Annotated in this window: 61 protein-coding genes and 1 tRNA gene (1 of these 62 running past the window's edge); 18 read left to right on the plus strand and 44 right to left on the minus strand. The window is 68.5% G+C overall.

Annotation, left to right across the window (positions count from 1 at the left end; genetic code table 11):
* Nucleotides 1-69: 69 nt before the first annotated feature.
* The 6 genes from BST38_RS17675 to BST38_RS17700 form a co-directional block, all read right to left on the minus strand.
* On the minus strand, nt 70-1539 hold the full coding sequence (locus BST38_RS17675; RefSeq protein ID WP_083144691.1) for a serine/threonine-protein kinase: 1470 nt from the start codon (nt 1537-1539) through the stop codon (nt 70-72).
* Nucleotides 1540-1617: 78 nt separating this feature from the next.
* Nucleotides 1618-3003, minus strand: coding sequence for a WS/DGAT/MGAT family O-acyltransferase (locus BST38_RS17680; RefSeq protein ID WP_083144693.1), 1386 nt, complete (start codon nt 3001-3003; stop codon nt 1618-1620).
* Nucleotides 3004-3122: 119 nt separating this feature from the next.
* Complete coding sequence (locus BST38_RS17685) at nt 3123-4181, minus strand: fatty acid desaturase family protein (RefSeq protein ID WP_083144694.1); 1059 nt, start codon at nt 4179-4181, stop codon at nt 3123-3125.
* Between the two features lie 168 nt (nt 4182-4349).
* Complete coding sequence (locus tag BST38_RS17690; protein ID WP_083144695.1) at nt 4350-5828, minus strand: glycoside hydrolase family 130 protein; 1479 nt, start codon at nt 5826-5828, stop codon at nt 4350-4352.
* Entirely contained in the window at nt 5825-6847 is a 1023-nt protein-coding gene (locus BST38_RS17695; protein ID WP_083144696.1) for a glycosyltransferase, read from the minus strand. Before BST38_RS17695 ends, BST38_RS17690 begins: the two co-directional genes overlap by 4 nt.
* Nucleotides 6844-7977 (minus strand): glycosyltransferase, encoded by a 1134-nt coding sequence (locus tag BST38_RS17700; RefSeq protein WP_083144698.1) that lies wholly within the window; start codon nt 7975-7977, stop codon nt 6844-6846. The genes BST38_RS17695 and BST38_RS17700 overlap by 4 nt, the downstream gene beginning before the upstream one ends.
* A gap of 441 nt (nt 7978-8418) precedes the next feature.
* Here BST38_RS17700 and BST38_RS17705 point away from each other — a divergent pair, with 441 nt between their 5' ends.
* Nucleotides 8419-10053: a fatty acyl-AMP ligase gene (locus tag BST38_RS17705; RefSeq protein ID WP_083144700.1), complete on the plus strand. Its 1635-nt coding sequence runs from the start codon at nt 8419-8421 to the stop codon at nt 10051-10053.
* A 240-nt stretch (nt 10054-10293) separates the two neighbouring features.
* Here the strand turns inward: BST38_RS17705 and BST38_RS17710 are convergent, their stop codons facing one another.
* From BST38_RS17710 to BST38_RS17715, 3 genes are read right to left on the minus strand one after another with little or no spacing between them, the layout of a single operon-like run.
* Entirely contained in the window at nt 10294-10491 is a 198-nt protein-coding gene (locus BST38_RS17710) for a hypothetical protein (protein ID WP_083144702.1), read from the minus strand.
* A gap of 43 nt (nt 10492-10534) precedes the next feature.
* Entirely contained in the window at nt 10535-10693 is a 159-nt protein-coding gene (locus BST38_RS29380) for a DUF6307 family protein (protein ID WP_163764954.1), read from the minus strand.
* A 56-nt stretch (nt 10694-10749) separates the two neighbouring features.
* On the minus strand, nt 10750-11931 hold the full coding sequence (locus BST38_RS17715) for a fatty acid desaturase family protein (protein WP_083144703.1): 1182 nt from the start codon (nt 11929-11931) through the stop codon (nt 10750-10752).
* Nucleotides 11932-12142: 211 nt separating this feature from the next.
* Here BST38_RS17715 and BST38_RS17720 point away from each other — a divergent pair, with 211 nt between their 5' ends.
* On the plus strand, nt 12143-13339 hold the full coding sequence (locus BST38_RS17720) for a N(5)-(carboxyethyl)ornithine synthase (protein ID WP_083144705.1): 1197 nt from the start codon (nt 12143-12145) through the stop codon (nt 13337-13339).
* 31 nt (nt 13340-13370) lie between these two features.
* Here BST38_RS17720 and BST38_RS17725 read toward each other — a convergent pair whose 3' ends face one another.
* Nucleotides 13371-14540 carry a glycosyltransferase gene (locus tag BST38_RS17725; protein ID WP_110781785.1) on the minus strand — a complete coding sequence of 390 codons (1170 nt, stop codon included), beginning with the start codon at nt 14538-14540 and terminating at the stop codon, nt 13371-13373.
* 190 nt (nt 14541-14730) lie between these two features.
* Between BST38_RS17725 and BST38_RS29385 the strand changes: the two genes are divergently transcribed.
* Nucleotides 14731-14868, plus strand: a complete 138-nt coding sequence (locus BST38_RS29385; protein WP_165761606.1) for a hypothetical protein — start codon at nt 14731-14733, stop codon at nt 14866-14868.
* Between the two features lie 98 nt (nt 14869-14966).
* Here BST38_RS29385 and BST38_RS17730 read toward each other — a convergent pair whose 3' ends face one another.
* From BST38_RS17730 to BST38_RS17750, 7 genes are all read right to left on the minus strand, one after another.
* The gene (locus BST38_RS17730; protein ID WP_083144709.1) at nt 14967-15170 is read right to left on the minus strand and encodes a cold-shock protein; all 204 of its coding nucleotides are present in this window, start codon (nt 15168-15170) and stop codon (nt 14967-14969) included.
* A 98-nt stretch (nt 15171-15268) separates the two neighbouring features.
* Nucleotides 15269-15754, minus strand: a complete 486-nt coding sequence (locus BST38_RS17735) for a DUF5994 family protein (RefSeq protein ID WP_083144711.1) — start codon at nt 15752-15754, stop codon at nt 15269-15271.
* Entirely contained in the window at nt 15751-15891 is a 141-nt protein-coding gene (locus tag BST38_RS29390) for a hypothetical protein (protein WP_165761607.1), read from the minus strand. The genes BST38_RS17735 and BST38_RS29390 overlap by 4 nt, the downstream gene beginning before the upstream one ends.
* Before the next feature lie 148 nt (nt 15892-16039).
* Entirely contained in the window at nt 16040-18448 is a 2409-nt protein-coding gene (locus BST38_RS17740; protein WP_083144713.1) for a S15 peptidase family protein, read from the minus strand.
* Nucleotides 18449-18658: 210 nt separating this feature from the next.
* On the minus strand, nt 18659-18862 hold the full coding sequence (cspE, locus tag BST38_RS17745; protein WP_083144715.1) for a transcription antiterminator/RNA stability regulator CspE: 204 nt from the start codon (nt 18860-18862) through the stop codon (nt 18659-18661).
* Between the two features lie 173 nt (nt 18863-19035).
* Complete coding sequence (locus BST38_RS29395; RefSeq protein ID WP_165761608.1) at nt 19036-19176, minus strand: hypothetical protein; 141 nt, start codon at nt 19174-19176, stop codon at nt 19036-19038.
* A gap of 105 nt (nt 19177-19281) precedes the next feature.
* Nucleotides 19282-20637, minus strand: coding sequence for a cytochrome P450 (locus BST38_RS17750; RefSeq protein ID WP_083144717.1), 1356 nt, complete (start codon nt 20635-20637; stop codon nt 19282-19284).
* A gap of 81 nt (nt 20638-20718) precedes the next feature.
* On the opposite strand from BST38_RS17750, the gene BST38_RS17755 reads away from it, so the two are divergent.
* Nucleotides 20719-22917, plus strand: a complete 2199-nt coding sequence (locus BST38_RS17755) for an MMPL family transporter (RefSeq protein WP_083144719.1) — start codon at nt 20719-20721, stop codon at nt 22915-22917.
* 118 nt (nt 22918-23035) lie between these two features.
* A complete protein-coding gene (locus BST38_RS17760) occupies nt 23036-23473 on the plus strand; it encodes an ATP-binding protein (RefSeq protein ID WP_083144721.1) in 438 nt (145 codons plus the stop codon).
* Here the strand turns inward: BST38_RS17760 and BST38_RS17765 are convergent.
* From BST38_RS17765 to BST38_RS17785, 5 genes are all read right to left on the minus strand, one after another.
* Entirely contained in the window at nt 23466-23705 is a 240-nt protein-coding gene (locus tag BST38_RS17765) for a DUF6480 family protein (protein ID WP_083144723.1), read from the minus strand. The genes BST38_RS17760 and BST38_RS17765 overlap by 8 nt on opposite strands.
* Nucleotides 23702-24376 carry an IF2 family translation initiation factor gene (locus BST38_RS17770; RefSeq protein ID WP_083144725.1) on the minus strand — a complete coding sequence of 225 codons (675 nt, stop codon included), beginning with the start codon at nt 24374-24376 and terminating at the stop codon, nt 23702-23704. The genes BST38_RS17765 and BST38_RS17770 overlap by 4 nt, the downstream gene beginning before the upstream one ends.
* A gap of 45 nt (nt 24377-24421) precedes the next feature.
* Nucleotides 24422-24967, minus strand: coding sequence for a CsbD family protein (locus BST38_RS17775; RefSeq protein WP_083144727.1), 546 nt, complete (start codon nt 24965-24967; stop codon nt 24422-24424).
* 106 nt (nt 24968-25073) lie between these two features.
* On the minus strand, nt 25074-26831 hold the full coding sequence (gene stpK7 / locus BST38_RS17780; protein ID WP_083144729.1) for a serine/threonine protein kinase StpK7: 1758 nt from the start codon (nt 26829-26831) through the stop codon (nt 25074-25076).
* 299 nt (nt 26832-27130) lie between these two features.
* Nucleotides 27131-27328: a hypothetical protein gene (locus BST38_RS17785; RefSeq protein ID WP_083144731.1), complete on the minus strand. Its 198-nt coding sequence runs from the start codon at nt 27326-27328 to the stop codon at nt 27131-27133.
* A 96-nt stretch (nt 27329-27424) separates the two neighbouring features.
* Here BST38_RS17785 and BST38_RS17790 point away from each other — a divergent pair, with 96 nt between their 5' ends.
* Both BST38_RS17790 and BST38_RS17795 read left to right on the plus strand, forming a co-directional pair.
* Nucleotides 27425-28111 (plus strand): HxlR-like winged helix-turn-helix transcriptional regulator, encoded by a 687-nt coding sequence (locus BST38_RS17790; protein WP_083144733.1) that lies wholly within the window; start codon nt 27425-27427, stop codon nt 28109-28111.
* A 13-nt stretch (nt 28112-28124) separates the two neighbouring features.
* Complete coding sequence (locus BST38_RS17795; protein WP_083144735.1) at nt 28125-28601, plus strand: PNPOx family protein; 477 nt, start codon at nt 28125-28127, stop codon at nt 28599-28601.
* 70 nt (nt 28602-28671) lie between these two features.
* Here BST38_RS17795 and BST38_RS17800 read toward each other — a convergent pair whose 3' ends face one another.
* The 5 genes from BST38_RS17800 to BST38_RS17820 form a co-directional block, all read right to left on the minus strand.
* Nucleotides 28672-29619, minus strand: a complete 948-nt coding sequence (locus BST38_RS17800) for a 2-hydroxyacid dehydrogenase (protein ID WP_083144738.1) — start codon at nt 29617-29619, stop codon at nt 28672-28674.
* Nucleotides 29620-29691: 72 nt separating this feature from the next.
* Nucleotides 29692-30840 (minus strand): DUF7159 family protein, encoded by a 1149-nt coding sequence (locus tag BST38_RS17805; RefSeq protein ID WP_083144739.1) that lies wholly within the window; start codon nt 30838-30840, stop codon nt 29692-29694.
* A gap of 113 nt (nt 30841-30953) precedes the next feature.
* Entirely contained in the window at nt 30954-31862 is a 909-nt protein-coding gene (locus BST38_RS17810) for an AraC family transcriptional regulator (RefSeq protein ID WP_083144890.1), read from the minus strand.
* A gap of 63 nt (nt 31863-31925) precedes the next feature.
* Nucleotides 31926-32663, minus strand: coding sequence for an SDR family NAD(P)-dependent oxidoreductase (locus BST38_RS17815; RefSeq protein ID WP_083144741.1), 738 nt, complete (start codon nt 32661-32663; stop codon nt 31926-31928).
* Between the two features lie 31 nt (nt 32664-32694).
* Nucleotides 32695-33972 (minus strand): PE-PPE domain-containing protein, encoded by a 1278-nt coding sequence (locus tag BST38_RS17820; RefSeq protein WP_083144743.1) that lies wholly within the window; start codon nt 33970-33972, stop codon nt 32695-32697.
* A 250-nt stretch (nt 33973-34222) separates the two neighbouring features.
* On the opposite strand from BST38_RS17820, the gene BST38_RS17825 reads away from it, so the two are divergent.
* Together BST38_RS17825 and BST38_RS29255 are read left to right on the plus strand one after the other, a co-directional pair.
* Complete coding sequence (locus tag BST38_RS17825) at nt 34223-36025, plus strand: PQQ-dependent sugar dehydrogenase (RefSeq protein WP_083144745.1); 1803 nt, start codon at nt 34223-34225, stop codon at nt 36023-36025.
* 65 nt (nt 36026-36090) lie between these two features.
* Nucleotides 36091-36225: a DUF3349 domain-containing protein gene (locus BST38_RS29255; protein WP_133057246.1), complete on the plus strand. Its 135-nt coding sequence runs from the start codon at nt 36091-36093 to the stop codon at nt 36223-36225.
* A 13-nt stretch (nt 36226-36238) separates the two neighbouring features.
* Here BST38_RS29255 and BST38_RS17830 read toward each other — a convergent pair whose 3' ends face one another.
* Both BST38_RS17830 and BST38_RS17835 read right to left on the minus strand, forming a co-directional pair.
* Nucleotides 36239-36664, minus strand: coding sequence for a nitroreductase family deazaflavin-dependent oxidoreductase (locus BST38_RS17830; RefSeq protein ID WP_083144746.1), 426 nt, complete (start codon nt 36662-36664; stop codon nt 36239-36241).
* Nucleotides 36665-36742: 78 nt separating this feature from the next.
* Nucleotides 36743-36825, minus strand: a tRNA-Tyr gene (locus BST38_RS17835).
* 146 nt (nt 36826-36971) lie between these two features.
* Between BST38_RS17835 and BST38_RS17840 the strand changes: the two genes are divergently transcribed.
* Nucleotides 36972-37463 (plus strand): YajQ family cyclic di-GMP-binding protein, encoded by a 492-nt coding sequence (locus BST38_RS17840; protein WP_083144748.1) that lies wholly within the window; start codon nt 36972-36974, stop codon nt 37461-37463.
* A gap of 117 nt (nt 37464-37580) precedes the next feature.
* Complete coding sequence (locus BST38_RS17845; RefSeq protein WP_083144891.1) at nt 37581-38606, plus strand: NAD(P)H-dependent glycerol-3-phosphate dehydrogenase; 1026 nt, start codon at nt 37581-37583, stop codon at nt 38604-38606.
* A 19-nt stretch (nt 38607-38625) separates the two neighbouring features.
* Here the strand turns inward: BST38_RS17845 and BST38_RS17850 are convergent, their stop codons facing one another.
* From BST38_RS17850 to grcC1, 4 genes are all read right to left on the minus strand, one after another.
* Nucleotides 38626-39153, minus strand: a complete 528-nt coding sequence (locus BST38_RS17850) for a hypothetical protein (RefSeq protein ID WP_083144892.1) — start codon at nt 39151-39153, stop codon at nt 38626-38628.
* A gap of 36 nt (nt 39154-39189) precedes the next feature.
* Nucleotides 39190-39648, minus strand: coding sequence for a hypothetical protein (locus tag BST38_RS17855; RefSeq protein ID WP_083144893.1), 459 nt, complete (start codon nt 39646-39648; stop codon nt 39190-39192).
* 63 nt (nt 39649-39711) lie between these two features.
* Nucleotides 39712-40602 carry a zinc metalloprotease HtpX gene (gene htpX, locus BST38_RS17860; RefSeq protein WP_083144750.1) on the minus strand — a complete coding sequence of 297 codons (891 nt, stop codon included), beginning with the start codon at nt 40600-40602 and terminating at the stop codon, nt 39712-39714.
* A gap of 75 nt (nt 40603-40677) precedes the next feature.
* Nucleotides 40678-41685 carry a nonaprenyl/(2E,6E)-farnesyl/geranylgeranyl diphosphat synthase gene (grcC1, locus tag BST38_RS17865; RefSeq protein ID WP_181792001.1) on the minus strand — a complete coding sequence of 336 codons (1008 nt, stop codon included), beginning with the start codon at nt 41683-41685 and terminating at the stop codon, nt 40678-40680.
* Between the two features lie 21 nt (nt 41686-41706).
* Here grcC1 and menJ point away from each other — a divergent pair, with 21 nt between their 5' ends.
* The 3 genes from menJ (at nt 41707) to BST38_RS17880 (ending at nt 44131) form a co-directional block, all read left to right on the plus strand.
* Complete coding sequence (menJ, locus tag BST38_RS17870) at nt 41707-42957, plus strand: menaquinone reductase MenJ (RefSeq protein ID WP_083144754.1); 1251 nt, start codon at nt 41707-41709, stop codon at nt 42955-42957.
* Between the two features lie 88 nt (nt 42958-43045).
* Entirely contained in the window at nt 43046-43477 is a 432-nt protein-coding gene (locus BST38_RS17875) for a GAF domain-containing protein (protein ID WP_083144756.1), read from the plus strand.
* Between the two features lie 171 nt (nt 43478-43648).
* Nucleotides 43649-44131 (plus strand): YflT domain-containing protein, encoded by a 483-nt coding sequence (locus BST38_RS17880; RefSeq protein ID WP_083144758.1) that lies wholly within the window; start codon nt 43649-43651, stop codon nt 44129-44131.
* Between the two features lie 60 nt (nt 44132-44191).
* On the opposite strand, the gene BST38_RS17885 is transcribed toward BST38_RS17880, so the two are convergent.
* Both BST38_RS17885 and BST38_RS17890 read right to left on the minus strand, forming a co-directional pair.
* A complete protein-coding gene (locus BST38_RS17885; protein WP_083144760.1) occupies nt 44192-45250 on the minus strand; it encodes an alpha/beta hydrolase fold domain-containing protein in 1059 nt (352 codons plus the stop codon).
* Nucleotides 45251-45378: 128 nt separating this feature from the next.
* Nucleotides 45379-46065 (minus strand): demethylmenaquinone methyltransferase, encoded by a 687-nt coding sequence (locus BST38_RS17890; RefSeq protein WP_083144762.1) that lies wholly within the window; start codon nt 46063-46065, stop codon nt 45379-45381.
* Nucleotides 46066-46158: 93 nt separating this feature from the next.
* Between BST38_RS17890 and BST38_RS17895 the strand changes: the two genes are divergently transcribed.
* On the plus strand, nt 46159-46983 hold the full coding sequence (locus BST38_RS17895) for an SDR family oxidoreductase (protein WP_083144764.1): 825 nt from the start codon (nt 46159-46161) through the stop codon (nt 46981-46983).
* A 5-nt stretch (nt 46984-46988) separates the two neighbouring features.
* A complete protein-coding gene (locus BST38_RS17900; RefSeq protein ID WP_083144765.1) occupies nt 46989-47174 on the plus strand; it encodes a hypothetical protein in 186 nt (61 codons plus the stop codon).
* Between the two features lie 2 nt (nt 47175-47176).
* On the opposite strand, the gene BST38_RS17905 is transcribed toward BST38_RS17900, so the two are convergent.
* From BST38_RS17905 to BST38_RS17925, 5 genes are read right to left on the minus strand one after another with little or no spacing between them, the layout of a single operon-like run.
* Nucleotides 47177-48010 (minus strand): class I SAM-dependent methyltransferase, encoded by an 834-nt coding sequence (locus BST38_RS17905; RefSeq protein ID WP_083144767.1) that lies wholly within the window; start codon nt 48008-48010, stop codon nt 47177-47179.
* 25 nt (nt 48011-48035) lie between these two features.
* Nucleotides 48036-48329 (minus strand): cytochrome C oxidase subunit IV family protein, encoded by a 294-nt coding sequence (locus BST38_RS17910; protein ID WP_083144768.1) that lies wholly within the window; start codon nt 48327-48329, stop codon nt 48036-48038.
* Between the two features lie 2 nt (nt 48330-48331).
* Nucleotides 48332-48928, minus strand: coding sequence for a cytochrome c oxidase subunit 3 family protein (locus BST38_RS17915; RefSeq protein ID WP_083144769.1), 597 nt, complete (start codon nt 48926-48928; stop codon nt 48332-48334).
* Nucleotides 48929-48936: 8 nt separating this feature from the next.
* Nucleotides 48937-49680: a hypothetical protein gene (locus BST38_RS17920; RefSeq protein WP_083144770.1), complete on the minus strand. Its 744-nt coding sequence runs from the start codon at nt 49678-49680 to the stop codon at nt 48937-48939.
* Nucleotides 49677-50420 carry a hypothetical protein gene (locus BST38_RS17925; RefSeq protein ID WP_083144894.1) on the minus strand — a complete coding sequence of 248 codons (744 nt, stop codon included), beginning with the start codon at nt 50418-50420 and terminating at the stop codon, nt 49677-49679. Before BST38_RS17925 ends, BST38_RS17920 begins: the two co-directional genes overlap by 4 nt.
* Nucleotides 50421-50618: 198 nt before the next feature.
* On the opposite strand from BST38_RS17925, the gene BST38_RS17930 reads away from it, so the two are divergent.
* On the plus strand, nt 50619-51224 hold the full coding sequence (locus tag BST38_RS17930) for a TetR family transcriptional regulator (RefSeq protein ID WP_181792000.1): 606 nt from the start codon (nt 50619-50621) through the stop codon (nt 51222-51224).
* 3 nt (nt 51225-51227) lie between these two features.
* Here the strand turns inward: BST38_RS17930 and BST38_RS17935 are convergent, their stop codons facing one another.
* Nucleotides 51228-52355, minus strand: coding sequence for a glycosyltransferase family 4 protein (locus tag BST38_RS17935; protein ID WP_083144771.1), 1128 nt, complete (start codon nt 52353-52355; stop codon nt 51228-51230).
* Between the two features lie 125 nt (nt 52356-52480).
* Here BST38_RS17935 and BST38_RS17940 point away from each other — a divergent pair, with 125 nt between their 5' ends.
* Nucleotides 52481-53161, plus strand: coding sequence for a DsbA family protein (locus BST38_RS17940; RefSeq protein ID WP_083144773.1), 681 nt, complete (start codon nt 52481-52483; stop codon nt 53159-53161).
* Here BST38_RS17940 and BST38_RS17945 read toward each other — a convergent pair.
* The 3 genes in view from BST38_RS17945 to BST38_RS17955 are tightly spaced (each overlapping or abutting the next) and all read right to left on the minus strand, a layout consistent with a single transcriptional unit that may run on beyond the window.
* Nucleotides 53158-53667 carry a DUF3592 domain-containing protein gene (locus tag BST38_RS17945; protein WP_083144775.1) on the minus strand — a complete coding sequence of 170 codons (510 nt, stop codon included), beginning with the start codon at nt 53665-53667 and terminating at the stop codon, nt 53158-53160. The two genes, BST38_RS17940 and BST38_RS17945, sit on opposite strands and share 4 nt — an antisense overlap.
* Nucleotides 53664-55313, minus strand: a complete 1650-nt coding sequence (gene menD, locus BST38_RS17950) for a 2-succinyl-5-enolpyruvyl-6-hydroxy-3-cyclohexene-1-carboxylic-acid synthase (RefSeq protein WP_083144777.1) — start codon at nt 55311-55313, stop codon at nt 53664-53666. The genes BST38_RS17945 and menD overlap by 4 nt, the downstream gene beginning before the upstream one ends.
* Nucleotides 55313-55655: the final stretch of an alpha/beta fold hydrolase gene (locus BST38_RS17955; protein ID WP_083144779.1), read on the minus strand. 440 nt of this gene lie beyond the right edge of the window; only the last 343 of its 783 coding nucleotides appear in the window; its start codon lies off the right edge, out of view — the gene reads right to left on this strand; its stop codon occupies nt 55313-55315. Before BST38_RS17955 ends, menD begins: the two co-directional genes overlap by 1 nt.

Consider the following 55655-nt stretch of genomic DNA (forward strand, 5'->3'; position numbering starts at 1 on the left):
CACCGCCACCGCTGCCACCCCCGCCGCCGCCATTGCCGCCGCCCCCGCCGCCCTGATCAGTCGGCGTGATCAGTCGGCCGAGCCCCACTCCAGGGCGGGTTCGGCAGAGTCGACGCTGCCGCCGCTGGAGATGGTCAGCTGGTTGGGTTGCACGTCGTAGCGGGCCCCGTCGGATCCGGTGACGGTGAACCCGTCGCCGGAGCGGGTGGCGCCCTGGATCTCGCGGTTGGCGCCGTCGCGCAGCCGCTCCCCGCGGTAGTAGTAGTCGCCGTCGCCGGCCTCGCAGATGATCGCCAGCGACAGCGACGTGCGGATCAACGCGGCGGGCGTATCCCCGGAGTCGCAACGCGCGGTGTGCCCGACGAAGCCCTGCGAATCAGTGCCCGACACCCCGTCGACCGCCGACCTGTTCGGCGACTCCGGCGACGCCGACGTCTCCGTCGAGGACTGCGGAGGCGCCGCGATGCGCGGCGGAGCCGACTCCTTCCCGCCGCTGAACACCAGCACCAACGCGAGGATCACGGCAGCGGTGAACAGCACCACGATGGCGCCGATCAGCGCGAGCTGCCCGCGGGTGAACCGCCGTCCCGGCGGCGGGGGTGGCGGCGGCATCGGCGCCGGGGTCGGGGTCGGCTGGGCCTGGGTGAACTGTCGGGTCGCCGGCGGGGTCGCGGCGGGCTCCGGTGCGGGTGCGGCGTCGACCGCCGCGAGAGCCGCGGCGGCGGCGCGACCCAGCTCCCCGGCGGTGGCGTAGCGCTCGGCGGGATCCTTGGCCATGCCGCGGGCGATCACGTCGTCGAACGCGCGGCTGATACCGCGGCGCATGATGCTCGGCCGCGGCGGCGGGGCGAACATGTGCGCGCTCCACACCTGCCGCACGTCGGCGGCCTCGAACGGGGCGCGGCCCGTCATCGACTCGTACAGCAGGCACGCCAGCGAGTAGATGTCCGAGGCGGGGCCGCCGCGTTCCCCGGAGAATCGTTCCGGCGCCATGTACGCGCTGGACCCGACGACCAGGCCCGTCGACGTCACCGACGCCTCCCCGCCGCCGTGCGCGATCCCGAAGTCGACCAGGTAGGCGAAGTCGTCGTGGGTCAGCAGCACGTTCTCCGGTTTGATGTCGCGATGCACCAGGCCGTTGGCGTGCGCGTCGTCCAGCGCCGCGGCGACCTGGCGCAGGATCGCGACCGCGCGGGCCGGCGGCAGCGGGCCGTCGTTGCGCAGCACCTCTTTGAGGCTGGCGCCGTCGACGAGGCGCATGTCGATGTAGAGCTGGCCGTCGATCTCCCCGAAGTTGTGCACGGGGATCACGTGGGGTTCCTGCAGGCGCGCCGCGACGCGGGATTCGCGGCGGAACCGGTCCTGGAAGCTGCGGTCGGCGGCCATCTCCGGGCGCAGCAGTTTGATCGCGACCATGCGCTCACGCGCGGTGTCGTAGGCGCGGTACACCTCGCCCATCCCCCCGACCCCGATCACGGAATGCAACTCGTACGGCCCGAATCGCGTGCCCAATCGAGCGCCACCCTGCGGGGTGCCCACATCCCATCCTTCCGTCGACGACCAGCAGCCGACGTCTAGGCTTCCCGCTTCGCGCGGACTCTTAACCGCCTCGGGGAATCAGCAGCGTGCCAGCAGTTCGGTCAGCTCGGCGTCGAACCGGTCGGCCAGATCCCACAGGTCCTCGACGAGCTGCGGGCACGAGATGATGCCGACGTTGAGCTTGTCGCCCATCGACATCACCGTGATGTTCAGCCCGGAACCGGGGAAGATCGGCCCGAACGGATACAGCGCGGTGACCTGGGCGCCGCCGCTGTAGAGCGTCGTCGTGGGACCGGCGACGTTGGAGATGATCACGTTGTGGATGACCGCGCGGCTCAGTGAGGTGCGCGACAACACCCCGAGCAGCAGTCCGTACGCGTTGCGCGACAGAGATTGGGCCAGGTCGACCAGCATCGTCGGGCCCAGCGAACCACTGTGTTCCTTGGCGAGCTGGTCCGATTCGCCGATCGCGTGCAACCGCTCCAGCGGATCCTCGATGTCGGTGTGCAGGCTGCAGAACATGCCCGAGAGCTGATTGCGGCCCGGCCGGTCGGACTGACCGTGCACCGACGCCGGGACGACCGCGATCAGGGGCTTGCCGGGCAGCTCACCGCGGTCTTCGAGGTAGCCGCGCAACGCTCCGGCGCACAGCGCCATCACCACGTCGTTGACCTTCACTTCGGCCTGATTCTTGACCTTCTTCACGTCGTCGAGGCTCAACTGCGCGAACGCCACCGTGCGCTCGGAGGTCAGCGGCGCGTTGAAAGGCGTCGACGGCGCCGAGAACGGCGCGGCCATCGCCGTCCCCGACAGCGCGCGGGTCACGGTGTTGGTGATCAGCGACGCCGTCACCGGCACCACCCGGGTCAGCTGCCACGGCCGGGTCACGAACCGCCAGAGCCCGTCGGCGGCGATCTCCAAAGCGCTCGCCGGCTGCGGCGCCTCCACCGGGTCGGGCGGCGGCGCATCGGGTTCGGTGTCGAGTAACTGGGCCAGCAGGTTGGCCGCCGACACCCCGTCGACGGCGGCGTGATGCACCTTCATCAGCACCGCCACCCGATGCTCGTCGTGGGCGGCGCTGCCACCCACCCCCTCGATCACCCACATCTCCCACAGCGGCTTGCTGCGCTCCAGCGGGGTCGCGACGAGCCGCCCGCACAGTTGCGCGAGCTCCTCGCGCCCGCCGGGCTCCGGCAGCGCGACCCTGTTCAGGTGCCGGGAGAGCTGGAAGTCCTTGTCCTCCACCCACACCGGATGGTCGATGTTCAGGTCGGGGTCCTCGAGCTTGGTGCGGAACACCGGGATCGCCGGAACCCGCGACGCCAGCTGGTCGCGGAACTTCTCGAAGGTATAGCCGCCCGGCACGGTCGAGGTGTCCAGCTCGGTGATCGAACACACCTGCAGCGGCACCGTGGAGGATTCGCTGTACAACAGACCCGCGTCGAGGCCACTGAGGCGTTCCATGCGGCGGGCTTACCCGCTGTGACGACCGTCTCAAACCGCGCGCCCTGGTACCCGCCTAGACTCGGCTCACGGTCGTGAATCACGCGTCGATCACCACCGTCAGCCCAGGTTCGACGCGCTCAGGGCGCGTCCGGCAACGCCAACCGGTGGATGATCCGCAGCGTCGACCCGTACTGGTGGGCCAGCGACCCGGTCAGGTAGGGCAGGCCGTACTTCTCACACAGCGGACGGACCCGGCGGGAGATCTCGGCGAGACGGTTGCTCGGCAGGTCCGGGAACAGGTGATGCTCGATCTGGTAACACAGGTTGCCGCTGGCGAAACCGAGCAGCTTGCCGGCCTTGAAGTTCGCCGCGCCGAGCATCTGCCGCAGATACCATTCGGCTCTGGTCTCGGTCTCGAGCACGTCGGCGGCGAACTTCTGGGTGCCGTCCGGGAAATGACCGCAGAAGATCACCACGTAGGACCACAGGTTGCGCAGCAGGTTGGCGACGGCATTGGCCTTCACCGTGCGGCGCCAGCGCTTGAAACTCAGCGCCGGCCACAGCACGTAGTCCTTGACACCCTGGCGGGCGATCTTGCCGCCCAACAGTCTGAGCTGGGCTCGTTTCTCCGCGCGGGGACTGCTCAGATCCACGCCGTGCAATGCGATGCCCCACTCGAACGTCAAGGCCAGCAACAGGTTCTGCAACGGCTGCAGCAGGTAGCCGCGTCGCCACGGCTGGTCGGTGGTCACCCTCATCACGCCGAACCCGAGGTCGTCATCCTCGCCGAGCACATTGCTGAAGACGTGGTGCCGGTAGTTGTGCGACTTCTTCCACTGCGACGAGACCGCGACCATGTCCCACTCCCAGGTGCTGGAGTGGATCTCCGGGTCGTTCATCCAATCCCACTGCCCGTGCGAGACGTTGTGGCCGATCTCCATGTTCTCCACGCTCTTGGCGAACCCGAGCGCGGCGGTCCCCAGCAGCCAACCCGCCGTCGACCGGGTGGTCGCGATCATGACCCGCGCCGCCACGTCGAGTGTGCGTTGGAACGAGATCGTGCGCCGGATGTAGGCCGCATCGCGGGACCCCAGAGACTCCTCGATGTCGGCGCGGATCGCGTCGAGCTCGCGCCCGAGACTTTCGATGTCCTCGGGGCTCAGATGCGTGTATCGGGCGATATCAGTGATGGCCATGGCGGGTCCTAGCGTCGATCCAGCTATAGGGCGACGTGACAGACCCTGAAACCGAAATTTATGAGAAACCGGTCGGCGGTGGCGTAGCGAGAAGCGTTATCACGCCGACGGGCTCCTCCAGCATACCCGAGACCGGGCCGACCAAACGGCGGGAGACCACACGGGGCCTTAGGGCCGCAACTCTGCCATCAGCTCAATCAGCGGCACCGTGGCCACACCGATGGCGCTGTCGCAGATCCCGACCGGGATCACCACGGTACCGGCGTGGATGAGCGCACCACACGAATACACCACATTCGGAACGTAGCCGTCGCGCTCGTCGGGCGCCGGGACCAGCAGCGGCCGCCGGAGTCGACCGATCACCCGGGTCGGATCGTCGAGGTCGAGCAGGATCGCCCCGATGCTGTATGTGCGCATCGGCCCGACGCCGTGGGTCAGCACCAGCCATCCCTCATCGGTTTCCATTGGGGGGCCGCAGTTTCCGAGTTGCAGCGTCTCCCACACCTCGGCCGGCTGTTGGCATGGCGCCGAGGTCGTCCACACCGACAGGTGGTCGGCGAACGCGACGGTGTTGGTCTCACGGTCCGACCTCGACATCGCGGCGTACCGGCCGCCGATGCGGCGGGGGAACAACCCGAGGCCCTTGTTCGCCGCGGCGCGCCCGACGAGCGGGGCCGAGGTGAACGTCTGGAAGTCCGTGGTGGTGAGCAACTGCTGGCTGATGCGCGAGCCGCTGTAGGCGGTGTAGGTGGCGTGGTAACTCACCGAACCGTCGTCGTCGACGAACCGTACGAAGCGGGCATCCTCCATTCCGGCGTGCTCAGCTTCCATCGCCGGCCACAACACCCGTTCGGAAAGCGCTACACCGGAGGCGAATTCGACTGCGTAGCAGCGAGTGGCGATGCTACGGATCAGCGCGATCGTCTCCTCGGCATGTCCCCACATGGTCAGGTTGGCGTGCAGCCTGTCGAGCCGCTCGTCGAGATCGGATCTGGTGAACAGTTCACCGAGGCCGGCGAAGACGTAGTCGGCGGCTTCACCGTCGCGGCCTCGTTCGCGGAGCGCGACGCGAAAGACGGCGGCGTCGAGCAAGGTGGGCTCGACCCGGCCGGTGGATGCGAACGGAGGCGGTTGGTCGATCGTGGCGTGCCCCCGCGCGTCGACGATGCCGGTGCGGAATCCGATCGTGGAGCGGTGGCCCTCGCCGATCCCACGCACGCTCATCACGAACCGCAGGCCGCCTTCGGCGACGTCGCTCTGGTCCGGATGCGCGACGACGCTCGGATTGCACAGCGCCGCACCCTCGATCGCGTACTCGTTGGTGAAAGTCGCGCCCAGCAGAAGCAGCCGTGCTTCGTCGAGTCCGTGCTTCGGGTCGAGCCGGTCGGCAAGTTCGTCGGCATGTCTGCGAAACGTCCCGGCCAGATCGCGGTGGCGCCCGTCGAAGCGGGTCAGCACGTCGCGCAACGTCGTGCGCACCTCGTCGTCGGTCAGGGCCAGGATTCTCGACAACACGCTGCCTGCGCGGGAGTCCTGGGGTTCGAAACCCTCCTGGCCGGGCACGAACAGCCGGGTGACCACGCGGCGCGGGTCGGCCGACATCCGCTGCCGGCTGCGCGTCGCCAGCTGCTCTCCGGTGACCGTCATCGGGCGACCGGCGCCAAGGTGCGTGCGTGTTGCATGGTGGCGAGCACGGCGAGGGTGGACTCCGCGCCCTGGTTGAGATTCACCCGGTCGGCGTGCAGACCGTCGAAGCCGGCGCCGCTGCGCGGATCCCACATCGGCAAACCGAGGTCGTTGTCGCCCTGGAACCAGGCCACCGCGGCCATGACGCCCCCGGGCCAGATCGAGCTGGAGTCGGTGGCTGCCGCGCGTGCACATGCCTCGGCCAGGCTGGCGACCTCGATCGGTTGCTGGTCGAATCCGGGCGCGCTGTCTTCCGGTCCGCGTCCCGCGACGGGGGTGGGCGAGAGATGACCGTTGGACGTCTCGACCCCCAGCAGCCATCGCAGCGCATCCAGGCCGCGCTGCCGCAGCGGAGCATGGTGCAGCGCCACCCCGGCGGCGATCATCGCCTCAGCCAGGGTCGCGTTCCCATAGGTGAGGCGCGGTTCGGGCCACGGCCATTCGGGGTGCTGAGGCGCCCGAGGCACCGAACGGGAGTAGTCGGCCAGCAGCTTGAGCGCGGCGACGTTCTGCTGGTCTGCGCCGAGCAGCTCGGCGGCGCCGATCGCGGCGAACGCCATCGCGCGCCGGTGCGGTGAGCGGGCCACGGCGGCGCGTTCGAACTGGATCGCCGCGAGCCGGCGAACCATCTCGACGGGGCTGTGCGCGGCGGCGGTGCCCAATCCCCAGATCGCACGCCCCCAGTGGTCGTCGGTGCTCGGCGCGTCCGTCCAGTGGCCGCCTGCGCTCATCCTGTTGTGACAGGTGCCGTCGGCCCACTGGGCGCGACCCAGGAAGGAAAGCGCGTTGGTGGCAAGCCGTTTCACCTCGGCGGTCGGCTCGGGTTCGCGCGCGGTGACCACCAGCACCCTGGCCATATCGTCGGTGCAGTACCCGTGGTCGCGACGAGGTTCGGCGAGCAGCGCGTGCTCGAAGGTGGCGCGATGGTCCGTCAGGCGCAGCAGGTGGCTGAACACCGGTTGCGGTACCGCCCCGATCACGGTGCGGCCAGCCGCTCCGCGACGAGATGCCGGGCCAGCTCGACGTACGCGTCGGCGACCACCGGCCAGGCCGTCGCGGGCGCCAGATGGCTTGCCGCAGAGGCCATGGCGTCGGCAGTGCGTGGGTCGGTCAGTAGTTGCCGCAGCGCCTCGACCAGCGCCCGTGGGTCGTCGTGGCCGACGACGGTGCCCGCTCCGCTGCCGAGCACCTCCACCGCATGGGGGAAGGCGGTCGCGATGACCGGTCGCCCGTTGGCGACGGAGTCGATCAGCACACCCGAGGTGACCTGGTCCCTGGAGTCGTACGGCAGGACCACCACCGCCGCGCCGCGCAACAGCGCGGTCAGCTCCTGCGGGGTGCGGTAGGCCGGGTCGAAGCTCACCGAATCGGCGACACCGAGCCGCTGGGCGTGGGCGATGAGGCCGTTCCGATAGGCTTCCCCCTCGGTGGCGAGCACCTTCGGGTGGGTACGGCCGGCGATCAGGTAGCGCGGCGGCCCGGGAAGATCGGCCAGCGCGGCCATCGCGTCGATGACGCGTTCGACGCCCTTGCCGGGGCCGAGTAGACCCCAGGTCAGGATGGTCGGCCGTCCGGGCGGTGCCGGCACGATATCCGCCGGTAGCGCCGCGCCGTGCGGGATGACGGTCACCTTCGACGGGTCGATGCCGTAACCCGCGCACAACAGGGTCCGCGCCGACGCCGACATCACGACCGCGCGCCCCGCCCGGGCGACCACGGCCTCGAGGACCGAACGTTGGTGCGATGCAGGATCTTTGAGCACTGTGTGCAGCACGACGATCGATGGCACACGCAGGGCACCCATGATCTCGACGACCTCGTCGCCGTCGGTGCCGCCGTAGATGCCGTACTCGTGCTGGATGACGGCGACATCGCTGAGGTTGAGCCATTCCGATGCCGCGGCGACCGAGGACGCCGAGCCGTTGACCAGCTCTCCCACCACACCGCCGGCCGCAGAGGCCGTCCCGTCGGCGATGCGCACGATGCTGACGTCGACGCCCTTGGCCGTCAACCCATCGGCAAGCGCGGCGCTGAACGTCGCGAGGCCGCATACCGTCGGCACGTAGGTGCTGAGGATCCCGACACTCGGCACATGGGAAAAGCCCTGCATTCCAAAGGGTGCGACCACATGATCGACTGACGGAGCATTCAAGATAGTCCCGACCGGACTGTTGCCACCGGCGTGGCCGGCGTGTGTGGAGACTCGGGGAGAACACCACGACGCGGTAAGTGCACTCAACCGAACTGCTGGGATTGCCAGCTTCCGCCAGCCTACACCTCGCGCCGCCACGGGCCCGTTCGCCGACTTGATGCCTAATCCCCCACTTCAGGCCTGCTTCGCGCTACGGTTTGGGTTGGGTTGATGTTCCAGCCCCACGGAAACGTCGCGGCGGCGACCCGGTCCCCGCCGAACCAAACCTCGACGTCAGCCGCCATTCACGGTTTGCGACACACTCGGGTTCACGGCGACGGCGGACATCTCTGCACTGTCCCGGCGGGCCACGAGATCAGAGCACGGATCTGTGCGCACCATTGTCATGAAGGGCTGCCGATGAGTCAGTTCACCGAAACCATGTACGCCAACGCCCACCGCAGTACGAAGGGCATCAACACCGGCGAACCCCACGCACCGGTCCGCCATTCCTGGGAGGAGGTCCACCAGCGCGCCCGCCGGATCGCCGGCGGGCTGGCCGCCGCCGGTGTCGGCCCCGGTGACGCGGTCGCGATGCTGGCCGGCGCCCCGGTCGAGATCGCCCCGGCCGCACAGGGTGTGTGGATGCGAGGTGCCAGCGTGACCATGCTGCATCAGCCCACACCACGGACCAACCTGGTGCGTTGGGCCGAAGAGACCACCGCCGTCATCGAGATGATCTCGGCCACCGCCGTGGTCATCTCCGATCCGTTCATGGCCGCCGCGCCGGTGCTGGCCGAGCTGGGCATCGGCGTGCTGAGCATCGCCGACCTGCTGACCGCCGAGCCGATCGATCCCGTCGCCACCGGCGACGACGATGTGGCGCTGATGCAGTTGACCAGTGGCTCCACCCGATCGCCCAAAGCGGTTCAGATCTCCCACGCCAACATCGTCGCCAATGCCGTCGCGATGACCGAGGGATGCGACTTCGACATCGACACCGATGTGATCGTCAGCTGGCTGCCGTGTTTCCACGATATGGGCATGACCGGCTATCTGACGGTGCCGATGTACTTCGGCGCCGAGCTGGTCAAGATCACCCCGATGGACTTCTTGAGCGATATTCTCTTGTGGCCCAGGCTGATCGACAAGTACCGCGGCACGATGACCGCCGCGCCCAACTTCGCCTACAACCTGCTCGCCCGACGGTTGCGCCGACAGGCCACCCCGGGAGAGTTCGACCTGTCCTCGCTGCGGTGGGCGCTCTCAGGCGCCGAGCAGGTCGACCCGGACGACGTCGCGGATCTGTGCGCGGCCGGTGCCCCGTTCGGCCTCAAACCCGAGGCGGTGATCCCCGCCTACGGGATGGCCGAGACGACCGTGGCGGTGTCGTTCTCCGAATGCGGCGGCGGCATGGTCGTCGACGAGGTGGACGCCGACCTGCTCGCCGTCCTGCACCGTGCGGTCCCCGCGACGAAAGGACACACCCGCCGCCTGGTCACCCTGGGCCGGCCCCTGGCGGGACTGGAGTTGCGCGTGGTCGACGAATACGGCTCTGTGCTGACCCCCCGGGGCGTGGGCGTCATCGAGGTACGCGGGGCATCGGTCACCACCGGATACGTCACCGCCGCCGGATTCATTGCCGCACAGGATGAGCGGGGCTGGTACGACACAGGCGACATCGGTTACCTGACCGAGGCCGGCGACGTCGTGGTGTGCGGACGGCTCAAGGACGTCATCATCATGGCCGGCCGCAACATCTACCCCGCCGACATCGAGCGCGCCGCGGCCCGTGTCGAAGGGGTGCGCCCCGGCTGCGCCGTCGCGGTGCGCCTCGACGCCGGACGATCCCGGGAGACTTTCGCAGTCGCCGTGGAATGCAAGGATTTCCAAGACCAGGCGCAGGTGCGACGGGTCGAACACCAGGTCGCGCATGAGGTGTTCGCCGAAGTGGACATGCGCCCGCGCAGCGTGGTGGTGCTCAAGCCCGGCACGATCCCGAAGACCCCGTCGGGGAAGCTGCGCCGTGCGCATGCGCACTCGCTGGTCTGCTGAGCGAGTACCGCCATATGACACGATGGTGGATTTCGACGCGGATGACCGGGGTAGCGGGACTGGTCGCCGGCGCCTGAGCTTGCCGACCGGATCAGCCGCCAGAAACCTGTCGCGGCCGCGTCCAGGCTGACCTCGGCCTGCGACAGCGCGTCGAGCTCTGCCCAGGCGCCGCTGTCGGGGTCGTCGATGGCGGCGTGCAGGTCGGTGTCGAGACGGGCACAGGGCTCGCGTAGCGCCCGATCAGCGCCGAAATCGCCTTTTCTGCCAGCGCTTTTCGTCGCCGTCGACCTCCGCCCATTCGCCGGCCGCGTAGCTGTGCGCGGCCCTGGCGCCTACCCGGACGACGTCGAGAGCACCGTCGTCGTGCTTGACGTATGCGTCGCCGAAGCGCAGGTATTCGTCGACTCTGCCGTCAGGCAGTTTCACTATGACGGTCACCGCCGTACACCTCCACGCCGAGTGGTTCTGCGAACCGGGCGGCTCAGCGCACCTTCTCGGGTATCGAGTCAAGTACGTGCAACACGCGTACCGCCAACTCCCCCGCGGCTTTGTCACCGAGTTTCGAGTTGTCCTTGATGGCGTTCTGCACCAGCGCGACGCGCTTCTCGTAGGGAGATCGGAATGTTTGTGGCGAAGCCATCATGAAATCCTTTTGAAGTCGGGCCTGTTCACTCGAAATCGAGTTGCCCGATACCTTCAACGTACGCTGTTTCGCCCCGAAGCGGGTGAATACGGCGCTGCCCAGGGGGCATCGTGAAATTTCTTCTCCGAAGCGGTCTCCGGGGCGTCGTCACTGGTTGCGGTCAGAAACCGGTCAGGAAGGGCGAGCTTGTGAATGGTGCGCAGCGTCTGAAAGTACTGGCGCGCAAGCGATCCAGTGGTGTACGGCAGCCCGTACCGGGCGCAGATCTCCTGCACCCGGACCGCGATCTGGGCGTAGCGATTGCTCGGCAGATCAGGAAACAGGTGATGCTCGATCTGATAGCACAGGTTGCCGCTGGCGAACGCCAGGAACCGGCCCGCGGTGAAGTTCGCCGCACTCAGGATCTGGTGCAGGTACCAATCACCGCGACCGTCCCGTTCGATGACATCCGGGGTGAACTTCTCTGCCCCGTCCGGGAAATGCCCGCAGAAGATCACGACGTACGCCCACAGATTCCTGCCGAGGTTGGCGCTTGCATTGGCCAGTAACGTTCTGCGCCATCGCTTTCCGCTCAGCGCCGGCATCAGCACATAGTCCTTGGTCACCTGCCGGACGATCTTTCTGCCCAGCTCCGCTCTCTGCTCGGCCAGCCTGACGGTGTCCGGCAGGAGCCGGTCGCGTTCGGAGTGGATGCCGTGCAACGCGATTCCCCACTCGAAAATCACTGCCAGCAGAATGTTTCGAAGCGGCTGAAGCAGGTGGACGGGCTGCCAGGGCTCATCGCGGGTCATCCGCATGATGCCGAACCCGAGGTCGTCGTCGACCCCCACGACGTTCGTCAGGACGTGATGTCGGTAGTTGTGCGAGTACCTCCACTGCGAGGAGACCGCCACCATGTCCCACTCCCACGTCGCGGAGTGGATCTCGGGATCGTTCATCCAGTCCCACTGACCGTGGGACACATTGTGCCCGATCTCCATGTTCTCCACGCTCTTGGCGAACGCCAGAGCCGCCGTCCCCGCCACCACCGCGGCGCGGGACCGACTACAGGCGATCACCCCACGGGCGACCACCTCGAGTACCCGCTGGAACGCGATGGTGCGCCGGATGTAGGCCGCATCGCGTTCACCGAGCGACCCCTCGATATCCCGGCGAACTTGGTCGAGTTCCCGTCCGAGTGCGTCGATGTCCTCTCTGCTCAGATGCGTGTAGGCCGCGAGATCGGCGATGGCCAAACGATTCCCGCCAATCGGTGTCAATGAGGGCTGTGCGTCAGACCCAACAGATGCGGACCACCGGCAAGGCCTCGACGGGCCGAGCCAGCGTATCGGCACCCCACAGCCTAGTGAGGCTCAACCCGTGCGTCAACGGATCCGGAAAAACGGCGCCGGGAGGTAGGCTGGTCGGGTCGGGACCATCCACAGGTCCCGAGGTTAGGTGCCGACGATGTCCGATGACGATGAATCGTCCACCACTGAACATGCTGAAGATCAACGTCTTTCGATCGGCCTGCTGGCTGAGTCCCGCAAACCCGGCGAACGCCGGTTGCCGATCCACCCGGCGCACCTGAGCCGGATCGATCGTGCCGTGGCTCCGCAGGTCTTCCTCGAGCACGGCTATGGCTCGCGCTTCGGAGCGACCGATGAGGCCCTGTCGGCCCACGTGGGTGGCATCCGCACCCGGCAGGAACTGATCGCCGACTGCGATGTCATCCTGCTCCCGAAGGTCCAGGCCGAAGATCTCGCGGAATGTCGGACAGGGCAGATCATCTGGGGGTGGCCGCACTGTGTGCAGGACACCGACCTGACGCAGGTGGCCATCGACCGCAAACTGACTTTGATCGCGTTCGAGGCGATGAACCACTGGCGTCCCGACGGCGGGTTCAGCCTGCACGTGTTCCACAAGAACAACGAGCTCGCCGGGTACTGCTCGGTCCTTCACGCCACCCAGCTGACCGGCGTCACGGGCAGCTACGGACGCCGACTGAGCGCCGCGGTCCTCGGCTTCGGCTCGACTGCGCGCGGCGCGGTGACCGCACTCAACGCCCTCGGTGTCGACGACGTGCACGTGCTCACCAACCGCGACGCCGCGGCCGTCGGATCACCGATCCACTCCACTCAGATCTCACAGATGGGGCGCGACCCGGATACGCCCGACCGAACCTGGGCGGACACTCCCGACGGGCGCATCCCGGTCGCCGTGTTCCTCTCCGGCAAGGACATCGTCGTCAACTGTGTCCTCCAGGACCCGAACGCGCCGCTGACCTTCGTGACCGAAGACGATCTCCCCGCGTTCGCCCCGCGCAGCCTGATCGTCGACGTCTCGTGCGACGTCGGGATGGGCTTCTCCTGGGCCACCCCCACGTCGTTCGCCCAACCGATCGTCGAGTTGCCGCACGGCCCGCTGTACTACGCGGTCGACCACAGCCCGTCGTATCTGTGGGATTCAGCGACCTGGGAGATCAGCGAGGCGTTGCTCCCCCACCTGGTACCACTGCTCGAGGGCCCAGCCACCTGGGACGTCACCCCGACGCTGCGCCGCGCGATCGAGATCCGTGACGGCGTCGTGCTCAACGAGGACATTCTGTCGTTCCAGCACCGCCGTCACACGCCACCCCACGAGGTCTCTGACGCCGGCCGGTGAACCTCATCGGCGAGAACGACGCCCGCGACGGTCATCGCCCCATGCGCCGTTCCGCCAGCAGTCCAGCGGCCAACTGAATGTACCCGTCGGCGACAACCGGCCATGCCATCGCCACAGCCAGTTCGCGCGCCGCCGAAGCCATCGTCCCCGCGAGCCGCGGCTGCGTCAGAACCCGGCGAAGCGCAGCGGTCAGCGCTTCCGGGTCACCGTGCGGGACCAGGATGCCTGCACCGTCACGCAAGAGCTCGACCGCATGCGGGAATGCGGTCGCAACCACAGGTCTGCCGCTGGCGACCGCATCCACGAGAACACCCGACGTCACCTGATCGGTCGAATCGTAGGGCAACACGATCACCGCGGCACCTTGAATCAGTGCTGACAGCGACGTTCTGTCCAGGTAGCGGCCGTCGAAAGTCACCGAGTCGGTGAGACCGCCGGCGCGGACCTGTTCGACGAGGCTGTCTCGATACGATTCACCCTCGCGCACCAGGACTTTCGGATGCGTCTGCCCAGCGATCACGTACCGGGGACGGCCAGGGACGTTGAGCAGTGACGGCATCACACCGATGACATGTTCGATGCCCTTCCCCGGGCCCAGTAACCCGAACGACAGGATGACCGGCCGGCTGGCTCGCTTGAGCCGTGGCTGAGAAGGCAGCACCGCGCCGTGCGGGATCACGACCACCTTGCGGCGGTCCGCGCCGTAATCACGGCACAGCCGTTCGCGGGCCACCTCCGTCATCACAACGACCCGGTCGGTCAGGGCCACCACCTGTTCTAGAACCCACTTTTGTTGTGGCTCAGGGTTTTCCAATACGGTATGCGCGATCGCCACCGCAGGGACCCGCAAGCCGCGGAGAATGGTCAGCAGCTCGTCGCCGTCGGCACCACCGTAGAGTCCGTACTGGTGCTGGATCACCGCGATGTCACAACTGTTGAGCGACTCCGCGCAGCCGGCCGCCGACAGCGACGATCCGTTGACCAACTCCCCGATCACCCGCGGCTCCGACGACTCTGTGCCATCGGCGATTCGCACGATCGCGACCTCGGCGCCACGTGCACTCAGCGCCGTTGTCAGTGCGGAGGCGAAGGTCGCGAGCCCGCACGGGGTAGGAGGAAAGCTACTCAGCAATCCGAAACGGATTGTGCCGGAGGCCCACCGGCGCGGCGTCGGCCCGAGCATGGATTCGAAAGTGGGCATCGGGTTCACAGACAATCCAGACGGCCGATTGGTACCGGCGCGTCGGCGTGAGCGGTTGCTCGTCGAGATCAGCCATCTCGGCTGAAACATCCCGGATCGGCTGGGTTCCCAATAACTTCGAGGTTACACCGACCAAGGCGTAGGCTGAACCTTGTTGGGACCATTCAGGACCCATGATGAAGGGTCGACCATGTCTGACAAGTCCCCGCGGCAAGCCATGTCAAAGAAATCCGGGAAATCCCTGAAGGAAAAGCGGGCCGAAAAGCACGCCAAATCCGAAGCCAGGTCTTCGGCGGCAGATTCGCTCTTCGAGAACAAGAAGCGCTGAGAGAGTCGGCTTTACCCGCCGAAGACCTCACGCTCCGAAACGAATTCGTGGGCCGATGGAATAACTCCACCGGCCCACGAATCGTGTTGCGAAGACTGTTAGATCGCTGAAACTCCAACGGCCTGCGGGCCCTTGGCGCCCTGTTCGATCTCGAACTGCACGCGCTGATTCTCGTCGAGCGAGCGGAAACCGCTGCCGCTGATCGAGGAGTAATGGACGAACACGTCTTCCGACGCGTTGTCGGGGGCGATGAAGCCGAAGCCCTTTTCGCCGTTGAACCACTTCACAGTTCCCTGTGCCATACTTTTTCCAACTTCTTTCATTTCCAACAGATGTCGAGACCGACACCTGCACTTACGGTAACACGACGATGCGCGTGCACCGAATTATCAATTCGCCCTTAAGCTTTGACGGCTTCCAGCGGACACCATTGGGCGCTCTCCGCCCGCGCGACATCCATGACGACCCGCGCCGTCTCGAACAGCCGGTCGTCGCCCTGGCCGCTGAATGTCGGCAGTCCCGCCGCGGCTCGCACGACTATCGAGCCCAGCGCCTGTGATGTCAGGCTCGGGATCACCAGCAACCGCACGCACGCGTCGCGGCCCGCGATCACCATCAGCCGGGGACGTCGATGCGCCGCATCCGGAAGCTTCGAGCCGGTGGCGATCCACTGCAGATCGAAGTGACCGTCGGTCGCCGTCCAGTTCAGCCGGATGTCGACGATCTCGCCCAGCGGCTTGTGCAGCGCGCCGACCAGGTCGGGAAGCTCCGAGGCGATCGACCCCGAATGCGGCCACCACGCGCCATCGATGACACCGCCCAACGTCTCACACAGGGTGAGCCGGATCGGCCGACTGGCCCGGCGTGAACCCGCGACCCCGTTCACTGCGCCCCCGCACCCCGTGGCGCGGTCCGCTTCGGCGCATCGGAGAACACCGGCGCCTGCACCGGCTCATTCGAACGAGTATCGGTGTTCAGAACCTGCGGGATGGGCAGGTGGGAGAACAATTCAGAGGAGTCCATAAACAATCTTTTGGGTGGTACGGGTCACCCCGTACGACGGTCCGCGCGAAGTTCATCGCGTCGTGGGCTGAGAACATTCACGAAGGGAACCGGTAGAAAGGGCTGCGTACGTGAAACGGCCTGACCCCCACAGTACACGCACAGGGGCCTACGCGGCGACTATTCGCCCTTCGGAGGTGCCCTCACCTGCGGCGGCGCGGGTCGGGAGCTCGATCGTCAGCTCCTCGATCGTGATCGCGCCCCACGAGTAGTAGTTGATGAACTTCGCGGTCGAGGTGACGATCTGCACGGTCACCGACTGGCCGGGCCGCAACGTGTGCGCGATCGGCTCGAGCGAGAACGACGCGGTGCGGCTGGTGCCGTCCAGGGTCACCGGGATCGGGGTCGCGTGGTTGCCGAGCACCAATCCCGTTGTGTCGTCCACGATCTGGGCATAGACGTGCTTGGCGGTGCCGTCGCCGGTGTAGGTGATCGTGACCTCAGGCGCGCCGACGAGGTGGGTCAGTTCGGACGCCTCGGGGATCTGCAGGTTCACCGAGTTGTAGGCGGCGGCCGCCGACGGCAGGCCCAGCAGCGTGGCGATGAGGCCGCGCGTGATGATCAGCGGGTTCGGGCCGGAGCCGAACAGCGCCGGGATGATCGGCATCACCCGGCTGTCCTCCTCGCGGGTCACCACGATCGGCGCCGACGCGGCCGCCGGGTAGGTGTCGTCGCTGAACCAGTCGCCGTTTTGGTCGACCCATTCGAACTGCGGTCCGGTGTCGGTGTCCTCGTTGCCCTTGACGTAGCGGTCCAGCCAGTCGAGGGTGCGGGCGATGACGACCTCACCGTCGTTGAAGTCGCTCAGACACGCGCCGTGGCCGCCGCAGTACCAGATCACCTTCGTCGTGGTGCCGGCCTCGATCAGATCCAGCGCGTTGCGGTGCGCCTGGTCCAGGGTGAACAGGGTGTCCACCGTGCCCTGGATCAGCAGTGTCGGGGCGGTGATGTCCTTGATCTGGTCGCCGAAGCTCAGGCTGTTGACCAGCTCGATGTCGGCCGGATCGGCGATGCCGAACAGCACCCCCTGGATCGCGACCGGGAAGATCCTCGGATGCTCACGGGCGAACGTCAGCGCCAGCACGCCGGGCAGGATGGTGCCCCAGCTGCTGTTGACCGCACCGCGCGGGAACAGCACGTCGACCAGGTTGTTCCACGCGATCGTCGGGACGAGCGCGTCGACGCGGTGATCGATTGCCGCCGTGGCCAATTGGATCCCACCACCGTAGGAGGCACCGGTCATGCCGATCCGGGGGTCGTTTTCGGCGTCGAGTTGCACCTCGGGCAGGGTGGCCAGGAAGCTGATGATGTGCGACATGTCCCGGCCTTCCAGGTCGGGTGAGTTCAGGTGCATGACGCCCTCGGAGCGCCACTCCCCCCGCGGATCCCACGTGACGACGTTGTAGCCGTTCTGCCGCAGCGTGCCGATCCCGATCACGTCGGTGGGCAGGAAGCTGTCCTTGGGAAGTTCCAGCGCGGTCGATCCCGGTAGCCCCAGGCCGGGTCCGTTGAGGATGGTGGGCGCGGTCTCGCCGGCCTGTAATCCCTTGGCGGGCATGAAGTTCACGAAGATCCGGGTGCCGTCGAAGGACGTGACCCGGTAGTTGCGGGCCCGCGGTGCGCCCGGCGGCGCGAAGTGGTCGATCGGGAACCCGATCACCGGGTGCAGGATGTCCCCGACGAACGGGAGCACGTGGATGAACCCGACGATCGGGGTGATCACCAGCGGGCCGAGCACCGGGATGTTCTGCAGCCACTCCAGCGGCGGCGTCCACTCCTCGACCGTGACGCCGGTCGGGATCGGGTACGGCGCCGAGCCGGCCTCGGCCAGGCTGCTGGCCACCTGCGCGCCGACGGCGGTCGGGGATTCGTTGGTGCTCTCGCGGCCCGCGGCCAGCACCGAGGACACCAGGGTGGCCAGCGTCGGCAGGACCGGATCGCCCGAGTCGCCCGCGGGCTCCGGCGCTTTCGGATTGGCCAGCTCCGTGGTGACGGTCTGGGGGCCGGGTTCGGCGCCCGGCGCGTCGTCGGGGACCACCGCGGGCTTCTGCGGGACGGAGGGCGGGGCTTCGGCGACGACGTCCGTGTCGTCGGCGGGTGCTTCGGCCGGCGTCTCGTCGACGGGTTCGTCGGTGGGCGCGTCCTCGACCGACTCGTCCTCGGACAGGTCATCCGCGGATTCCTCGACCGCCGGCGTATCGCCGGCCGTGCCTGAACCCTTGCCTGACCTCTTGGACGCGTCCTCGCCGCCGGTTTTGTCGTCGGTGTCAGTTCGGCTGGGGGCTGCCGCATCGGCTCCGCTGCTGCCGCTGTCGGCGCCTCGCGCCGCCCTGGGCTTCGCCGGCGTACGGGGCTCGGTCGACGATTCCGACGAACGTGACGTGGTGACCGAGTCCTTGGACCCCGACCCGGTGCTGTCGTCGGCAGCTGCGGCACCCGCTCCCGCGAGCAGTGCCACGCCGATTCCCAACGCGGCCGCCAACCCGCCGACCCGCCCCACGTATGTCCCCGCACTCATGGACTCAATGTCTACCCTGCGTAAACCGCGTGGCGGAAGACTTGGATGGAATTTCTTACCGATGAGTCAGTTAGATGCGGTAACACCTACTGATTCCATCTCCGAATGCGGAGACCGCAACCGATTCCGTGGCCCCGGGCCCGGAAATGAGGCTCAAACAAAACGTGGGCCGGTAGGAGTTCTCCTACCGGCCCACGCTGTTAAGTCTTGTCAGATTGCGCTGACCCGAACGGCCTGCGGCCCCTTGTTGCCCTGCTCGACCTCGAACTCGACCCGCTGGTTTTCTTCCAGCGAGCGGTATCCGGATCCACTGATCTCCGAGTAATGGACGAAGACATCCTTCGAGCCGTCATCGGGGGCGATGAAGCCGAAGCCCTTTTCGCCGTTGAACCACTTCACAGTTCCCTGCGTCATACTTTTTTCTTCTCTCACTTTTGATCTGGATGTTCGGACACATCCGCAGGTCAGGCTAACACGCATATCCCCGAAGAACAGCCCGAACTTTTCCGAATCGCAACACAAGGGATCGAATCGGTTCGAATTCAAGAATGTCGACGGCGGCGGGAACCAAGATCAGCGGAATGCGTTCACTGCGTAGGCGAATCGCCCGGATGCCCCTTCTGGGGCAGGTCAGAGAAGACCGGCATGGCCACCGCCTCGTGCGAGGTGTCGCCGGGTGAACTGGGCTGGGCGGCCTGAGGGTGGGAGAACAGCTCAGACGAATCCATGAGTACGTCCTTGAGGTTGCGGGGGTTTTCTGCCCCGTTGCTGGGAGCGAAAACGCGGAAGATCGCGTGTGGACACCGATCTGCCCCCGACATTACACACGCCCCCTAGGCATGCTTGTCGGCCGGACACGTCGCCGCGCGTCCCTCGGTGCATGGCGGCATCGCGTGCTTGGCGGTGACGCGGATCCGCGCACCGCGGCGGGGTTCGAAGATCACGGCTTTGAGCCTGCGTCGCTCGTCGGGCTCGGTCGTCGTGTCGAGGTCGACTCGGCGCAGGACTTCCCTTAGTACGACCCGGAATTCGGTCATCGCGAACGTCGCGCCGAGGCAGCGGCGGTTGCCGCCGCCGAACGGTAGATACGACGACGGGCTCGGCGCCGCGCCGAGCATGCGGTCCGGGTCGAACCTGTCGGCGTGCGGATAGATCCGGTCGTCACCGTGCACCACCACCATGCCCGGCACCAGCATCACGCCCGCGGGTAACGAGTAGCCGGCCAACTCGACCGGTTCGGTGATCACGCGGCCGACGTCGAACACCACCGATCGGTTGCGCAGTGTCTCCTTGGCGACGGCGTCGAGATACTCGTCGTCCCCGGTGCGCGCCGCGCGCACCGCCCTGGCCAGCACGTCCGGGTGGCGGATCAGTCGTTCCAGCGCCCACGACAGCCCGGTCGCGGTCGTGTCGTGCCCCGCGACCAACAGGGTGATGAGTTGGTCGCGGAGCTCTCTGTCGGTCATGCCGCCGGCGCGCACCAGCATCGACAGCGCATCGGTGCGCCGGGCCAGATCGGGGTCGGCGCGGCGGTCCGCGATCTCGGCGTACATCAGCTCGTCGGCCCTGGTCAGAGCGCTCCGCAGCGACCGCCACGGACCACGGCGCATGCTCTCCTGACTGGTCAGCGCCGAAGACTCCCAGGCGCCGACCCGCAGGACGCGCGGGATCACGGTGCGCAGCGCGCTCAGCCGCGCCGGATCGCTGGTGCCGATCACGGTGCGCAGGATGATCTCCAGCGTGATCTCGGCCATTTTCGGCGCGGCCGGAAACGGCGTGCCGACCGGCCATCCGGCGATGTTGTCCGCAGCGATCTGGGCCATCACCGCGGCCTGGCCCGCCACCGCGTCGCGGGTGAACGGCGCCAACATCAGGCGGCGCCGGTCGCGGTGCACATCACCGTCGACCACCAGCACCGACGAGTCGCCGAGCAGACCCTTGAGCATCGAATTCGCTTCGCCCGCATGGAAGATTTCGGGGTCGCCGGCGAACACGGCCTTGATGTCGTTCGGATCGGTGAGATAGACGAGCGTGCCCATCCCGGCCACCCGCAGCGTGAACGTCGATCCGTAGCGCCGCCGGCATCGTGCGAGATAACGCGGACCGCATTTCAGCATCAGCACCGCCTGCGCCAGCTTCGGGAGCCGCGGGCCCGGGGGCAGTGACGTCGCCTTGGTAGAGCCCGTCATCGCCTCAGCCTACGAAGCCGTCGGCCAGATCACAGGGCTATCTGCGCGTAGAACGTCCCCCACCCGGGAAATGGAGTGCACATGTCGCGATTTCTGTTCAGTCTCGGGGCGGCCAGTTTCCGACGCCGCTGGCTGGTCCTGGGCACCTGGCTGGCCGTTCTGCTCGGTGTCGGGCTGGCGTTCGTCGGCTTCCGCGGGGAGCCCGGCGACAACTTCACCATCCCCGGCACCGAATCCCAGCGCGCCGTCGAGCAGCTGCAACAGAATCTGCCCGACTTCAGCGGGGCCCAAACCCAGTTGACGTTCGCCGCCCCAGAAGACCAGTCGATCACCGATCCGCGGTTCGCGGCGGCGATCGACGAAGCCGTCGCCACGCTCAACACGCTGCCCGACGTCGCCGTGGCCGCCGGGCCGAATCAGACCCGCCAGATCTCCCCGGACGGCCGGGTCGCGCTCGGCACGGTGCAGTGGACGGCGCCGATCGGCGAGGTCAGCGACGCCGCGCTGGCCGAGTTGGAGAACGCGATGGCGCCGGTCGCCGACGCCGGAGTGCAGGTGGAGTACGCCGGCGCGGTGTTCCCCGGCTACAAGGTCGCCGTCCCGCACCTGCCCGAGATCATCGGCATCGGCGTGGCGTTCCTGATCCTGCTGATCACGTTCGGCGCGGTCGTCGCCGCCGGTCTGCCGATCCTGACCGCCGCCATCGGCGTCGGGATCGGCGCGCTGGGCATCTTCGTCGTCGCCGCGTTCGTCGAGATGCCGACGGCGTCGCTGTCTTTGGCGCTGATGCTCGGGTTGTCCTGCGGCATCGACTACGCCCTGTTCATCCTCAACCGCTACCGCAACAACCTGCTGCTGTTGATGCCGCGCCAGGAGGCGGCCGGGCTGGCTGTCGGGACCGCCGGTGGCGCGGTCGTTTTCGCGGCGCTGACGGTGATCATCGCGCTGTGCGGGCTGGCCGTCGTCGGTATCCCGTTCCTGACCTACATGGGCCTGGCCGCCGCCGCCTCGGTGTTCATCGCGATGCTGATCGCGCTGACCCTGCTGCCCGCGCTGTTCGCCTTCGCCGGCGGCAAGGTCGCGAAGTTCATCGAACCCCCGCTGCAGCCGCACCGGCCCAAGGAGGTCGCGCAGGTCTCGGCCTATACCCCGCAGCGCACACTCGGCGCGGCGTGGGCACGATTCGTGGTCAGGTTCCGCACGCCGTTGCTCGTCGGCGGGTCCGCGGCGCTGATCGTGATCGGATTGCCGGCGCTCGGCATGCAACTCGGGCTGCCCAGCGGCTCGTCGCAGCCGGAGACGAATACCTCCCGGCAGGCCTACGACCTGACCGCCGAGCACCTCGGTCCCGGCTTCAACGGACCGCTGCTCGTCGTCGCGGATCTGACCCGCGCGACGGACCCGAACGCCGCCCAGGTCATCGCGTCGAACATCGCCCGCGAGGACGGCGTGGTCGCCGCGGCCCCGGCGGGCGGTGACCAGCGCACCGCGGTCATCCAGGTGATCCCGGAGACCGGTCCGAACGACACCGCCACCGCCGATCTGGTGCAGCGAATCCGCGCCGACCGCGACGCGATCCAGGCCGGGACCGGGGCGACGTTCCTGGTCGGCGGCAACACCGCGTCCAACATCGACACCTCCGACAAGCTGGCCACCGCGCTGCCGATCTTCCTGGTGGTGGTCGTCGGGTTGGCCTTCATCCTGTTGGCCGTCGCGTTCCGGGCGGCGCTGGTGCCGATCACGTCGATCGCCGGCTTCCTGCTGTCGGTGTTCGCCGCCATGGGCGTACAGGTCGCGATCTTCCAATGGGGCTGGGGGGCAGACCTTCTCGGCGTCACCCCGGGTGAGACCATCAGCTTCCTGCCGATCATCGCGCTGGCCATCATCTTCGGATTGTCCAGCGACTACGAGGTGTTCGTGGTCTCGCGCGTCAAAGAGGAGCTCAGCAAGGACGGCACCGATGCGCTGACCGCGGTACGCAACGGCGTCGGCCTGTCGGCGCGGGTGGTGACGGCCGCCGCGCTGATCATGTTCGGGGTGTTCGTCGCGTTCCTGGCCGCCGGGGATCCGATCATCAAATCGGTCGGCCTGACGCTGGCGGTCGGCGTGTTCCTCGACGCGTTCGTGGTCCGGCTGACGCTGATCCCGGCGATCATGGCGATGCTGGGCGACAAGATGTGGGCGCGGTCGAAGTGGTTCGACCGGTACGTGCCCGATCTTGACATCGAAGGCACCGCACTGGAAGTCGAGCATCGCAGCCCGGTTTCGGCGGCTTCGTGATGCGCGTGCGTGGAGCGGTTGCTCAGCACATCAGGACGCCGCGGCGCGGTGACCGTTCTGTGACAAGATCGAAAAGTCCAGGGGTATAAAGCCGCTGACGGCTGGGTAGCCCAAACGCATGAGCCTTTCAGCGGTGGAGTCGCCCACCTCAGAGCAGTTGACGGTGAGGGGGATGGCGACCGCCGCGAGCGCTGCTCAGCTTCGCGACGAGTTCGGCGCCTGGCTTCGCGCACGCGGAGTCTCCGCACCGCAGACCAATGAGATCCTGTTGGCGGTCAACGAGGCGCTCGCCAACTGTGTCGACCACGCCTACTCGGGCCATTCCGCGGTCGGCACGATGGCGGTGCGCGCCGACTACGAGCCCGCCGCCGGGTGCCTGAGCATCTGCGTCACCGACCACGGCACGTGGCGCCAGCCCGGACACCAGTCCGCCGAGGACCGCCGGCGTGGCCGCGGTGTGGCGTTGATGCACGCGATGGCCGACCACTGCACGATCAACGGCCGCCACGACGGGACGACCGTGTGCCTGGATTACCGCTGCCGCGGCATCAGGTGAGGATCGTCACCAACAAGTAGATCCCCGTCGCGATGAACAGCGCGACGAACAACAGCACCACCACGAAAGTCACCACCGCGCGCGGCGTGAGGTTGCGGCCGGCGGCCGGATCCCGATTCGAGGTCGCGCTCGTCTGCGCGGAATCCGGCGGGGTGTCACCGGGGGCGACATCCCCGGCGCTGTTCACGCCGGGAACGTCGCGCGGATCCGGATCCGGAGGTAGCGCGGTCACAGGTCGCCCTTGGCAGCTTGGCGCTTGACCTTCTCCGTCTCACTGAAATTCTCCAGCTTGTCGGCGTGCGCCCGCGCACCCGCTGCCGCACTGCGCTTGTCGGAAGCGTCCTCGAGCTGCGCCTCGGCGACCTTGACCTCGGCCTTCTCGGCGGCGCGGCTGCGGTTCACCGCGCTCTGTTTGGACTTCTCCACCGACTGCGCCTTCTGATCGGCGGCCTCGTCGATGCGCTCCTTGGCCTGCGACGTGCGCTTCGCCGCGTTCTCGGCGGCGGCCCGCTTCTTCTGCTCGGCCTGCGCGCGGGCCTGCTTCTCGCGTTCCTCGGCCTCCTTGCGGGCCTGCTGCGGGGCCGCGGTCGCCTTGTCGCGCTTCTGCCGCAGCTCATCGGCGGCCGCGCGGCGCTTCTGCTCGGCCTCCTCGTCGAGGCGCGACGCCTCGGCCAGTTCGACGGCCCGCTCGATGCGGGCCACACCGGTCTGCTCCAGATCGGCATCGTGCAGCAGGCTGCCGACGGTCGCGTCCAGCGAGCCGAAGGCCCGCTCGAACAGCAGCCGGCGCGGTGCCTCGGTGTCCATCCGGGAGATGACGCCGCTCTCGAACAGTTGCAGCGGTGTGCGGGCGATGCGGTATTGGATTCGCAACAGGGCGAACGGAAGGTCGGTGACAGCCATCGTGACTCCTTGAGGTGGGGGTTGCGGTACGGGTCGGGACCGGCCTCAGGCCGGGTCGGTGTCCTCGGCGCGCCGGCGCAGGCGGTCGGCGCGGGCCTCGGCCTCGGCGGCCTCGCGGTTGGCCTCGGTGAACTCGGCGGCGGCCTCGTGGTACTCACCGGCCGCCTCGACGACCTGCTCGCGCTGTTCGGCGCGGGCCCGGACCGTCTCCTGGGCCACCTGCGCCTCGGCCTGCACCTGGCCGCGCGCGGCGTCGCGACGGCCCGCCTCCTCGGCGGCTTCGCGCTGGGCCGCCTGATCAGCGCGCACCTGGGTCTCGGCACTCGCGGCGCGCACCTCGGCGGCCGCGCGTTCCTGCGCGCCTTCGAGCTGCGCTTCATTGGCCTGCGCCTGGGTCTGCGCGGCTTCGGCGTCGGCCTCGGCTTCCATGCGGCTGGCTTCGCGGCGCTCCTTGGCTTCGGCCTGCTCGAGCTGGCCCTCCGCCGTCAACGAGTCATTGCCGGTGACGGCGCCCGCCAACTCCTTGGCTTTGCCCTTCACCGACTCCGCAATACTCTTGCGGGTCTGGGCGGCCTTGTCGTCCTGGGACATCTCGCTCCTTCTGGGATCGGCATGAACTGCCTGCATACCCAGCCGAAGACGAGCTACACGGCAGCGACGTACGTCACACCGCAGCCGCGGCGCGGCGGTCGGTGCGTCAGCGGGTCGCGCCGTTGATCGCCGGTGCGTCGATCATGCCGCGCTCGACGCCCCACATCGTCGCGATGGCGCGGTACTCGCCGGTCTCCATCAGGTGTTCCAGCGCCCGCTGCAGCGGCTCGGCCATCCCGGAGTCCTTCGCGACCGGCCAGCCGTACGGGGCGGTGTCGAACACGTCACCGGCGGGCACCAGGTCGCCCCGGCTGAGCTTGATCGCGAAACCGGTGACCGGCGAGTCGGCCGACATCGCGTCCACCTCGCCTCTGATCAGCGCCGCGGTGACCTCGTCCTGACTCTTGTGGACGACCATCTCGATCGCGGGCATCCCCGCGGCCGTGCACTGGTCGCTCTTGGCGGGCAACTCCTCGGTGGCCTGCAAAGTCCCTTCCGCCACACCCACTCTCAAACCGCACGCGGCGTTGGGCCCCAGCGCGGTACCGGGGCGGCGGGCCCACTGGGTGCCGGCTTCGAGATAGGTGACGAAGTCGACGAGCTCCTCGCGTTCCCTGGTGTCGGTGACCGAGGACATCCCGAGGTCGTAGGTGCCGTCGACGACGGCGGGCAGGATCGTCTCGAACGGGGTGTCCCGGTAATCCGGGACCAGGCCCAGAACCCGCGAGATCGCGTTCATCAGCTCGACGTCGAACCCGACGAGCTGACCGTCGGCGTTCTTGAACTCCATCGGCGCGTACGGGACGTTCACCCCGATGACGAGGCGCCCGGTGTCGCGGACCTCGGCCGGCACCGTCGCGGCGACCTCGGGGACCGCACCGGCGGGCAACGCGGAATCGGCGTCGCCGTTCCAGGGTGCCCACTGCCACACGCCGATTCCGGCCGCGGCGAGGACGACCGCGGCGACGGCCGCGGCGATCAGCGGCTTACCCGGGCGCTTGCGTTCCGAGCGGACCGCCGCATGCCGGGATCCGCTGCCGCGTCGGGCCGGCGCGTTCAGCGCGCGCTTGGCGGCTTCGGCGAGTTCCCCGGCCGTCTGGTACCGCTGGGCCGGCTTCTTGGCCATGCCCTTGGCGATGACCTCGTCGAACGCCGCGAGCCGGGAATCCACCTCCGACGGCTGCGGGATCGGTGAGACCATGTGCCCGGCGATCTGCTGTTCGAGGCTCTCGGCCGGATAAGGCCTTGCGCCGGTGAGACATTCGTAGAGGACACAGGTCAGCGCGTAGATGTCGGAACGCGCGTCGACCTCGCCGCCTTCGAACCGCTCCGGGGCCATGTACGCGAGCGTGCCGAGCGTGCTGCCCGCCGTCGTCAGCCCCTTCTCCCCCGCGGTGCGGGCCAGGCCGAAGTCGATCAGGTACACGAAGTCGCGGTCGGTGATCAGGATGTTGGACGGCTTGATATCCCGGTGGATCAGCCCGAGCCGGTGTGCCGCATCGAGTCCGTTGGCGACCTGCTCGACGATCATCACGGCGAACGGGGCGCCGAGCGGCTTGTCCGTCTCCTGCAGCATGGTGCCCAGGTTGCGGCCTTCGATCAGCCGCATGTCCAGGTAGAGGCGGCCGTCGATCTCGCCGTAGCCGTGGATCGGGACGATGTGCGGGTCGTTGAGTCCGGCGGCGGCCTGGGACTCGCGGCGGAACCGGGCCTTGAACGTCTCGTCCTGGGCCATGTGGTGCGGCAACACCTTCAGCGCGACCACGCGGTCGGTTTTGGTGTCGTAGGCCTGGTAGACCTCGCCCATCCCGCCCTGGCCGATCAGCTTCTGGAGTCGATAGTGCCCGAAGGGTGTCGCATTCACCGGTGCTCTCCTCGGCTGCGGCCTATCGGACTCTCGACGGAAGCTCGTTCACATTTGCCGGGGCTGCCCGGACGCATGTCACTCGCCTCATCGCCGGTTGCCCGAATCGGACGTGCCGGTGCAGGACGACGCCACCGCGTGCTGTAAGGGTGCAGCATTCTTACCACGCGTGGGCGTCTGAAGAGCGGTGTCGACCCACGCCGACGACGTCGATGTGCGGCCCGGCTACGCGATACTGCGCTGCGGCACGCGGCCCCAGACGCTCTACCAGGCCTTTTAGCGCCGTCGGCGGGCGGCGGTCAGAGCCGGTGCATCTCCCGGCGCATCGCCGAGTTCTCCAGAAATGCGTCGCGAGCTGGGGCGTAACTCCGGCGTTCGCGCCGGTCGGCACCTGGTGTGCTCTCGTCGACCGCGAGCGACACCGCGGTCGACGTGCGTCTGAACAGTCCGGTCAGGGTCCATCGCGCCCAGGGTCGGAATCCGGCGATCGAGGCCATATGCGTCACCTTCCTTGCACTTTCCTTTTCGGAACGTAACATAAGATTTTGAAGTGCCCAACAGATTTCTCAGCACAGGTAGGGAACGGGAGTGCGATGAGTAGGCTTGCCGACGTGTCGCGACGCACCTATGGCCAGTTCTGCGGGCTCGCCCACGCACTCGACGTGGTCGGCGAGCGATGGACGCTGCTGATCGTGCGGGAGCTCGCGTCGGGGCCGAAGCGCTACACCGAGCTCGCCGACGCGCTCGCCGGCATCGGGACCTCGCTGCTGGCGACCCGTATGCGGCAGCTGGAGTCCGACGGCGTCGTCCAGCGGCGCCTCGCGCTCGACCAACCCGGATCCACCGTCGTCTACGAACTCTCCAGTGCGGGAAGGGAACTCGCATCGGCGATCGTCCCGCTGGCGGTATGGGGCGCGCGCCACCAGATGTCGGACGCCGACGCCTGCGAGGAGACGTTCCGCGCCGAGTGGCTGCTGAGCTATCTGGCCGCCGACATCCGCCGCGACGGTCCACACGACCTCGACGCGGTCTACGAATTCCACATCGACGACAGCGTGGCGCACCTGCGGCTGCACGACGGCGCCGTGACGGTGATCCCCGGCCCGCCCCCGACACCCGGCGACGTGACCGTGCGGGCGTCGGCGCCGACGGTGGCCGCCATCGTCGGCCGCAACATCGCCCTGAGCGACGCGGTCGCCGACGGCCGCCTCGAGACCTCCGGGGACCCCACTGCGATCGCGGCGCTGGTCACGGTGATCGAACGGCATCTCGCCCGATGAATCAGGAGGCTCCATGACAGATCAGCCCATCGACGCCGCGCATCCGCCCGACGCGATGCTCGCGGTGGTCAACCCCACGCTGCGATTTCTGCTCAAGACCCCGCTCGGCGGGCTCATCGGTGACTTCATGCTCGTCAGCTTCACCGGCCGCAAATCCGGGAAGCGCTACTCCACCCCGGTCAGCGCGCACCACCTCGACGGGAACCTGTACGTGGTGCTGGAGGCGCAGTGGAAGTACAACTTCCGCGACGGCGCCGACGCCGAGGTGTCCTACCGGGGCAAGACGCGCACGATGCGCGGCGAGCTGATCACCGACCGGTCGGCGGTCGCCGCGATCTGCGAGCGGATCGCGACGTCATACGGCCCCAAGAAGGCGCAACGCCAGATGGGTATGACGTTCCGCGACGACCGGCTGCCGACGACCCCTGAGTGGGAGGACGCCGTGGACCGGATGAAGATCGCCGCGATCAAGCTGACCCCGAAAGGCTGACTTCCGCCGAAATGGCATTCCGGCAGACCTCTACTCGCAAAACGTCTGCTGGAACGCCATTTCGGCGCGATCAGACCGGGGTGACCAGCTGTCCTGTCCGCAGGAAGCTGTCCAGGTTGCGCACCGTCAGGTCCTCCATCGCGGCCCGGGTCTCCACGGTGGCACTGCCGACGTGCGGCAGCAGCACGACGTTGTCGAGTCCGAACAGTTCCTCCGGGACGTGGGGTTCCTCGGCGAAGACGTCCAATCCCGCTCCGGCAAGCCGTCCTTCGGTCAGCGCGGTCACCAGCGCGTCCTGGTCGACGACGCTGCCGCGGGCGATGTTGATCAGATAACCCTGCGGACCGAGCGCGTCGAGCACCTCGGCGCTGACCAGTCCGCGGCTGGCGTCCCCGCCGGCCGCGGCGATCACCAGCACGTCCACCGCGGCCGCGAGCTCCGCCGCCGACGGGAAGTACGGGTACGGCGAATCCGGTACCCGGTGCCGATTGTGGTAGCTGATGGTGCAGCCGAAAGCTTTGAGCCGCAACGCGATCGCGGTACCGATGCGACCGAGTCCGACGATGCCCACCGCGGAACCGCTGACGTCGCGGGTCAGCGGGTACATCCCGTCGACCGGCCAACGGCCTGCCCGCACATAGCGATCCGCCGCCGAGAACCGCCGCAACGTGTCGATCAACAAGCCGACCGCGGTGTCGGCCACACAGTCCGTGAGGACGTCGGGGGTGTTGCTGACCCCGATCCCGCGGGCGTGCGCGGCCTCGACGTCGGTGGTGTCGTAGCCGACGCCGAAGTTCACGATGGCGCCCAGATTCGGCAGCGCCTGCATCAGGCCGGCGTCGACGCCCACGCCCCCCGAGGTCACCGCCGCGGTGAACTCGGCGCCGTGCTCGGCGAGGAACCCCGCGCGGTCGTCGGGGTCGGCGGGCAGCTGCCTGGCCGCGTAGTCGTCGGCGAGCCGCCGGGTCAGCGACGGCATCAAGGGCCCGACCTGCAGGACGTGGTGCGCGGTGCTCATGCGGCCCACGCTAGGGCGAGCCAGGCGGATGGTCCATTGCCGCCAGCACCCAAAGCGCGCTACCGATTCCCGCTACCAGGGCTTCGGCTCGTGGAACCGATTGATGATCGGGATGCGCTCGATGATCCGGTCGCGCAGCCGCGGCTGCTGCACCGGCTGCTGCGGGATCACCGGGACCTGCGCGGGCGGCACGTAGGCCGGCGCCACCGGGGCGGGCGGCACGTAAGCCGGCGCCGGCGGCACGTACTCGGGTGCGGGCGGAATCACCGGTGCGGGGGCCAGCGGCTCCTCGTACACCGGGGCCGGGGCTTGCGGGACGACCGGTGCGGGTGCCAGCGGCATCTCGACGGCGACCGGCTCGGCGACCGGCGGCGGCGGTGCGGGGACGGCCTCGGGTTCGCGCGGGGCGGCCTTGGCCGGCTTCGGCGTGCTGGTACTCGGAGCGGGTTCGGCGGCCGGTTCGCTGACCGCACGCGCCATCTGCGGCGCGGGCCGCTCGGGGGTCAGCGTCATGCCGATGGCCACCGACAGCGACACCACGAACGTCACCACCGCCGCAGCCAGCACCGAGGCCAGCGTCGCGGTCGGGGTCAGCCGGCGAGCCGCCGGGGTGTCCTGCGCGTCCAGGATCGACACCGCCGACGCCGACGCGAGCGCCGCACCGCGCGCCAGCGCCAGGTGGGCTTCGTCGGCCGAGTGGACCGGCGCCTCGATCTCCTGCTCCAGTGCCGCCATCACACCGCTGACGTCACCGGATCCGAGGACGAACACCACGTCGGGCGCCAGAGCGCCGAGGTCGGTGAGTGCGGCGGAGTCGACGTGGTCGGCGGTCACACCGTCCGGGGTCACGGTGGCCAGCAGCGACGAGCCGGGCTCGGCCACGCACACCACGAGCCGCTCGCAGCCGGCGATGTCGGCGATGCCGCGGGCCAGCGCCTCGGCGGCTTCGACGTCGGAGACCGCGATGACGTTCTCGACGCCGCGGTCGGTGAAGGCCTGCCACACCGCGCTGACGGTGTCTTCGGCAGCGATGTCCCAGGTCAGGCCCACCGCGTGTACCGAGCGCTCGAGCAGTCGATCGACCAGGGCGGCCGCGTCGAACTGGTCGTCCACGGTCGTCGCGCCGCGCTCGACGATGAGGCTTTCCCCGGTCGTCGCGCCGTCGACAAGAACCCAGCGCACCGATGACGACGCCATCGACAGCCCGAGTACGAGGTCCATGAATTGCTACCTATCTATAACGACTAGGCCACGACATTACCTCTAGGACTCGACACGGCACAGCCGGTCGTCTATGGGCCCGGCCCATCAGTCGCGGCTTCCACCAGCTTCGATCAGTCGGGTTCGACGCGAAGTGCCCGGGAGAACTCGGTCGGCGTGCATCCGGCGACCCGGGTGAACGCCGTCGTGAACGCGGTCGGCGACTGGTAGCCCACCCGCTGGGCCAGTTGCGCGATCGACAACCTCTCCGCGCGCAGCAGGCCTTTCGCCACCGCGACGCGCCACTCCAGCAGGTACTGCATCGGCGGCATCCCCATCGTGCGGGTGAACCGTTGGGCGAAGACGGCGCGGGACACCGCCGCGGCGCGGGCCAGGCTCTGCACCGTCCAGCCGTGCGCGATGTCGGCGTGCAACGCACGCAGCGCCGGGGCGAGCACCGGATCGGCCAGGCCGGTGAGCAGCCCCCGGTGCCTGCCCGCCGGCTCCGGTGCGGCCGCCACCCGGGCCGCCTCGATGAGCAGGACCTCGACGAGTCGCTGCAGGATGATGTCGCGGCACGGGCCGTCGTCGTCGGCTTCGCCGGTGATCAGCTCGACGAGCCGGCTCAGCCGCGTCGCACCCGGCTGGTCGGCGCGCACGTGGATCACCGGCGGAAGCAGCGCGACCAGCAGCCCGGCGTTGGCGGGGTCGAACCGGAAGTAGCCACCGAGCATGCGCATCTCGACCGGACCGTCGGCGTCGCCGTGGCGGGTGTGCCGCGAGTGGTCCAGCGGGCTGACCGCCGGCACCACCCCGCCGGCGGCACTGAGCGTGAACTCCGGGGTCTCGGGCAGCAACAGGAAGTCGCCGCGGGTCAGCTCGACGGCGCCGAGTCCGTCGGCCTCCAGCACGCACGACCCCTGCAGCATCAGGCAGAACGCGGGGTCGCCGTAGCGGGGTTTGCGCACTCCCCACTGTCCGCCGCCGGTGATGACCTTCGACAGCACGGCTTCGGGGCGCAGCAGCGACATCAACACTTCCATCGGGTCGGTGTCGCGCACACCGCAGACGCTAGCGCCGCGGTGGGCCTGTCCGCACCCGTCAGGTCATCCGGCCAGCGCGACGGCGTCGGCGCCGGCGGCGTAGCGCAGCCGGTCCGAAGGGTCGGTGGCCGCCCGGTACACCACGTCGGCGACGTCGTCGGTGGTGGTGTGCGGCCCCGGGGTCTGGAAGCCGTCGAACACCGGCGCTGCGAAGGGCTGGTACTCCTCGGGGATTAGCCCGGCCATCCGCTGCACGCCGTTGCTGGTGAACTGGGTGCCGGGGCCGTAGCCCGGTTCGACGAGTTTGGCTCGCACGCCGAAGAATCCGAGCTCCAGCGCGAGCGATCCGGTGAAACCCTCGATCGCCGCCTTGCTCGCGGTGTACGCGGCGGCCAGCGGCATCGCGGCCAGCGTCACGCTGGACGTCACGTTGACGACGACCCCGCTGCGGCGTTGCCGCATCTGCGGAATCATCGCCTGCGTCATCGCCATCACGCCGAAGGTGTTGGTCTCGAACAGTTCTCGCACCGTCGCCATCGGGGTGGCCTCGAACGCGCCGACCGCCCCGATCCCCGCGTTGTTGACCAGGACGTCGATCGGGCCCGCCGCCGCGACCGCGTCCGCGACGCTGTCGGGATCGGTCACATCGAGTGCGAGCATCCGAAGATTGTCGGAGGCGGGAAGAATGCCGGGCCGCGGAGTCCGCATGGTGGCCACGACATTCCATCCCTCGCCGAGGAAGCGCTGTGCCGTCGCGAGACCGTAGCCGGACGAACACCCTGTGATGAGAACGGTTGTCATGCGGCAAAGCTATGGCCGCCCGGCGGCCGGTTCAACGCCGCGGCGTCCGGGATTCCTTCGCGATCGTCTTGGATTCGGCGCCTGTCTCGCTGTCGGTGTCGGTGTCGGCGGTCTTGTCGGTCTCGTCGGTATCGTCCCCGCGCTGGTTGTCGTCGGCCGCGTCGACGTCCTCGTGCGTGGCCTCTTCCTCGGCGGCCTCGGCGTCGCGTTCGGCACGGTCGCGGTGGCGGGGCTTGCGCGCATCGACCTCGATGTCGGATTCCGCCGGCTCGGACTCGGCGATGTCGGCGGCCGCGGCTTGCGGCACAGCCGTGGTGGTTTCCTCAGCACGGACGGGTTTGAACAGGCCGGCCCGCGCCGGCTGACTGTAATCGGTTCTGTCATAGGCCGATTCGATGAACTTGCGCAGTGGCGCATCGAGTGCGGCCATCGCCGAGTCCGATAGGAACGGGTCCAGCGGCATCAGCAGCGGGATCGGATAGGTCTTGATCACGTAGTAGTGCGTGTTGGACCCGGCGTCGTACTGGTAGTAGGCCGGGTCTCCGGATTCGCGCGCGGCGGCCAGGTCGGCGGCGGTCAGCTCGGTCTGAGTGGGACTGTGCACCAGGATCGTTCCCATGATCGCGTTCAGCACGGCGACCGGGTTCCACACGTAGCGGGGGAAGTCGGACCAACCGTCGTACTGGCGGGTCACGTCGATGGTGAGGTCGCCGTTGTTCGGGGTCGCGCCGTCGAAGGTGACGTCGAGCAGCGGGATCTTCGCGCCCTCGAACCGTTGCATCACACCGCCGTTCGGGCGCCCCGGGTTGCTGACCAACACGTACACGTTGCCGGTGTGCGTCTGCTTGTACACCGAGGCGGCCACCGCACCCTGCGAGTAACCGAACACCACGTCGCCGGCGGAGAGCTGTTGCCCCTCAAGCAGTTCGACGCCCTGGGTCACCGAGTCGTCATAGGTCAGGTCCCCGAACCCACCGTGCGAGAACGGCCGGAACGTGGCGCTGTAGGGCACCTGCCGGTAAGCCGAATCCGGCGGTTTCACACCGGAACCGTCGACGACGGCGGCGATGAAGTCCTCGAACTGCTGCTCGGTCGGGACACCGCCGATGTTCGTGCCGCGCAGATAGTGCAGCGACGCCATCAGTTGCGGTCCGGCCGAGATCGTCGGCGCGGCGCCGATCACCGCGGCACCGGCGACGGCCATCGCGATCACGGCCATCGCACCCCCGCCTCGAGTGCGTTCGCCGTCCGTGCACCGCGAACCGCGCGACCTGTGCGCGACACCCCTGGCGGTCCGCTCCTTCGCCATCCGGCTCTCCTTCCCCACCCGGGCTCGCACCCCGCGAACCGACGAGCGAGCGTGAGCATACGCGGAGATGTTTGCTCACCAACCAAGAACGAGTGACCCGAGTCGATATCCAATGCTGATCTTGATGCAGGACAGGATGCGATTTGTGACCATCGAGCGGAAACTCTGGCCGTCGCCGGATGCGGGAAATACAGTTTGCTTGACACCGGACCGTCCCGAGGCTGCGGTCCCGCGTACAGGAGGAGGAAACATGGGGGTTACTCCTGAGGGCTCAGGCAACGGGCGGCCGCCGAGCGGCTACGCACGTCATGTCGGCCGGGTCGGTGGATTGGCGTTTGCTCTCGGTGTCGGGGCGGCGCTGCTGACCGGGACGGCGGTGGCCTCGGCGGAGACGTCGGAGTCGAGTTCGGCCTCGGCCAGTGCGTCGGCGGCGGGCAACCCGGCGTCGGACAGTTCAACGCAGCGGCAGTCCGCGAAGCCGCGGCTCGGATCACGGACCACCGCCGAACGCCCGGACCGGTCCGACTCCGAGGACGCGGATTCCCGGGACTCCGATGCCGATGCCGGAGAAGCCGATGATGGCACCTCGACCCGAAACAGTAAGCAGGACAGCGACACCGAACCGCAGACCGCGGTACCGGACGACGAGGCGGACGACACCGTCGTCGACGCCAGAGTCGACACAGAAGCCGTCCAGGAAGCCGCAGCCGACGAGCCGTCGTTCTTCGAGCGGCTCTTCGACAACAAGACCCCGACCATCACCCACGACGCGGCGGAGGACACCGTCATCGAGGGCACGGTCGTCGGCAACCTGAACCCGCAGGACCCCGACTCCACCCGCCTGACCTACACGGCCACCCGCCCGTCCCACGGCACGGTCAGCCTCGCCGACGACGGCACGTTCGTCTACACCCCCGGCACGACCTACACCGGCCAGGACAGCTTCCAGGTGACCGTCAGCGACGCCCGCGACGGATTCCACATCCACGGCGCGGCCGGTCTGCTCAACCTGTTCACGTTCGGCCTGCTCGGCAGCAGCGGCCACCGCTCCACGCAGAGCGTGTTCATCGGCTCAGAGCGTGCCACGGTGGTGTCCGGGCTGAATTCGCCGGTGGACTTCCGGTTTCTGCCCGACGGCCGCATCCTCGTCGCCGAGAAGAACGGGGCGATCCGCGTCGTCGAGAACGGCACGCTGCGCACCGACCCGCTGATCACGCTCGCGGTGCGCACGGAGACCGAACGCGGCATCGGCGGGCTGGCCGTCGACCCGGACTTCACCACCAACGGCCGCCTCTACGTCGCGTACGTCGCCGCCGACACCACCCGGAACACGTTGTCGCGCCTGGTCGTCGACGGCAACACCGCGACGCTGGACCAGATCCTCGTGCAGTCCACCCTGAGCGCGGCGCCCAACCACCACGGCGGCGCGCTCGGGTTCGGCCCCGACGGCGCGCTGTACTGGGGCGTCGGTGACAACGCGACCGGGTCGAACGCGCAGAACCTCGACAACATCCACGGCAAGATCCTGCGGCTGAACACCGACGGCAGCGTGCCCGACGACAACCCGGTCATCGGCGGCGAGCGCACCCTGATCTACGCCTACGGTCTGCGCAACCCGTTCCGGCTGACGTTCACCCCGACCGGCGAACTGCTGGTGGCCGATGTCGGCAACGCGGCGTTCGAAGAGGTCAACAAGGTCACCGCCGGCGGCAACTACGGCTGGCCCGGCGCGGAGGGGCTGTGCACCACCAACTGCGCGGACAAGATCGATCCGATCTACACCTACCCCCGCGAGGGCGGCGCGGCGATCACGTCGGTGGCCGTGCACCGCGACAAGGTGTTCATCGCCGACACGGTCAAGGGCTGGATCAGGACGCTGACCTGCACCCCGGGCTACACGTCGTGCGGTGACGTGACCACGTTCGACCCGAATGCGGGGGCGACCGTCGTGCTGGCCGAAGGTCCCGACGGAACGCTGTACCAGCTGGTGTATCAGCCGGGGCGGCTGGTGCGGATCGACCTGGCCGACCCCAGCGATCGGACCCGGGTCTGAACCGGAGGTTTCAGATCGGCTCCCGGCGGGAAAGTCGCTGTCCTGCGAGTGGGAGGAGCGAGATGGTGCGTGGGAAACGCGTGCGGCCGAGGACTCTGAGCCGCCTGGTCGACTTCTGCCGGACCGGATACCCGCCCGAGGTGCCGTCCACCGGGTTCGTCCCGTTGCTCGCGTTGCTGCCGCCGCGTCAGAGCAGCTGACCCGGGCCTCGGGTCAGGCTGCGGCGCGCACCAACTCGACGACCGGGATGACGCGCGTCGTTTTGCGCTGGTAGTCACCGAACTGTGGTTCGAGCGCGACGTGCTTGGCGTAGATCTCGTCGCGCTCGGCGCCGTCGAGAAAGCGCGCGGTGGCCCGATAGGTCTCGGTGCCGAGCTCGACGGTGACGACCGGATTGGCGACCAGGTTGTGGTACCAGTCCGGGTGGGTGTCCGAGCCGCCCTTGCTGGCGAAGACGTAGACCCGGCCGTCGTCGAGCAGCGCGACCAGCGGGGCGATCCGCTCGGTGCCGGACTTGGCGCCGATGTGGTGCACGAGGACCAGCGGCTTGCCCTCGAAGATGCCGCCGGCCGTGCCGCCATTGCTGCGGAACTCGTCGATCACCTGGCGGTTCATCTCGTCGAATGCTTGTTTGTCCATGACGGGTATGGACCGTCTGCGGCGCCCCGGTATTCCCCAACGCAATCAGGCCCCCTCGAAAGGGGGCCTGACCAGGTGTGGCAGGTACAGGATTCGAACCTGTGTAGGCGTTAGCCGACGGATTTACAGTCCGCTCCCATTGGCCGCTCGGGCAACCTGCCGGGGTACTGCATGCGCTGTACAGCGCGCACAGCAGGATATAACGAACCCATACCCCCACAACAAATCGCCAGGGTGGTTTGGCTGTCGCCACGGCCTGCGACCAAGATGGTGGCAGGCATCAACACCGCGAGGGAGGGACGATCCAATGGCGGATTCATCGTTCGACGTCGTCAGCAAGGTCGACCGCCAGGAGGTCGACAACGCGCTCAACCAGGCCGCCAAGGAGCTGGCCACCCGGTTCGACTTCCGCGGCACCGACACCACCATCGAGTGGCAGGGCGAAGAGGGCATCATCCTGGTGTCGTCGACCGAGGAGCGCGTGAAGGCCGCCGTCGACGTCTTCAAAGAGAAGCTGATCCGCCGCGACATCTCGATGAAGGCGTTCGACGCCGGCGACCCGCAGCCGTCGGGCAAGACGTACAAGGTGATCGGCTCCATCAAGCAGGGCATCTCCGGCGAGGACGCCAAGAAGGTCACCAAGCTCATCCGCGACGAGGGGCCCAAGGGCGTCAAGGCGCAGATCCAGGGCGACGAGATCCGCGTCAGCTCGAAGAAGCGCGACGATCTGCAGGCCGTCCAAGCTCTCCTGCGCGGCGCCGACCTCGACTTCGCGGTGCAGTTCGTCAACTACCGGTAGCGACGTAACGCCACGGCGGTTTCGGCGCCCGATTTCCGCCCTGGCGTTACGCCACCGCGCGTCGCAGCAACGTCATTTCGGCCTCCGCGGCGGCTCCCCCACCCTAGGGTGATCGCCATGACACCTGCGCAACGCGAACCCAAGGTTGTTGTTCTCGGCGGTGGCTCGTGGGGCACCACCGTCGCGTCCATCTGCGCTCGGCGTGGCCCGACGCTGCAGTGGGTGCGCTCGCAGGAAACCGCCGACGACATCAACACCAACCACCGCAACAGCAAGTACCTCGGCGACGAGGTCGAACTGGCGCACTCGCTGAAGGCCACCACCGACTTCACCGAGGCCGCCGAATGCGCCGACGTGATCGTGATGGGGGTGCCGTCACACGGGTTCCGGGGCGTGCTCACCGAACTCGCAAACCACCTGCGGCCGTGGGTGCCGGTGGTGTCACTGGTCAAGGGCCTCGAGCAGGGCACCAACTACCGGATGAGCGAGATCGTCGACGAGGTGCTGCCGGGCCATCCGGCCGGAATCCTGGCCGGCCCCAACATCGCCCGCGAGGTCGCCGACGGCTACGCCGCCGCGGCGGTGCTCGCGATGCCCGATCAGCACCTCGCTGCCAACCTGGGGAACCTGTTCCGCACCAAACGGTTTCGCACCTACACCACCGACGACGTGACCGGCGTCGAGATCGCCGGCGCGCTGAAGAACGTGTACGCGATCGCCGTCGGCATGGGCTACTCGCTCGGCATCGGCGAGAACACCCGCGCGATGGTGATGGCGCGTGCGGTCAACGAGATGTCGAAGATGGGTGTCGCGATGGGCGGGCACCGCGACACGTTCGCCGGCCTGGCCGGGATGGGCGATCTGATCGTCACGTGCACCTCGCAGCGCAGCCGCAACCGGCACGTCGGCGAACAACTGGGCCAGGGCAAGACCGTCGACGAGATCATCGCCTCGATGAACCAGGTCGCCGAAGGCGTCAAGGCCGCCAGCGTGATCATGGAGTTCGCCGAGAAGTACGGCATCTCGATGCCGATCGCGCGCGAGGTGGACGCCGTCGTCAACCACGGCTCGACCGTCGAGCAGGCCTACCGCGGCCTGGTCGCCGAGAAGCCCGGCCACGAAGTGCACGGGTCGGGGTTCTAGCCCCTTCGGTCTCAGCCCGTCAGTTGAAGTACGGGTTGGTGCCCTCGGGCCGCGCGAGCAGCGGGTTGACCGCGTTGACCCACGTCGCCTCCGGCGTGACCACGAAGCCCGCCTGGTTGCCGCTGTCCAGGCACGCGGTCACCACGCCGTCGCCGCCGCAGCTGACCGTGCCGAAACTGATCCGGGTGTTCGGCGGCAACTCGTTGACCGGTTCGGCGACGATCGGCTGACCCGCCGACCCGAAGCCCGGCGGGACACCGGCGCGGCCACTGACCAGGTTCGCGCCGTTCGGTGCGCCCGGCAGCACGCCGCTGCACCCGTACGGGCCGGACCGCTGCACCATGCACGTCAGCCCGGCGGTGGTGAACGCATACGCCGCGCCCTGATGGACGACGAAGTTCTGCGGGTTCGCCGGGGCGTAGGCGTTGACGTTCGGGACCGGTGGAGGCGGCGGGGGCGCGGGCTGCGCCCCGGCCAGGCCGGGCGCGGAGAGGACGCCTGCCGCGGCGACGCACGCGGCGGCAACAACAGATCGGCTCAGCACCATCACAGCCTAAGTGTCGTCATCGGGGGCGGCAGTGTTTCAGAACGCGTACGACGTCGTCGGGCTGATGACGAACCCGGACTGGTTGTAGGTGTTGACGCACGACGTCGAGAAGCCGTCGTTACCGCAGCTTACGGTCTTGAAACTGAGCCGGGTGTTCGGCGGCAGGGCGGGGGCGTTCTCGACGATGCCGTACATCGGCCGCGCGGAGTTGGCGAAGCCAACACCGCCGGCGGCGTTGCCGGTGACCAGGTTGGCGCCGTTGGGCGCCCCCGGCAGCGGGCCGCTGCAGCCGTAACTGCCCGATCCGCGGTCCAGCACGCAGGTCACCCCGTCGAGCGCACTGAACACGTACCAGGCGCCGTCGTGGGCCGCGTAGTCCTGCGGGTTCGCCGGCGGCATCGCGTTGATGTTCGGCGGCTGCGCCGATGCGACCCCGGACATGCCGAGCACCGCCGCGGCGGCGCCGACCGAAACGATCATGATTCTGCTCAGCACGGACCACACCTTAAACGGGTGTCGGCGGGGGCGCAGGTCCCGACGGAAAGTCTGACGGGGGTGTCAGTAGTAGCCGGGGCCGTCCCGGTGCCCGGGGCCGGCCATCGCCTCCAGTCGCGCGATGCGGTCGGCGATCGGCGGGTGCGTGGCGAACAACTTGCCGATCTTCTCGCCGGACCGGAACGGGTTGGCGATCATCAGGTGGGCCTGGTCGGCCAGCTGCGGCTCGGGCGGCAGCGGGGCGCGCTCGACGCCGGCGCTGATCTTGCGCAGCGCGCTGGCCAGCGCCAGCGGGTCGCCCGTCAGCTCGGCGCCGGACTGGTCGGCCTGGTACTCGCGCGACCGCGACACCGCCAGCCGGATGACCGTCGCCGCGATCGGACCGAGCAGCGAAACCAGAAGGATGGCAAAGGGATTCGTGCCACCTTCCCGGTTCCCGCCGAACATGCTGGCGAAGAACGCGAGGTTGGCCAGCGCGGTGATCACCGACGCCATCGCACCCGCCACGCACGAGATCAGGATGTCGCGGTTGTACACGTGCGACAGCTCGTGGCCGAGCACGGCGCGCAGTTCCCGTTCGTTGAGGATCTGCAGGATCCCGGTCGTGCAGCACACCGCGGCGTTACGCGGGTTGCGGCCGGTGGCAAACGCGTTCGGGGCGGCGGTGTCGCTGATGTAGAGCCGCGGCATCGGCTGGCGCGCCGTGGTGGCGAGCTCGCGCACGATCTTGTACATCACCGGCGCCTGCATCTCGTTCACCGGCTGGGCGTGCATCGCGCGCAGCGCCAGCTTGTCGCTGTTGAAGTACACGTAGGCGTTCATGCCGACCGCGAACAGCACAGCCAGGAACATGATGTTGCGGCCGAACATGGCGCCGACGGCGACGATCAAACCGGAGAACACCGCCAGCAACAGGAACGTCTTCGCCCTGTTGGCGTGCGGGTGCCAAGTCATTGTGGGTTCCTCCTCAGAAACCTGTTTACGTCATCGCAGATATCAACGACCGATCGCCCCGTCCGGGTTCCGGCCTCAGCCGTGACGGTGGATCGTGTAGTCGATCAGGCTGGCCAGCGCGTGGCGGCCGGGACCGTCGGGCAACTGGGCCAGCTCGAGCTCGGCTTCCTTGGCGTAACCGATCACGGTCTCCTTGGCCTTGCGAATGCCCTGCGAGCCGCGCAGCAGGCGCAGCGCCTCGGCGACCTCGTCGTCGTCGGTGACGGGGCCGCGCAGCAACTCCCGCAGCCGGTCGGCGTCCGGGCCGGTTTCGCGCAGCGCGTACAACACCGGCAGGGTGTGCACCCCTTCACGCAAGTCCGTGCCAGGCAGCTTGCCCGACTCGTCGGCGTCGCTGTCGATGTCGATGATGTCGTCGGAGATCTGGAACGCGGTGCCAACGATCCCGCCCAGCTTCGCCAGCCGCTCGATCTGATCCTCGTCGGAGCCGGAGAACGTCGCACCGAACCGGCCCGACGCCGAGATCAGGCAGGCCGTCTTCTCGTAGACCACCTTCAGGTAGTGCTCGACCGAATCGACCTGATCGGCGGCGCCGCGGGTCTCCCGCATCTGGCCGGTGACCAGCAGCGCGAACGTGTCGGCGATGATGCGCACCGCCTCCGGACCCAGCCGGCTGGTCAGCCGTGACGCCGTCGCGAACAGGTAGTCGCCGGCCAGGATCGCGATGTTGTTGCCCCAGCGGGCGTTGGCACTGGGCGCACCGCGGCGGACCTGCGCCTCGTCCATCACGTCGTCGTGGTACAGCGTGGCCAGGTGCACCAGCTCGATGACCGCCCCGGCCACCGTGACCTGCCACGCGTCCGGGTCGGGGCCCAGCTGCGCGGACAGCACGGTGAACAGCGGACGGAAGCGCTTCCCGCCGGCCTGGAAGAGATGGTTGACCGCCTCGGCCATCAGGACGTCGGCTTTGCCCAGCTCTTCGGACATCAGGGCCTCGATACGGGCAACCCCGTCGCGGACGTCCTGGGCGAATTGGGCATCGCCGAAGTCCACTCCCGCCACCACGTTCGCCGGTGTCCTCACACAGCCAACATACTGTGAGACATGGACTCAGCGGCGGCCGGAGCTAGCCCGGCGACCTCCAGCGCCGATGTCGTGGTGGTCGGCGCCGGACCTGCCGGGTCGTCGGCGGCGGCGTGGGCGGCCCGGGCCGGGCACGACGTGTTGGTGGTCGACTCCGCGCAGTTTCCCCGCGACAAGGCCTGCGGGGACGGGCTGACGCCGCGGGCGATCGCCGAGATGCGGCGGCTGGGCCTGGGGCCGTGGCTGGAGGGGCGCATCGCCCACCGCGGGCTGCGGATGTCGGGGTTCGGCTCGGACGTCGAGGTGCCGTGGCCGGGGCCGTCGTTCCCGGCGTCGTCCAGCGCGGTGCCGCGCACCGAGCTCGACGAGCGGATCCGGCTGGTCGCCGTCGACGACGGCGCGAAGATGAAGCTGGGCGTCAAGGCGGTCTCGGTGGAGCGGGATTCGTCGGGCCGGGTCTCGGCGGTGGTGCTGGACTCCGGCGAGGTGGTGCGGTGCTCGTCGCTGATCGTGGCCGACGGGGCACGCTCCACGCTGGGACGCGTGCTGGGCAGGCAGTGGCACAAGGAGACCGTCTACGGCGTCGCGATCCGCGGCTACATCGGCACGCCGCGCTCCGACGAGGAGTGGATCACCTCACATCTGGAGCTGCGCTCCCCCGCCGGTGAGGTGCTGCCCGGATACGGCTGGATCTTCCCGCTCGGCAACGGTGAGGTGAACATCGGCGTCGGCGCCCTGGCCACCGCGAAACGCCCGGCCGATGCGGCGCTGCGGCCACTGCTGTCGTACTACACGGACCTGCGCCGCGCCGAGTGGGGCTTCGACGGCGAGGCGCGCGCGCCGTTGTCGGCGCTGCTGCCGATGGGCGGCGCGGTGTCCGGGGTGGCCGGGCCGAACTGGATGCTGATCGGCGATGCCGCGGCGTGCGTGAACCCGCTCAACGGCGAGGGCATCGACTACGGGCTGGAGACCGGGCGGCTGGCCGCCGCACTGCTCGGGTCCGGGCCGTATACGTCGGCATGGCCGGCGCTGCTGCACGAGCACTACGCGCAGGGGTTCTCGGTGGCGCGCCGGCTGGCGTTGCTGCTGACGTTCCCGCGGTTTCTGCCCGCGGCGGGCCCGCTGGCGATGCGGTCGTCGGCGTTGATGAAGATCGCGGTGCGGGTGATGGGCAACTTCGTCACCGACGAGGACGCCGACGCGGTGGCCCGGATCTGGCGCGGCGCGGGCCGACTGTCGGGCCGCATCGACGAGCGCCGCCCGTTCTCGTGAGGACCGTCCCCCCTCTGGCGCGAGCGTGCGAGTCTGCGGGCGACACGCCGTCACCGTCGGCTACGACGCGCACACTCGGGCGGCGGCGGTGACGTCGGTCTACCGCGCACCGTTGCGCTCCCGCAGCGACGACGTCGCGTTCGACCTGACCTTCGACCGCGCGCAGGCGTTGGGGCTGTGCGGATTCGGCCGGTTCGGCGACGCCGAGCGGCTGGCGCGGCGGGTGGAGAGGTTCGCCGACGTGCCCGACGGGTCGTTCGTGTGGACGCGTGACCCCGACGGCCTGTACCGGCTGGGCCGGATCGACGGGCCCTATGCCTACGACGCCGACGGCGAGGCCGTCGACCTCGTCCACGTCCGACCGTGCCAGTGGCTCGATATCGCGTTCAGCGAATCCCGTTGCCCGGCAGCGGTGATCGCGACGTTCGGACGCGGCGGACGGAACTTCCAGCAGATCAACGACGACCACGTCGGCGAGGAATCGACTCGAATATGGGGACAGTCTTTGCGACGCCCGTAGACGCCGAGCACACGCGCGATACCGCGACGCGCGCCTGAACGGCCACTTGGGGACCCTGAACAGCAGACGGTCTCGTAGCCTGAACCCTGGACGGTTTCACGCCGGGCCGGTTGCCGGTACCCGTGGTGGCCGCCCGCTCGCCCGGCACCGATGCTCAACCCGGAGGTAGCAGTGACCAACCTGAGTGAACCCCACGAGCAGCACGGCGACCCCAAACCTGCCCCGCGGCAGGTCATCGCCTCGTTCGACAACTACGCCGACGCACAGCGGTTGGTCGACCGGATGTCGGACGGCGGCTTTCCTGTCGAGCACGTGCGCATCATCGGCGACGAATTGCGCACGGTCGAACGCGTCGTCGGGCGGATGACGAAGGGCAGGGCGGCGTTCGCGGGTGCTGCCAGCGGTGCCTGGTTCGGGTTGTTCATCGGTCTGCTGCTGGCGATCTTCACCGTCGGGCCCGTGTGGATCGTGACGATGCTGACGGCTCTGGTGATCGGCACGTTCTGGGGAGGCGTGTTCGGTTTCGTCGCCCATGTCGCCACCGGAGGCGAGCGGGACTTCGACAGCGTCAAGTCACTCGAGGCACGTCGCTACGACGTCTGCGTCTCAGCCGAGTTCGCCGCCCAGGCGGCACGGTTTACCCAAGCTCCCTGACGAACAACGCGGGTGGGTCTGCCCACACCGTCGGATCTCATCCAAGCCCTGACCCGCTTGTCAGCCCAGGGATTTCGCGAAACCGCTGACGTCGCGCACGCTCGCGGCGAACACGTCCGGCATCGCGCTCCCGAACAGCAGATCGCCGCCGTGGCAGGTGCCTGCCACCACCCGTCCGACGGTCGGCACGCCGGCGCGCAGCAGCCTCCGGTAGTACTGCAGCCCCTCGTCGCGCAGCGGGTCCAGCTCGTTGACCGAGATCACATGCGGTGGAAGGCCTTTGAGATCCTCATCGGTGGCCATCGACGCCCAGCACGTCGCGTCCCCGGAATGCGTCCCGTCAGGGTCGTACAGGGAGCCCAGCAGAGCCAGTTGTTCGCAGCTGATGAAGTAGCCGTCGTTCTCTTTCAGCGACGGCAGGTCCTCGCAGTCCTGCTGCCACCGGTTCGAGATGTACGGGCACTGCGCGTAGAAGCCGGCGATCTCGCCGATCCAGCCGTCCCGTTTCGCCTTGTGCGCCAACGTCAACGTCAGGTTTCCGCCGCCGGACTCCCCGGAGACGACAAGATGGCTGATGCCGAGTGCGTCGCGGTGGCTGCCGGCCCAGCGCGTCGCGGCTGCGCAGTCGTTGAGTCCGGCCGGGTACGGGTGCGGGCCTAATTTGCCTGCGGAGTTGCGGAATTCGACACCGACGACCACCACGCCCGTCGCCGCGAGATGTTCACGCAGCAGGACGTAGGCCCGGTCAGCCGCGCTGGCGATCGCCATGCCGCCGCCGTGCAGGTGCACGATGCCGGGCAGCGGCGCCGACGCGTCGTCGGGCCGGCTGACGTAGACGGTGATGTCGTTGCCGTCGGCGCCGGCGATGGTCGATGCCGTCGTGGTCACGCCGGAGGCGGCGGGCAGGTCGGTGCCGAGGGCCTCGAAGACCGCGCCAACCGCTTCCTCGCTCATCGCCGCGAACGCGTAGCGGTCCTGCAGCGGCGAGTCGACGGTGAGGCCGCTCGACGGCAGTCGGCCGTCGAGGCCGAACCGGGCGAACGCCTCGACCATGCGTGGGTCGGAGCGCGGGTCGGTGCTGAGGGTGGCGTCGGGATCAGCGTGGCGTCCGAGGAGCATGCCGTGACGCTAGCGCCGCCGGGCGTGCGAGCGTGCGGTTTCTCGGTGCCGAGCGTGCGCGATGTGGCCCAAAAACGCGGCGTGTCGGCCGCAGACACGCACGCTCGCGCAGGAGGTGAGGGTGAGGGTCAGGGTTTGGTCGCGGCGTGCAGCGCGACGATGCCGCCGGTGAGGTTGCGCCAGCGCACGTCGGACCAGCCGGCAGCCTCGATGCGGCGGGCGAGCTCGGCCTGATCGGGCCAGGCACGGATGGACTCCGCCAGATAGACGTAGGCGTCCGGATTCGACGACACCGCCGTGGCCATCGCCGGCAGCGCCTTCATCAGGTACTCCTTGTAGACCGTCGAGAACACCCCGTTGGTCGGCGTGGAGAACTCGCACACCACCAGCCGTCCGCCCGGCCGCGTCACCCGCGCCATCTCCCGCAGCCCCGCCGAGTGGTCGACGACGTTGCGCAGCCCGAAGCTGATCGTCACCGCGTCGAACACCCCGTCGGCGAACGGCAGCCGGGTCGCGTCCCCGGCCACCTTCGGCACCCGGCGCGACGCGCCCGCGGCCAGCATCCCGACCGAGAAGTCCGCGGCCACACACCACGCCCCCGAGCTGGCCAGCTCCACGGTCGAGACCGCGGTGCCCGCGGCCAGGTCGAGCACCTTGTCGGTCGGCGAGAGCCGCAGCGCCTCGCGGGTGGCGCGCCGCCAGAACCGGTCCTGGCCCAGCGACAGCACGGTGTTGGTCAGGTCGTAGCGCCGCGCGACCCCGTCGAACATCGACGCCACTTCATGGGGGTTCTTCTCCAGCGAGGCGCGGTTCACGCAGCCGAACGTATCAGGCAACCGGCTGGGGGTTCCCTGTGCGCCGGTGGGCGCGGGGAATCAAATCCGCCATTGCGGGCATTGATCCCGAGCATGAGCGAAAAAGTCTGGTTCATCACCGGCGCATCGCGCGGGTTCGGCCGTGAGTGGACGATCGCCGCACTTGAGCGCGGTGACAAGGTGGCCGCCACCGTCCGCGACCTGTCCACTCTCGACGACCTGTCCGCCAAGGACGGCGACGCGCTGCTGCCGCTGAAACTCGACGTCACCGACCGCGACGCCGACTTCGCCGCGGTCAAACAGGCTCACGACCACTTCGGCCGGCTCGACATCGTCGTCAACAACGCCGGCTACGGCCAGTTCGGCTTCATCGAGGAGCTGTCCGAACAGGACGCGCGCGACCAGTTCGAGACGAACGTGTTCGGCGCGCTGTGGATCACCCAGGCGGCGCTGCCGTTCCTGCGGGCCCAGCGCAGCGGCCACATCATCCAGGTGTCCTCGATCGGCGGTATCACCGCATTCCCGAACGTCGGCATCTACCACGCGTCGAAGTGGGCGCTGGAGGGCTTCTCCCAGGCGTTGGCCCAGGAGGTCGCCGAGTTCGGCGTGCACGTCACGCTGATCGAGCCCGGCGGATTCGACACCGACTGGGCCGGATCGTCGGCCCGGCGCGCTCCCGAACTGCCCGACTACGCCGACGCGCACCGCAAGTCGCAGGCTGAACGCTCGTCACGCAACGCCAAGCCCGGCGACCCGCAGGCCTCGGCGGCGGCGCTGCTCAAGGTGGTCGACGCCTCCCCGCCGCCGCTGCGGGTGTTCTTCGGCGAGGTTCCGCTCGGGCTGGCCAAGGCCGACTACGAAAGCCGGCTTGCGAACTGGGAGAAGTGGCAGCCCGTCGCGGTCGAGGCGCAGGGCTGACGGCGATGGTCCGCGTCCAGCGTTCAGGACGCGCGTCGCTCTACGGGATGCTGCTGACGGCTGCGGCGGTGCTGTTGTGCTGGCCCGCGACGGCCATCTCGGTGACCTGGGTGGCCGCGACGGTGTACCTGACCGCGGCGCTGGCGGCGTCGGCCGGGTTCGCGATGACGCTGCGCGGTGCGCAGACCTAGGCTCAGCCGAATTCGAGCAGGGTGTAGGCGCCGCGGTAGTTCTTCAGCGGCTTGAACCGCCAGAACGCCGGAAACACCTTCTCGAAGAAGAAGCCCCTGCCCTGCGGCATCGGCAGGTCGTGGACGGCCTTGATGCCGGGCACGGTGTGCACCAGGTCGGCCAGCTGCGCCGCCGACAGGCTGAACGGCATCGGCGGCACCCGGTACCGCGACGACGAGCGCACCCCCTTGGGCGCGAACTTCTTCACCATCACCGGCGGCAGGTCGAAGATCATCTGCCCGCCCGGGAACCGGCTCGCGCAGGCGGTGATCAGTCCCATCGCCTCATCGGGTTGCAGGTACATCAGCAGACCCTCGGCGGTGATCAGCACGCCGTTGCTCGGGTCGACGGCGTCCATCCAGCTGTAGTCCAGCGCGGACTGCGCCAGCGTGGTGATGCGCGGCGATCCGGGCAGCACCCGCTTGCGCAGCGCGATGATGGGTTCGAGATCGACGGTGACCCACCGGAACCGGGCGTTCGGTATGGCGGCGTCGAGCCGGAAGAACGTGGTCTGCAGACCCTCGGCGAGCGCGACGACGGTCGCGTCCGGGTGCTGCGCGAGGAAGGACTTGGTCGCCCGGTCGAACGCCAACGACCGCAGGGCCATCTCCTGGCCCTTGCGTTTACCGAACTTGTCGAAGTCGAAGTCGATCGAGTCGACCACCCGCACCGCCATCGGATCGTCGATGATCGCGTGCGGGTGCCGCGCCTGATAGGCGCGGCCGTTGAGGGTCAGCAGCGCCGTCTCTGAGACGCCGGCCAGCGCGCTGGCGTCGATCTTGCCGTCGGGTTCCACCCCACGAATCTACCGACAGCCGGTATCAGACCAGATAGATGGCGAAGACGACGGCGAACAGCAGGATCAGCCACGCCGCCAGCGACCGCCTCAGCCAGCGCGGCGCGGTGTGCACCTCCATGAAGTTCCGGACGATCAGGTGCACCTTGACCAGGGTGAGGGCGAGCACCAGCACGGTGATCGCGGTGCTCGGCGCGACGGTCTCGGTGAAGTGCGCGGGGGCCAGCCACCAGGACCCGACGGTGATCGCGGTCAGCACCGCCCACGTCCATGTGATGACGCGGATGCCGGAGCCGGGTGTGGTGGTGGTGTCGGTCATCGTCACCTCATCACGTAGAGCAGACCGAAGATGATCACCCACAGCAGGTCGACCATGTGCCAGTACACCGCCCCGGTCTCGACCATGGATATCCTGCGCCGGAACGGGTTCCGCAGTTCGCGTACCACGACCCCGAGCACGATCAACCCGATCAGCACATGCACCAGGTGCACACCGGTCAGCACGTAGTAGAAGGCGAAGAACATCTCCGAGTTGGTATGTCCCGTAATGATCTTGGCGTACCACTCGTAACCCTTGAACGCGATGAACAGCAGCCCGCACAGCCCACCGCCGTAGATGTAGTTGATCGCCTGCCGGTGGGATCCGGCGCGGGCGGCCAGCACGCTGCGCGCGACGAACCAGGAGCTGGTCAGCAGGATGACGGTGTTGAGCACGCCGATGTTGATGTCGAGATGCTGCTGGGCGGCCAGGAATCCGCCGGGGTCCATGGTCCGGTAGATCATGTAGACGACGAAATAGCCGGCGAAGATGACCAGGTCGCCGAGCACCATCACCCACATGTGCACGTCGCCGGGCAGGTGGCCTTCGCCGGGACGACGGTCCGGTCGGGTCTCGGAGATCGATTCCGATTGCGTCATGGCGCCTTTCAGTCCAGACCCGGGGAATCGGCGGGCTCCAGCGCGGTCGCGCGGCGCAGCAGCATGATCAGCGCGCCCAGCCAGATGCTGAAGATCACCACCGACCACCAGAAGGACAGGGAACCGTTCCACGCGAACGGGCCCGAGTAGTTGACGAACATCTGGGTCGCGATCACCTCCGTGACGATCTGCCAGATCGTCACGTAGGCAAACCATTTGGGGAAGATGTCGTTTTTGTCGTAAAGGATCGCGATCGCGAAGACGAGATAGGCCGCCGAGAAGCAGCCGAGGGACCCGTTGTAGGACAGCATCCCGAGGTCGTAGAGCAGGCTGACGATCTCGGGGTCGCGGTCGACCCGGAACGTCGCCGTCAGGAAGCACACCGCGACCAGCAGGAAGCCCGGCAGCGCACCCACACCCATGCCACCGATGTAGCCGTAGGCGAACACCTTGCCGACCGACATCCGCATCATGTGATACGCGACAAGGCCATTGGTGACCGCCGCGCCGCCGAGCAGGATCAGCAGCAGCACGAAGCCGATCTGGATCGTCAGCGAATTGGTCGCCAGGAAGTTCACCTTGTCGGCCGCGGTGACATCGGGTCGCGGCGGCGGGGTGACCCGCGCCATCAGGCAGATGATCACCCCGAAAACGGCGTACCAGGCCGGGAAGAACCAACACACCAGCCGCACATCGCGTTTCCCGCCCGGCGCCTGGCCGTCGGTGACCCGGACGGCATCGAGCAGGCTCACCGGAGCACGCCTTCATCGCGGGCCTGCCGCAGCACCGCACGGCGCAGCACGAAGAACATCACGACGACGAACACCGCGAACGCGCCGTTGCGCAGCCAGAATGACAGCACGCCATCCCATGCCAGCGGCCCGCTGGTGAACACCGCGGCGCCCGCGGCCGGGATCATCGCGATACCGGTGGCCAGCGAGTAGTGCCCGACCCAGCGCGGGAAGACCGGGTCGGGCCCGTCGTCGAAGTAGACCGCGACGGCCAGCAACACGAACTGGGTGACGACCATGCCGACCGGCGCGATGAACACGATCCAGGCGAGATCGTTGAGCAGCATGATCAGCTCAGGGTCGCGGGCCGGGCGGAACGCGGCCACCAGGAAGAAGATGTTCGACAACGCGAACGTCGTCGCACCACTGACCACCGCGGTCAGATAGCAGTACGCGAACACGTGGCTCTGAGTCTTCATCCGCTTCATCTGGGCCACGATCACCATGAAGAACGGCAGGATCATGATGCCGCACAGGTTGAACGTCACCTGGCTGAACCGGATCCACGCGGTGTTGTCGGCGTAGAACGATGCGACCTCGTCGGCCGACAGCAGCGGTGACATCGGCGGCCAGAAGCCGGGGAAGGCCAGCAGCGCCACCAGCAGGATCACACCGACCGCGGGCCCGGTCCACAGACTGACCCACTGCGCCTTGATGTTTCCCGCCTTGGGCAGGTCCTGCACCTGTTCCAGGATCTGCACCGTGACCTCCATCAGTGACTCAAGTCAGATCGTGTACGCCGACATCCCGCGACCGAAAGTGCCGAAAACCGTTCGCGTATCGCGGCTAACGCTAGCGGTCGACGACATCGAACGGAAGCATATTTTCTGATTCAAGTCAGTTTGGTTGCCGCTGGGCGTAAGGTCGGAAACCGGGTAGGCCTCCGAACGGAGCTACATATGGTGCTGAGAGAGCAGAAATCCGAGCGCGGCCGCAAGGGTCTGCAGACCCGTGAGCGGCTGCTCGGCGCGGCGATCGCCGAGTTCACCCGTGCCGGTCTGGCCGCCGCCGACATCGGCGCGATCGTGTCGGCGGCCGGGGTCGCGCACGGCACGTTCTTCTTCCACTTCCCCACCAAGGAACACGTGCTGCTGGAGCTGGAGCGGCGCGAGCAGGACCGTATCGCCGCCGAACTGACCCGGTCCTACCGGCGCCCGCACGACGTACGGACCACCCTGACCAAGGCGGTCGACGCACTCGATGGCCTCGAGCGCAGGCTGGGCAACCGATTGTTCAAAGACTTCCTGGCGCTGCACTTTTCGACCACCCGGCCGCCGTCGGAGGAGTGGACCGCCCACCCGGTGATCGTCGCGGTCGTCGAAGACCTGCAACGCGCCCAGCAGCGTGGCGAGATCCCCGCCGAGGTCGACGTGATGCTCAACGGGGTGTCGTTCCTGGTGGGGCTCTACGCCCTGCTGATCACGCTGCCGCCCTCCCCCGCGATCCGCGAACCGGTCGTCGCGGAGTACCTGACCACCTACCTGTACGGGCTACGCGCACAATAGCGCTCACGCGGCGCGCCGGGCACGGGTGCCGATCACCGCCTCGTAGTGCCCGACCAGTTCGGTGCAGATCGACGGCCAGGTGCGGCCCAGCACGCTGCGGCGTGCCGCGACCGAGTAGCGGCGGCGCTCGGCGACCAGATGGTCCACCGACGTCGACAGCCGCTCACCGAACTGGGCCACCGGCAACAGCAGCCCGGTGCGGTACGACGCGACGAGGTCCCGCGGTCCGCCGGCGTCTGGCGCGATCACCGGCAGACCGGAGGCCATCGCCTCCTGCACGGCCTGGCAGAACGTCTCGTGTTCGCCGGGGTGCACGAACACGTCCATGCTGGCGTACGCCGCGGCGAGCGCCGGGCCGTACAAGGCGCCGGTGAACACTGCTCGCGGAAAACTGGTTTCGAGTTTGGCGCGGTCGATCCCGTCGCCGACGATCACGACCTGCACGTCGTCCCGGTCGTGCAGCGGCGCCAACCGCTCGACGTGCTTCTCGGGGGCCAGCCGGCCGACGAACCCGACGATCGGTTTCCCGCCCGGCGACCAGGACCGGCGCAGCGCCTCGTCACGCCACGACGGCGCGAACCCGGTGACGTCGACGCCGCGTGCCCACCGATGCACCCGTGGCACACCGTGCTCGACAAGGCTTTCCATCGCGGCAGTGGACGGCGCCAGGGTGCGGTCGGCCTTGCTGTGCAGGCGCCGGGTCCAGGCCCACGACGCCCGGGAGAGCGCACCGGCGCCGTAGCTGCGGGCGAATCCGGCGACGTCGGTCTGGTACACCGCGACCGCCGGGACATCGAGATACCGTGCCGCGTGTACGCCGCCCCAGCCGAGCAGTGCGGGCGACGCGAGGTGCACCACGTCGGGGTCGAAGCCGCGCAGCACACCGGCCATCCGGGGACGTGGAACGCCCAGCGGCAGCGACGTGACCTTCGGGAACATCGCCGACGGCACGCGGTGCACGCGGACCCCGGCGTGCACCCGGTCGGCGGCCGGTTGTCCGCGCGGCGTATCCGGGGCGATGACCAGCACCTCGTGGCCGGTGCGGCGCAGGTGCTCGATCACCCGCAGCACCGAGTTGGTGACGCCGTTGACATTCGGGAGGAACGATTCTGCGACGATTGCGACGCGCACACCGCGACAGTGACAGCGTCACCTGTCGGCAAGGTTGCGCCCAGGGATATGTCGCACGAAGAACGGGTGCGGCGCCGGCACACGAAAAGCGTGCCTGCCGGTCGGACCGCTGTGAGGATGGTGCCATGCGTCTGCTACGCCCGCTGGTCGCGCTCACCACGCTCGGACTGCTGCTCGGCGCGGTCGGCTGCGCCCGCGAGGTCACCGGCAGCCCGGCGGCCCCGGCGCCGGCCCCGTTGGCGTTGTCCGAGGACGGCTACGGCATCGTCGCGGGATTCGGCGACGCCCCCGCCAGGATCGAGATCTACGCCGAGCCGCAGTGCAGCCACTGCGCCGACCTGCAGCGCGAGTTCGGCGACCGGCTGGCTTACCACGTCGCCGTCGGAGACCTGCAGGTCACCTACCGTCCGCTGACGTTCCTCGACGACGACTACGACGGATACTCGTCCACGGTGGCCAACGCGTTGTTCGCCGCCGCCGAGGCGATCGACGACTCCGCGGCCACCGGCACGCAGTTTCAGCGCTTCGTCGAACAGTTGTGGGTGAACCAGGATCCCGGCGGGCAACCGTTCTCCGGCGACGAACTGTTCGCCATGGCCGTCGACGCCGGGATCCCGGAAAGGGTGGCCGAGCACCTGGCGGGCCCGCAGGAGGCCGTCGACATCGTCGACATGGAGAACACCAACTTCGACCTGCTCTTCGAGGTCGACCAGATCAACACCGGCACCCCGACCGTGTACGACCTCGACGCCGGGGAGAAGATCGACCTCGCCGAAGGCTGGCTCGACGAACTGGTCGGACCCTAGACCTCGACCCGGCGGGTGCGCCGCTCGATCAGCACCGTCGCGCCGAGTGCCGCCGCGGCGATCAGCCAGGCGACCACCGCGATCGAGCCGGCCGGGATGATCGCCAGCGACGCGTTGCGGTGCTGCACCCGCACCAGATCCGGGTTGTTGACGTCGTATTCGACGTAGATACGCATCCCGTTTTCCAGTTCGGACGGGTAGAGCACCCCGAGCTCGGGACGATAGGTGATCCGGTCGGGGGTGACGAACTCGATGGTCGAGCGCCTCGGCCCGGCATCGAGCACGGTGGCCTCGGCGACGCCCATGTGCCGTTCGATCTGCCGGTCGTTGCGCCAGGCCCCGAACACCAACAGGATCGACTGCAGGGTGACCAGACAGGCCAGCACCACGATCCCGATCCGGATGCGGCGGAACACCTTCGCGGTACGGTCCTCGTCGTGGGTGCCGAAGAAGAACGCGGCGAGCTGCGGACGCGCCCTGTCCCACAACGCTTTCGCGTCGATCACAGGCTCGCCTTGATCGACGCGTGCAGCGCCCGCAGCGAGGACCGGTCGGCCTTGACCTCCAGCACCCGCATCCCGTCGAAGTCCTCCTCGAGCGCGGCCGCCAGCTCGGCGGCCTCGATCTGGGAGCTCTCCACGTGATAGGCCCGGCACAACGCGCCGACGTCGACGTCGTGCGGGGTGCCGAAGATCCGCGACGACACGTCGGAGAACCGCGGATCGCCCTGTTCGAGCAGCTCGAAGATGCCACCGCCGTTGTCGTTGGACACCACGATGGTCAGTTTGCGCGGGGTCGGCTCCGTCGGGCCGACGAGCAGACCTGAACTGTCGTGCACGAACGTCAGATCCCCGATCAGCGCCACCGTGCGTCCGCCGTTAGCGCGTTCGTGCGCCAGTGCCGCGCCGATCGCCGTCGACACCGTGCCGTCGATCCCGGCGACACCGCGGTTCGAACGCACCTTCACGTCGTCGGTGTTGAAGCCCACCAGCGCCATGTCCCGCACCGGGTTCGACGCGCCGAGCACCAACTGGTCACCGGGACGCAGCGCATCGGCGACCACCGCCGCCACGTGCAGCCCCGTCGTCAGCGGGTGCGCGGCGAGCTGGTTGCGCACCGCGTCGATGGCGTGCCGGTGCACTTCGGCGCAGCGGCGCAACCACGCCGGCGACGCCGCACCGCTGGTGACGGCCCGGGTGCCGGTGGCCTGCGAGTTGCCCGACACGTCGGGCCAGCGCGGCCCGGTGGTCAGCGCGAACACCGGGACCGCCGGGTCGGCCAGCAGCGCCGACACCGGACGGTGCAGCGTGGGACGGCCCAGCATGATCACCTGCTTGGGCCGAATCAGGTTCAGCGCCAACGGGTGCAGCGGGGTGGCCGCATGTGGTGCGGTGGGCTCGGCGACCGTCGGCAGGTGCGCGAGGTTCGGGTGCACACCCGCGCCGTGCCCGGCGATCACGACAGTGTCCGGGGTCAGATCGATCTCGAGCGGCTGGTCGAACGTGACGGGCGGGGTGTGGGTCCACGACCTGCCGTCGGGACGGCCGTCGGGGGCGTAGGGCACCGCCGGTGCGGCGCCCGGGTCCGCGTCGGGCACCAGCGGCTCCCGCAGCGGGATGTCGAACTGCACGGGTCCGGCGTTGGCCGACCGGGAACCCGTGGCGGCCACCAGAACTCGGCAGGTGGCCGAGCGCCACTGGGCGTTGAGCGACTCCATGTCGGCGTGCTCCTCGGCCAGGCCGAGGCTGATGCTGGCCCGCACCTGGGTGCCGAAATAGCCGAGCTGCTCGAAGGTCTGGTTCGCGCCGGTGCCGAGCAGCTCGTAGGGCCGGTTGGCGGTCAGCACGATCAGCGGCACCCGGGCGTAGTTGGCCTCGACCACCGCGGGCCCGAGATTGGCGACCGCGGTGCCGGAGGTCATCGCGACGCAGACCGGGGCCCGCTCGGCGACGGCGAGCCCGACGGCCAGGAACCCGGCGGTGCGCTCGTCGATGCGCACGTGCAGCCGCAACCGGCCCGCGCGGTCGGCGTCGTGCAGCGCGAACGCCAGCGGCGCGTTGCGCGACCCGGGGCACAGCACGACGTCGCGGACACCGCCGCGGATCAGTTCGTCGACGACCACCCGAGCCTGCGCCGTCGAAGGGTTCACCATTACAGGGTATCGGCGAAGAAATTGAGGATCGCGGTGTTGACGACCTCGGGCTTCTCGATGAATCCCAGGTGACCAGTGTCCGGGATCTCCAGGAAGCGGCCGTTGGGCAGCGCGTTGGCGACCTCGCGGCCGAGGTGCGGCGGCAGCACCACGTCGTCGGCGAACCCGATCACCAGCGCCGGGGTGGTGATGGACTGGTAGGCCGCCAGCCGGCTCTCCAGCGGCGCGACGCTCAGCTGGGTTCTGATCCCCGGCGTCGGCTTCTGCGGCCACATCGTGAACATGTCGATCCAGTCCCGGACCGCATGCTCGTCGTTCAGGGTCTTCGGCGAAAAGCTTTCC

Origin of the sequence: Mycolicibacterium parafortuitum (assembly GCF_002086815.1) — a bacterium.
Taxonomy (GTDB): domain Bacteria; phylum Actinomycetota; class Actinomycetes; order Mycobacteriales; family Mycobacteriaceae; genus Mycobacterium; species Mycobacterium parafortuitum.

Excerpts from the sequence above, each read along its gene's own strand:
- BST38_RS17680 (WP_083144693.1), bottom strand. The coding sequence starts at position 3,003 with ATGGAACGCCTCAGTGGCCTCGACGCGGGTCTGTTGTACAGCGAATCC.
- BST38_RS17685 (WP_083144694.1), bottom strand. The coding sequence starts at position 4,181 with ATGGCCATCACTGATATCGCCCGATACACGCATCTGAGCCCCGAGGAC.
- BST38_RS17690 (WP_083144695.1), bottom strand. The coding sequence starts at position 5,828 with ATGACGGTCACCGGAGAGCAGCTGGCGACGCGCAGCCGGCAGCGGATG.
- BST38_RS17700 (WP_083144698.1), bottom strand. The coding sequence starts at position 7,977 with ATGCAGGGCTTTTCCCATGTGCCGAGTGTCGGGATCCTCAGCACCTAC.
- BST38_RS17705 (WP_083144700.1), top strand. The coding sequence starts at position 8,419 with ATGAGTCAGTTCACCGAAACCATGTACGCCAACGCCCACCGCAGTACG.
- BST38_RS29380 (WP_163764954.1), bottom strand. The coding sequence starts at position 10,693 with ATGGCTTCGCCACAAACATTCCGATCTCCCTACGAGAAGCGCGTCGCG.
- BST38_RS17720 (WP_083144705.1), top strand. The coding sequence starts at position 12,143 with ATGTCCGATGACGATGAATCGTCCACCACTGAACATGCTGAAGATCAA.
- BST38_RS17725 (WP_110781785.1), bottom strand. The coding sequence starts at position 14,540 with ATGCCCACTTTCGAATCCATGCTCGGGCCGACGCCGCGCCGGTGGGCC.
- BST38_RS29385 (WP_165761606.1), top strand. The coding sequence starts at position 14,731 with ATGTCTGACAAGTCCCCGCGGCAAGCCATGTCAAAGAAATCCGGGAAA.
- BST38_RS17730 (WP_083144709.1), bottom strand. The coding sequence starts at position 15,170 with ATGGCACAGGGAACTGTGAAGTGGTTCAACGGCGAAAAGGGCTTCGGC.
- BST38_RS29390 (WP_165761607.1), bottom strand. The coding sequence starts at position 15,891 with ATGGACTCCTCTGAATTGTTCTCCCACCTGCCCATCCCGCAGGTTCTG.
- BST38_RS17740 (WP_083144713.1), bottom strand. The coding sequence starts at position 18,448 with ATGAGTGCGGGGACATACGTGGGGCGGGTCGGCGGGTTGGCGGCCGCG.
- cspE (WP_083144715.1), bottom strand. The coding sequence starts at position 18,862 with ATGACGCAGGGAACTGTGAAGTGGTTCAACGGCGAAAAGGGCTTCGGC.
- BST38_RS29395 (WP_165761608.1), bottom strand. The coding sequence starts at position 19,176 with ATGGATTCGTCTGAGCTGTTCTCCCACCCTCAGGCCGCCCAGCCCAGT.
- BST38_RS17750 (WP_083144717.1), bottom strand. The coding sequence starts at position 20,637 with ATGACGGGCTCTACCAAGGCGACGTCACTGCCCCCGGGCCCGCGGCTC.
- BST38_RS17755 (WP_083144719.1), top strand. The coding sequence starts at position 20,719 with ATGTCGCGATTTCTGTTCAGTCTCGGGGCGGCCAGTTTCCGACGCCGC.
- BST38_RS17760 (WP_083144721.1), top strand. The coding sequence starts at position 23,036 with ATGAGCCTTTCAGCGGTGGAGTCGCCCACCTCAGAGCAGTTGACGGTG.
- BST38_RS17770 (WP_083144725.1), bottom strand. The coding sequence starts at position 24,376 with ATGGCTGTCACCGACCTTCCGTTCGCCCTGTTGCGAATCCAATACCGC.
- BST38_RS17775 (WP_083144727.1), bottom strand. The coding sequence starts at position 24,967 with ATGTCCCAGGACGACAAGGCCGCCCAGACCCGCAAGAGTATTGCGGAG.
- BST38_RS17785 (WP_083144731.1), bottom strand. The coding sequence starts at position 27,328 with ATGGCCTCGATCGCCGGATTCCGACCCTGGGCGCGATGGACCCTGACC.
- BST38_RS17790 (WP_083144733.1), top strand. The coding sequence starts at position 27,425 with ATGAGTAGGCTTGCCGACGTGTCGCGACGCACCTATGGCCAGTTCTGC.
- BST38_RS17795 (WP_083144735.1), top strand. The coding sequence starts at position 28,125 with ATGACAGATCAGCCCATCGACGCCGCGCATCCGCCCGACGCGATGCTC.
- BST38_RS17800 (WP_083144738.1), bottom strand. The coding sequence starts at position 29,619 with ATGAGCACCGCGCACCACGTCCTGCAGGTCGGGCCCTTGATGCCGTCG.
- BST38_RS17805 (WP_083144739.1), bottom strand. The coding sequence starts at position 30,840 with ATGGACCTCGTACTCGGGCTGTCGATGGCGTCGTCATCGGTGCGCTGG.
- BST38_RS17810 (WP_083144890.1), bottom strand. The coding sequence starts at position 31,862 with ATGGAAGTGTTGATGTCGCTGCTGCGCCCCGAAGCCGTGCTGTCGAAG.
- BST38_RS17815 (WP_083144741.1), bottom strand. The coding sequence starts at position 32,663 with ATGACAACCGTTCTCATCACAGGGTGTTCGTCCGGCTACGGTCTCGCG.
- BST38_RS17820 (WP_083144743.1), bottom strand. The coding sequence starts at position 33,972 with ATGGCGAAGGAGCGGACCGCCAGGGGTGTCGCGCACAGGTCGCGCGGT.
- BST38_RS17825 (WP_083144745.1), top strand. The coding sequence starts at position 34,223 with ATGGGGGTTACTCCTGAGGGCTCAGGCAACGGGCGGCCGCCGAGCGGC.
- BST38_RS17830 (WP_083144746.1), bottom strand. The coding sequence starts at position 36,664 with ATGGACAAACAAGCATTCGACGAGATGAACCGCCAGGTGATCGACGAG.
- BST38_RS17840 (WP_083144748.1), top strand. The coding sequence starts at position 36,972 with ATGGCGGATTCATCGTTCGACGTCGTCAGCAAGGTCGACCGCCAGGAG.
- BST38_RS17845 (WP_083144891.1), top strand. The coding sequence starts at position 37,581 with ATGACACCTGCGCAACGCGAACCCAAGGTTGTTGTTCTCGGCGGTGGC.
- BST38_RS17850 (WP_083144892.1), bottom strand. The coding sequence starts at position 39,153 with ATGGTGCTGAGCCGATCTGTTGTTGCCGCCGCGTGCGTCGCCGCGGCA.
- htpX (WP_083144750.1), bottom strand. The coding sequence starts at position 40,602 with ATGACTTGGCACCCGCACGCCAACAGGGCGAAGACGTTCCTGTTGCTG.
- menJ (WP_083144754.1), top strand. The coding sequence starts at position 41,707 with ATGGACTCAGCGGCGGCCGGAGCTAGCCCGGCGACCTCCAGCGCCGAT.
- BST38_RS17885 (WP_083144760.1), bottom strand. The coding sequence starts at position 45,250 with ATGCTCCTCGGACGCCACGCTGATCCCGACGCCACCCTCAGCACCGAC.
- BST38_RS17895 (WP_083144764.1), top strand. The coding sequence starts at position 46,159 with ATGAGCGAAAAAGTCTGGTTCATCACCGGCGCATCGCGCGGGTTCGGC.
- BST38_RS17900 (WP_083144765.1), top strand. The coding sequence starts at position 46,989 with ATGGTCCGCGTCCAGCGTTCAGGACGCGCGTCGCTCTACGGGATGCTG.
- BST38_RS17910 (WP_083144768.1), bottom strand. The coding sequence starts at position 48,329 with ATGACCGACACCACCACCACACCCGGCTCCGGCATCCGCGTCATCACA.
- BST38_RS17915 (WP_083144769.1), bottom strand. The coding sequence starts at position 48,928 with ATGACGCAATCGGAATCGATCTCCGAGACCCGACCGGACCGTCGTCCC.
- BST38_RS17930 (WP_181792000.1), top strand. The coding sequence starts at position 50,619 with ATGGTGCTGAGAGAGCAGAAATCCGAGCGCGGCCGCAAGGGTCTGCAG.
- BST38_RS17940 (WP_083144773.1), top strand. The coding sequence starts at position 52,481 with ATGCGTCTGCTACGCCCGCTGGTCGCGCTCACCACGCTCGGACTGCTG.
- menD (WP_083144777.1), bottom strand. The coding sequence starts at position 55,313 with ATGGTGAACCCTTCGACGGCGCAGGCTCGGGTGGTCGTCGACGAACTG.